Annotated in this window: 39 protein-coding genes (1 of these 39 only partly in view); 10 read left to right on the plus strand and 29 right to left on the minus strand. The window is 62.3% G+C overall.

Going from position 1 to position 57,671, the window contains the following annotated elements; all coding sequences use genetic code 11:
- Window positions 1-239: 239 nt before the first annotated feature.
- The 3 genes from B3605_RS05790 to B3605_RS05800 form a co-directional block, all read right to left on the minus strand.
- Entirely contained in the window at window positions 240-809 is a 570-nt protein-coding gene (locus B3605_RS05790; RefSeq protein WP_112818886.1) for a hypothetical protein, read from the minus strand.
- A 151-nt stretch (window positions 810-960) separates the two neighbouring features.
- Window positions 961-2,208 (minus strand): flavin monoamine oxidase family protein, encoded by a 1,248-nt coding sequence (locus B3605_RS05795; RefSeq protein ID WP_113168276.1) that lies wholly within the window; start codon window positions 2,206-2,208, stop codon window positions 961-963.
- Window positions 2,209-2,365: 157 nt separating this feature from the next.
- Window positions 2,366-9,373, minus strand: a complete 7,008-nt coding sequence (locus B3605_RS05800) for a beta strand repeat-containing protein (protein WP_296433249.1) — start codon at window positions 9,371-9,373, stop codon at window positions 2,366-2,368.
- 848 nt (window positions 9,374-10,221) lie between these two features.
- Between B3605_RS05800 and B3605_RS05805 the strand changes: the two genes are divergently transcribed.
- Window positions 10,222-11,244 (plus strand): mechanosensitive ion channel family protein, encoded by a 1,023-nt coding sequence (locus B3605_RS05805; RefSeq protein WP_409457172.1) that lies wholly within the window; start codon window positions 10,222-10,224, stop codon window positions 11,242-11,244.
- A gap of 23 nt (window positions 11,245-11,267) precedes the next feature.
- Here the strand turns inward: B3605_RS05805 and B3605_RS05810 are convergent, their stop codons facing one another.
- The 6 genes from B3605_RS05810 to B3605_RS05835 are packed head-to-tail and all read right to left on the minus strand — an operon-like array spanning window position 11,268 to window position 16,966.
- Complete coding sequence (locus B3605_RS05810; RefSeq protein WP_296433252.1) at window positions 11,268-11,945, minus strand: polysaccharide deacetylase family protein; 678 nt, start codon at window positions 11,943-11,945, stop codon at window positions 11,268-11,270.
- A 2-nt stretch (window positions 11,946-11,947) separates the two neighbouring features.
- Window positions 11,948-12,898 carry a glycosyltransferase family 2 protein gene (locus B3605_RS05815; RefSeq protein ID WP_113168273.1) on the minus strand — a complete coding sequence of 317 codons (951 nt, stop codon included), beginning with the start codon at window positions 12,896-12,898 and terminating at the stop codon, window positions 11,948-11,950.
- Window positions 12,899-12,946: 48 nt separating this feature from the next.
- Window positions 12,947-13,219, minus strand: coding sequence for an acyl carrier protein (locus B3605_RS05820; protein ID WP_112818893.1), 273 nt, complete (start codon window positions 13,217-13,219; stop codon window positions 12,947-12,949).
- A gap of 44 nt (window positions 13,220-13,263) precedes the next feature.
- A complete protein-coding gene (locus tag B3605_RS05825; protein WP_296433390.1) occupies window positions 13,264-14,466 on the minus strand; it encodes a pyridoxal-dependent decarboxylase, exosortase A system-associated in 1,203 nt (400 codons plus the stop codon).
- Between the two features lie 20 nt (window positions 14,467-14,486).
- Window positions 14,487-16,076: an acyl-CoA ligase (AMP-forming), exosortase A system-associated gene (locus B3605_RS05830; protein ID WP_113168272.1), complete on the minus strand. Its 1,590-nt coding sequence runs from the start codon at window positions 16,074-16,076 to the stop codon at window positions 14,487-14,489.
- Window positions 16,077-16,093: 17 nt separating this feature from the next.
- Window positions 16,094-16,966, minus strand: a complete 873-nt coding sequence (locus B3605_RS05835; RefSeq protein ID WP_112818896.1) for a hypothetical protein — start codon at window positions 16,964-16,966, stop codon at window positions 16,094-16,096.
- A 231-nt stretch (window positions 16,967-17,197) separates the two neighbouring features.
- On the opposite strand from B3605_RS05835, the gene B3605_RS05840 reads away from it, so the two are divergent.
- The 4 genes from B3605_RS05840 to yghU all read left to right on the plus strand — a co-directional run bounded on the left by B3605_RS05840 (window position 17,198) and on the right by yghU (window position 21,388).
- A complete protein-coding gene (locus B3605_RS05840; protein WP_210297118.1) occupies window positions 17,198-18,421 on the plus strand; it encodes a glycosyltransferase family 4 protein in 1,224 nt (407 codons plus the stop codon).
- Complete coding sequence (locus tag B3605_RS05845; protein ID WP_112818897.1) at window positions 18,393-19,304, plus strand: glycosyltransferase family 2 protein; 912 nt, start codon at window positions 18,393-18,395, stop codon at window positions 19,302-19,304. The genes B3605_RS05840 and B3605_RS05845 overlap by 29 nt, the downstream gene beginning before the upstream one ends.
- Before the next feature lie 146 nt (window positions 19,305-19,450).
- Window positions 19,451-20,437 carry an LLM class flavin-dependent oxidoreductase gene (locus tag B3605_RS05850; protein WP_112818898.1) on the plus strand — a complete coding sequence of 329 codons (987 nt, stop codon included), beginning with the start codon at window positions 19,451-19,453 and terminating at the stop codon, window positions 20,435-20,437.
- A gap of 75 nt (window positions 20,438-20,512) precedes the next feature.
- Window positions 20,513-21,388 carry a glutathione-dependent disulfide-bond oxidoreductase gene (gene yghU / locus B3605_RS05855; RefSeq protein WP_113168270.1) on the plus strand — a complete coding sequence of 292 codons (876 nt, stop codon included), beginning with the start codon at window positions 20,513-20,515 and terminating at the stop codon, window positions 21,386-21,388.
- 86 nt (window positions 21,389-21,474) lie between these two features.
- Here yghU and B3605_RS05860 read toward each other — a convergent pair whose 3' ends face one another.
- Entirely contained in the window at window positions 21,475-22,638 is a 1,164-nt protein-coding gene (locus B3605_RS05860; protein ID WP_113008992.1) for a low temperature requirement protein A, read from the minus strand.
- A 30-nt stretch (window positions 22,639-22,668) separates the two neighbouring features.
- Window positions 22,669-22,836, minus strand: a complete 168-nt coding sequence (locus B3605_RS05865; RefSeq protein ID WP_018896674.1) for a Thivi_2564 family membrane protein — start codon at window positions 22,834-22,836, stop codon at window positions 22,669-22,671.
- A gap of 176 nt (window positions 22,837-23,012) precedes the next feature.
- On the opposite strand from B3605_RS05865, the gene B3605_RS05870 reads away from it, so the two are divergent.
- A complete protein-coding gene (locus B3605_RS05870; protein ID WP_112818901.1) occupies window positions 23,013-23,198 on the plus strand; it encodes a DUF3008 family protein in 186 nt (61 codons plus the stop codon).
- 46 nt (window positions 23,199-23,244) lie between these two features.
- Here B3605_RS05870 and B3605_RS05875 read toward each other — a convergent pair whose 3' ends face one another.
- From B3605_RS05875 to B3605_RS05925, 11 genes are all read right to left on the minus strand, one after another.
- Entirely contained in the window at window positions 23,245-24,282 is a 1,038-nt protein-coding gene (locus B3605_RS05875) for a dipeptidase (protein WP_289727811.1), read from the minus strand.
- Between the two features lie 123 nt (window positions 24,283-24,405).
- Window positions 24,406-24,750 carry a DUF7674 family protein gene (locus B3605_RS05880; RefSeq protein ID WP_296433269.1) on the minus strand — a complete coding sequence of 115 codons (345 nt, stop codon included), beginning with the start codon at window positions 24,748-24,750 and terminating at the stop codon, window positions 24,406-24,408.
- Window positions 24,751-24,806: 56 nt separating this feature from the next.
- Complete coding sequence (locus B3605_RS05885; protein ID WP_113008994.1) at window positions 24,807-25,094, minus strand: helix-turn-helix domain-containing protein; 288 nt, start codon at window positions 25,092-25,094, stop codon at window positions 24,807-24,809.
- Window positions 25,095-25,159: 65 nt separating this feature from the next.
- A complete protein-coding gene (locus B3605_RS05890; RefSeq protein WP_296433271.1) occupies window positions 25,160-26,032 on the minus strand; it encodes a glycine betaine ABC transporter substrate-binding protein in 873 nt (290 codons plus the stop codon).
- A gap of 63 nt (window positions 26,033-26,095) precedes the next feature.
- Window positions 26,096-26,977 carry an ABC transporter permease gene (locus tag B3605_RS05895; RefSeq protein ID WP_113168266.1) on the minus strand — a complete coding sequence of 294 codons (882 nt, stop codon included), beginning with the start codon at window positions 26,975-26,977 and terminating at the stop codon, window positions 26,096-26,098.
- A gap of 22 nt (window positions 26,978-26,999) precedes the next feature.
- On the minus strand, window positions 27,000-28,232 hold the full coding sequence (gene proV / locus B3605_RS05900) for a glycine betaine/L-proline ABC transporter ATP-binding protein ProV (protein WP_018896681.1): 1,233 nt from the start codon (window positions 28,230-28,232) through the stop codon (window positions 27,000-27,002).
- A 437-nt stretch (window positions 28,233-28,669) separates the two neighbouring features.
- Window positions 28,670-29,164 carry a GNAT family N-acetyltransferase gene (locus B3605_RS05905; RefSeq protein WP_113168265.1) on the minus strand — a complete coding sequence of 165 codons (495 nt, stop codon included), beginning with the start codon at window positions 29,162-29,164 and terminating at the stop codon, window positions 28,670-28,672.
- A gap of 20 nt (window positions 29,165-29,184) precedes the next feature.
- On the minus strand, window positions 29,185-30,063 hold the full coding sequence (locus B3605_RS05910; protein ID WP_018896683.1) for a carbohydrate ABC transporter permease: 879 nt from the start codon (window positions 30,061-30,063) through the stop codon (window positions 29,185-29,187).
- Window positions 30,064-30,066: 3 nt separating this feature from the next.
- Window positions 30,067-30,957 carry a carbohydrate ABC transporter permease gene (locus B3605_RS05915; protein ID WP_112425135.1) on the minus strand — a complete coding sequence of 297 codons (891 nt, stop codon included), beginning with the start codon at window positions 30,955-30,957 and terminating at the stop codon, window positions 30,067-30,069.
- The gene (locus B3605_RS05920) at window positions 30,954-32,069 is read right to left on the minus strand and encodes an ABC transporter ATP-binding protein (RefSeq protein ID WP_113008998.1); all 1,116 of its coding nucleotides are present in this window, start codon (window positions 32,067-32,069) and stop codon (window positions 30,954-30,956) included. The genes B3605_RS05915 and B3605_RS05920 overlap by 4 nt, the downstream gene beginning before the upstream one ends.
- Before the next feature lie 115 nt (window positions 32,070-32,184).
- Entirely contained in the window at window positions 32,185-33,441 is a 1,257-nt protein-coding gene (locus tag B3605_RS05925; RefSeq protein ID WP_112943408.1) for an ABC transporter substrate-binding protein, read from the minus strand.
- A 164-nt stretch (window positions 33,442-33,605) separates the two neighbouring features.
- Between B3605_RS05925 and B3605_RS05930 the strand changes: the two genes are divergently transcribed.
- Window positions 33,606-34,403, plus strand: a complete 798-nt coding sequence (locus B3605_RS05930; protein ID WP_112435335.1) for a GntR family transcriptional regulator — start codon at window positions 33,606-33,608, stop codon at window positions 34,401-34,403.
- A 30-nt stretch (window positions 34,404-34,433) separates the two neighbouring features.
- On the opposite strand, the gene B3605_RS05935 is transcribed toward B3605_RS05930, so the two are convergent.
- A complete protein-coding gene (locus B3605_RS05935) occupies window positions 34,434-35,762 on the minus strand; it encodes a DUF882 domain-containing protein (protein WP_289727895.1) in 1,329 nt (442 codons plus the stop codon).
- 325 nt (window positions 35,763-36,087) lie between these two features.
- Between B3605_RS05935 and B3605_RS05940 the strand changes: the two genes are divergently transcribed.
- Window positions 36,088-36,486: a hypothetical protein gene (locus tag B3605_RS05940; RefSeq protein ID WP_296433285.1), complete on the plus strand. Its 399-nt coding sequence runs from the start codon at window positions 36,088-36,090 to the stop codon at window positions 36,484-36,486.
- A 64-nt stretch (window positions 36,487-36,550) separates the two neighbouring features.
- Here B3605_RS05940 and B3605_RS05945 read toward each other — a convergent pair whose 3' ends face one another.
- Entirely contained in the window at window positions 36,551-37,852 is a 1,302-nt protein-coding gene (locus B3605_RS05945) for a hemolysin family protein (RefSeq protein ID WP_047504742.1), read from the minus strand.
- A 250-nt stretch (window positions 37,853-38,102) separates the two neighbouring features.
- Between B3605_RS05945 and B3605_RS05950 the strand changes: the two genes are divergently transcribed.
- Window positions 38,103-39,023 carry a GGDEF domain-containing protein gene (locus B3605_RS05950; RefSeq protein WP_296433286.1) on the plus strand — a complete coding sequence of 307 codons (921 nt, stop codon included), beginning with the start codon at window positions 38,103-38,105 and terminating at the stop codon, window positions 39,021-39,023.
- 33 nt (window positions 39,024-39,056) lie between these two features.
- Here B3605_RS05950 and B3605_RS05955 read toward each other — a convergent pair whose 3' ends face one another.
- From B3605_RS05955 to B3605_RS05975, 5 genes are all read right to left on the minus strand, one after another.
- Complete coding sequence (locus B3605_RS05955) at window positions 39,057-39,317, minus strand: hypothetical protein (protein ID WP_047504739.1); 261 nt, start codon at window positions 39,315-39,317, stop codon at window positions 39,057-39,059.
- A 103-nt stretch (window positions 39,318-39,420) separates the two neighbouring features.
- Complete coding sequence (locus B3605_RS05960; protein ID WP_296433287.1) at window positions 39,421-41,550, minus strand: HlyD family efflux transporter periplasmic adaptor subunit; 2,130 nt, start codon at window positions 41,548-41,550, stop codon at window positions 39,421-39,423.
- The gene (locus B3605_RS05965) at window positions 41,547-42,929 is read right to left on the minus strand and encodes an efflux RND transporter periplasmic adaptor subunit (RefSeq protein WP_296433288.1); all 1,383 of its coding nucleotides are present in this window, start codon (window positions 42,927-42,929) and stop codon (window positions 41,547-41,549) included. Before B3605_RS05965 ends, B3605_RS05960 begins: the two co-directional genes overlap by 4 nt.
- A gap of 10 nt (window positions 42,930-42,939) precedes the next feature.
- Window positions 42,940-43,701: an efflux RND transporter periplasmic adaptor subunit gene (locus tag B3605_RS05970; RefSeq protein ID WP_112943405.1), complete on the minus strand. Its 762-nt coding sequence runs from the start codon at window positions 43,699-43,701 to the stop codon at window positions 42,940-42,942.
- A gap of 21 nt (window positions 43,702-43,722) precedes the next feature.
- Complete coding sequence (locus B3605_RS05975) at window positions 43,723-45,195, minus strand: TolC family protein (RefSeq protein WP_296433289.1); 1,473 nt, start codon at window positions 45,193-45,195, stop codon at window positions 43,723-43,725.
- A gap of 421 nt (window positions 45,196-45,616) precedes the next feature.
- On the opposite strand from B3605_RS05975, the gene B3605_RS05980 reads away from it, so the two are divergent.
- Window positions 45,617-57,671, plus strand: the beginning of a protein-coding gene (locus B3605_RS05980) for an Ig-like domain-containing protein (RefSeq protein WP_296433290.1). Its footprint extends 13,139 nt past the window's final position; 12,055 of the gene's 25,194 nt are visible here — the first part of the coding sequence; the start codon lies at window positions 45,617-45,619; its stop codon lies off the right edge, out of view.

The raw sequence follows: 57,671 nt of genomic DNA on the forward strand, positions 1-57,671 counted from the left end.
CTGCAAAACTCCATCAGGCTCGTCCTACGTGGTTCGAAATGCACGCGTCAGGCACCGACGGAGGGAGACAGCACCTTAACGTCTCCAACCCTGGGCTGGGATATATCGCCAGCGGCAGCATTGTGGCAAGTGCTATTTTAGACAGATGAATAGCAGGCAAGGAGCGCGTCGCAGGCGCGACTTTGCGTCCGGAACCGAAGCGGAATTCCGTCCGTTGGCAGCTCTCAGCAACAACGAATTTAGAACGGGTTCGTCGTGGCGCTTTCGATCTTCACCGGCTTCTTGTTCGAGAGCCGCTCGATGCAGGACGCGTAGGTCGCATGCATAGGATAGATGCGCGAGGTCGGGATGACCCAGTCGGGTTCATTGCCCTGGAACGAGACGTTGATGTCGGCCATTCCGCTGAGTGCGGCGCGAATAATGCCCTGAACGCCGCCGGCATTGGAATTTCCGGGCAGGCTCCAGACGCGCAGGCTCTTGCCGTCGGCGCCGATGGCAGGCACTTCCATGCTGTTGCTTTTGCCGGTCACCGAAACCTTGGTGGCGAGATGATCAGGAAGCGACCACGCGTCGTTCTTGATCAGCCAGGACGCATCCTTCAGGCTTTCGCGGAACTCGACGGTCTTCCCGGTCATGCTGTCCCAAACCAGCGCGCAATAGGGCTCGCCGCCATTGTGGACATAGCCGATCGACCATTGGCGGGACGATCCGATCCAATCCTCGGTGGCGTTTGCAATCAGCGGCGTGCCCGCGCTGAAGAGAGCGGCAGCAAGAGAAACTCTCGCAGAAAGAACGGCGAACGGTCTCATTTTTCCGTACCTTTGTGCAACACGGCTTGGTCTTCAGGGGGGTATCCCTTGAACCGACTTTGTCGCACGAACAGGTTTCAAACCGATGAATCGCCACACTTGCCGCGGGTTCTGCGATTGCACGCCCGTGTGTCACCCAAGGACACATCTATCACGGTTTTAGCTGAAGCGCGGCGATGACTTCGTGTGCTGCGCGCTCGCCGCTTTGCAGCGCCCCATGGGCGGTCGAAAAGTCCGTGCTGTGCGTTGCTTCCCCGGCGAAGAACACGCGCTTGTCGTATGATCTCGCGAGCGTAAGGCGGGCGTCGGAGTGGCCGGGTAGAGCGTGGCTGTAGGCGCCGCCGATCGATGCCGTCCTGGTCCAGTCCGATGCGATGAGCGGGCGGAGATTGCGCCGGATATTGCTGCCGAACAGATGGGCGAGCTGATCCGTGGCGCGCGCGAATGCAGCTTCATGGCCGCGCTCCGCCACGCCGCGCGCGCCGGCACCGCCGAGAAAGCATTCGATCACGGGCTGGCCAAAGGGGCGGATATAGTAGCTGCCGGTCGATGCGTCGCGGGGATCGCCGATAAGATGCGTCTCGTCCTCGAAGGGAGCGGAGCCGATGATTTCAAGGAAGAGCTTCTCGTTGGCGCCAAGCGGCAAGCGGGCTGCCGCCTCTCGCCATGCATCCAAAACCGACGGCCAGCGGATCGTGTCGCCTGCCAGAATATTGGTGGAGATGGTGACGATGACCGCGTCAGCGCGCACGATGCCGACCGATGTCTTGATCTCGACGCGACCCCCATCGAGCCCAATCGCTTCAACGGGCGTCGAAAGCCTCACCGTTGCTTCGGCCGGTATGGCGGCGCTGACGAGTGCGCCGTAGCCTGTTGCGACGCGCCAGTTGAAGTCCGTCGAGGCTTCGTTGTAAGCCGCGTAGTCCTTGCAGGAAATGTGTTCGAGTTCGTCGCCGCTGATGTAGCCGCTGAGCGCTTGCAAGTAACTCGTCCAGCCGTCCGCCGGGTCGAGCGCATCGGCGGCGATGTCGGAAAGGGGCGGGGTGGCGGAGACGCGATCCGTCCACCGTTCGAAGGCGATATGGGCCCCATCGCGCTCGGATGGAGTGAAGCCGAGATCACGAAATTGCCCGCCCCAGGCGGACGGGCGGCGATCGACCGCGATGGCGATCTCGCCGGCGATGCGGGTCCAGGGATTTCGATCGCCGGAGTGAAGCCAGCCGCAGCCGAGATCGACGACGCTGCCCGCTGCCGTTTTCGTCCAAGCACGGCCGCCCTTGCGATCGAGAGCCTCGAGCACCAGTGTTTTCAGACCGGCCTTGGCGAGCGTTCGGGCCGCACCCGTGCCGGCCGCGCCGGCGCCAATGATCACAACATCGGGCTCTTCCATCATCGACATGGCCTAGGCGACTTTCCTTGCGGTCAACTGAATACGAACGTCTCCGCCACATGCTCCATAAATGGCTTGTCGATCAATGCCGTTTTCAGGCTCTTCTCTGAAACTACGAACCATTGCGGGCGCGGCATCGAATTCCGCCGCGCCCACAATCAGCTGCTTATCCCAGATAGGACATGATCACCGAGGCAACCTGAGACGATTCACTCGTGTCCGGCGATGCTGCGGCCGAGGTCGTTGTCTCCGACGGCGTGGTGGCCGTCGTCGTGGTCGTTGTCGCGGCGGCGGCGCTTGCGCCAGAGAGCGGGCCGTTGGTCAGCGCCTGCACCTGGGCAGAGGTCATCGCGTTGATCTGAGCCGGCGTGAAGGCTTCGGCCTGGCTCACTGTCAGCGCGCCGAGCGCTCTCGTGCTCAAGCCCGAAACCGCGCTGGAGCTGAGCGCGATGATGCTCTCGGGCGAGAAGCCTGCCAAGTCATCCGGACCAAGGGCTGCGGCCTGAACCACATTGAGCGCGCCGATCTGGGTGGTCGACAGCATCCCGATCTGCGCCGTGCTCATGGCCGCGACCTGGCTATAGCTGAGCGCCGCCACCTGGCCCGTGGTCAGTGCCGCGATGTCGCTCGACGGCAGGGTCGAAAACAGCGCCGTCGTCAGCCCCTTGATCGAACCTGGCGTGATGGCCGCGAACTCCTCGGTCGATAGCGTCTGCAGCTGGCCACTCGTCAATCCTGCAAGCCCGGTCGAGCTCAGGGCCGCGATCTGGTCAGTGGAGAAGGTGCTGAACTGATCTGTGCTCAGCGCGTGAATCTGATCGCTGGTCAGGCCTGAAACCCCAGAACTTCCCAGAGCCGCGATCTCCTCGGTGGAGAGTGATGCGATGAAGTCCGTCGACAGTCCCTTCATGGCGCCAGAGCTGATCGCCGCCAACTTGGCGGGTGTCAGTGCGTCCAGGCTGGACGAAGTCAGACCCTTCAGCGCATCCGAACTGAGTGCCGCGATCTGGCTTGTGGACAGCCTTTCCATCTGGTCGACGTTGAGCGCGCCGGCCTGGGTGCTGCTCAAGCCGGCAATCCCCTTCGCGCTCAGCGCCGCCACCTGCTCGACCGAGAGCACGGCGATATCGCCGGTGCTGAGCGCTGCGATTTGGGCCGAGCCCAGCGCTCCGATCTGGCTTGTCGACAGCATCTCGACCTGGCTTGTGCCTAAGGCAGCGATCTGGGCGGTGGAAAGACCGGCAATGCCGGCTGTGCTCAGCGCGCCGATCTGCTCGGCCGAAAGCGAGGCGATCGTCGCCGGTGACAGCCCGGAGATCGCAGCAGAGCTGATCGCGGCGATATCGGCCGTCGAGAAGCTGTCGAGATCATCCGTTCCGAGTGCCGCGATCTGCTTGGAGCTCAGCGCGCCCACCTGCAGGCTGGTCAGCGCTTCTGCCTGATCGACGCTGAGTGCGGCGATCTGGTCGGTGCTGAGGCCGGCGATGCCTGCGGTGCTCAGCGCCGCGATCTGGCTTGGCGAGAGCGAGGCAAGGGCTGCTGTCGAAAGGCCGGAGATGGCCGACGAGCTGATCGCGGCGATTTCGGCCGTGGTGAAACTGTCGAGATTGTCTGAGGTCAGAACCGCGACCTGCCGCGAGGAGAGGGCACCGATCTGGATGCTGGTCAGCGCTTCCATCTGGTCGCTATGCAGTGCGACGAGCTGGCCGGTCGAGAGCCCCGCTATGCCTGCCGTGCTCAACGCCGCGATCTGTTCCGGCGAAAACGCGCTGATGTCGGCTGTGTTCAGCGCCGCGATCTGCTTGGAGGTCAGCGCGCCAACCTGGGAGGTCGTCAGTGCTTCCACCTGGTTGGTGCGCAGCGCGCCGATCTGGTCGCTGGTGAGGCCTGCAATGCCGGTGGGGCTAAGGGCCGAGATCTGGTCGCCCGAAAGCGAGGCCAGCGCTGATGTCGAAATGCCTGTTATTGCGCTGGAGGTGATCGCGGCCATGTCGGCGGTGCTGAAACTGTCGAGATCATCGGTTCCGAGTGCAGCGATCTGCTTCGAGTTCAGCGCGCCTACTTGAACGCTGGTGAACGCCTCGACCTGGCGCACGCTGAGCGCACTGATCTGATCGCTGGTCAGGCCCGCGATCCCCGCCGTGCCGAAGGCGGCGATCTGGTCGATCGAAAGCGCCGCGATACGGTCGGTGGCAAGGGCGGCGACCTGTTTGGAGCTCAATGCGCCGATCTGCGCTGTTGTCAGCACCTCCACCTGGTTGGATCCGAGCGCGGCCATCTGGCCGCTGGAGAGACCGGATATCCCAGCCGAGCTCATGGCGACTATCTGTGCGGTCGACAGCGCGCTGATCGCGGCGGTCGAAAGGCCAAGGATCGCGCCCGAGCCGATGGCGGCGATGTCCGCGGTGGAGAAGTGCGAGAGGTCGTCCGTGCCCAGGGCGGCAATCTGCCTCGAGTTCAGGGCGCCGACCTGCAGGCTGGTCAGGGCCTCGGTCTGATCGGTGCTCAATGCCGCAATCTGGTCGCTGCTGAGGCCCGGTATGCCCGCCGTGCTCAATGCCGCGACCTGGGCGGTCGTCAGTGATGCGAGGTCGTCGGTGCCAAGCGCTCCGATTTGCCGCGAGCTCAAGGCTGCGATCTGGCTCGTCGTCAGCGCGCCGATCTGGTCGCTGCTGAGCGCGCTGATGAGATCGACAGTCAGGCCGGCGATGCCAGCAGTGCTGAGCGCCGCGATCTGGCTCGTCGTCAGCGTCGCGAGTGCGGCTGCCGACAGGCCGGCGATGGCGCCGGAGTTGATCGCGGCAATGTTCTTCGCCGACAGGATGGCGATATCGTCGGTGCTGAGAGCCGCCGTCTGCTTCGAGCTCAGGGCTCCGATCTGCGCTGACGTCAACGCTTCCACCTGATCGGTCCGCAGCGCCGAGATCTGCCCGGTCGTCATCCCCGTGATCGCTGCCGTGTTCAGCGCCGCGATCTGGCTCGCAGAGAGCGCCGCGATCGTGCCGGTCGAAAGGCCGGCGATGGCGCCGGAGCCGATGGCCGCCATATCCTTGGTCGAGAAGGTTGCAATGTCATCGGCGGTGAGGGCGGCAAGCTGCGAGGAGCTCAGGCCGCTGATCTGGCTGCTGGTCAGCGCTTCCGCCTGGGCGGTACTGAGTGCCGCAAGCTGCTGGGTGGTCAGACCTGCAATCGCATTCTTGCTCAGCGCGGCGATCTGCGCTGTGGTCAGGGCCCGGATCGTATCCGTCGACATTCCCCCCAGCGCGCTTGACGTGATCCCGGCTATATCCTTGGTGGAGAAGGTCACGACATCCTCAGGTCCGAGGACCGAGAGCTGGCTGGAATTCAGCGTTCCGACCTGGTTGCTGGTGAGCGCCTCCGCCTGTGCGGTCGAAAGCGCCGCCAGCTGCTGCGAGTTCAATCCCGCGATCCCGCCAACCGAGAGAGCGGCGATCTGTGCTGTGGAGAGTGCCGCTATGTCGTCCGTGCGCAGCGCGCCGACCTGAGAGGAGCTGAGGGCTGCCATCTGCTTGGTCGAAAGCGCCAGGATTTGTGTGTTGCTGAGGGCCGCGACCTGGCTGGTCGACAGGCCGGAAACGCCGGACGAGCTCATGGCCGCCAGCTGCTGGGTGGTCAGTCCGGCCATGTCGCCGGTGCTAAGCCCCGCGACCTGCTTGGTAGTCATCGCGGCGATCTGACTGGTGCTGAGCGTGTGCAGCTGCGCGCTGTTCAGCGCGTCGACCTGATCGGATGTCAGACCCGTGATGCCCGCTGGCGTCAGGAAGGCGATCTGGTCGGTGGAGAGAACGCTGACATGGTCGCCGAGTGCTGCGACCTGCGCCGATGTCAGCGCCTTCACCTGTGCGGTCGAAAGCTTGGCGATCTGGTCTGTGCCGAGTGCTGCGACCTGGGTGCTCGTGAGGCTCGCAAGAGCGCTGGTGCTCAGCAACGCGATCTGAGCGGTGGTTAGGCCTGCAACCGCATCAGTGCCGAGGCCGGGCAAGCCTTTGTTGGTGATTGCCGCGATATCGGCGGTCGAGAAGGTCGCGATGTCCTCAGCAGAAAGCGCTGAGAACTGCAGCGATGTCAGAGCCGCCACCTGCACGGGCGACAGCGTCTCGATCTGCGACGTGCTCATCGCGCCGATCTGCAGGCTGGTGAGGCTCGCGATCGCGCTGGTGTTGAGCGCTGCGATCTGCTCGTTCGTCAGGCCTTCGATAGCGTCGCCGCTGAGGCCCGAGATGGCCTTGTTGGTGATCGCGGCGATATCGGCGGTGGAGAAGGTGGCGATATCATCGGCGCCGAGTGCGGCCATCTGCGCGGAGCTCAAAACCTTCACCTGCGCCGGCGACAAGGCTTCGACCTGTGCTGTGCTGAGAGCGCCGATCTGGTCGCTCGTCAGGCTCACGACCGCATTCGTGCTCATGGCCGCGATCTGGGCGGTTGAGAGCGTTGCAAGCACGTCCGTACTCAGGCCCGGCAGCGCCTTGTTGGTGATCGCGGCGATATCGGCGGTCGAGAAAGTCGCGATATCGCCGGCGTCGAGCACGCCAAGCTGCAACGAGGTCAGCGACATCACCTGCAGCGGAGACAGAGCTTCTACCTGCGCCGAGCCGAGGGCGTCGAGCTGATCGGTCGTCAGGCTGGCGATCGAGGTCGTGCTCAAGGCCGCGATCTGGGCGGTGGTGAGCGCCGCGACCTGGTTGGTGCCCAAGGTGGAGATCTGCAGGGTCTTCAGCGCGTTGACCTGGGCGGTCGTGAGTGCGCCGATCTGCCCCGAGGTCAGGCTGGACATGTTGAGGCCGGGGATCGCCTTGCTCGAGAGCGCGGCGATATCGGCCGTCGAGAAGGTTGCGATGCCGTCTTCGCCAAGCGCCGAGAGCTGCAGCGAGCTCAGCCATGCCACCTGCGCCGGGGTGAGCGCCTCGACCTGGCTGGTGTTCAAAACCGCAAGCTGTGTCGTCTTCAGCGCGCTGACTTGCGCGGTCGTCAGCGAAGCAATCTGGCCGGTAGAGAAAGTGGCGATGATGTCTGTGCTGAGACCCGGTATGGCCTTGCTGGTGATCGCCGCGATATCGGCGGTCGAGAAGGTCGCCATGTGATCGGCATCGATCGCTGCGAGCTGTACGGAGGTCAGCGATGCGACCTGTGCCGGTGTCAGCGCCTCGACCTGATCGGTGCTGAGTGCCGCGATCTGGCCGCTCGTCAGGCGTGGGATCGCCGTCGAGTTCAACGCCGCGATCTGGGCGGTGGACAAGGTCGGGATGATATCGGTGGTCAGGCCGTTTATGGCCCTACTGGTGATGGCGGCGATATCGTCGGTGGAGAAGGTTGCGATGTGCTCGGCGTCGAACACAGCTAGCTGAACCGAACTCAGCGCCTTTACCTGCGTCGGCGACAACGCTTCCGTCTGGTCGGTGGTCAGCGCGGCCAGCTGGTCTGTTCCGAGGTTCGCGATCTGCGCGGTGGACAGCGCCGCGATCTGCGCGGTCGAGAGCGAATCCATGTTGAGGCCGGTGAAGCCCTTGCTGGTTATCGCGGCGATATCGGCTGTCGAGAAGGCTGCGATATCGTCGGCACCGAAGGCCGCGATCTGCGCCGCGCTCAACGCCTTGACTTGCGCGGGCGTCAAGGCCTCGACCTGCTCCACGCTCAGCGCGTCGATCTGTTCGGTCGTCAGGCTGGCGATTGCGGCCGTGCTCAGCGCCGCGATCTTTGAGGTCGAAAGCCCTTCCAGCTGCCCTGTGCTGAAGCCAGCGATCTGTGCGCCGAGCGAGGTGATCTGGCTGGTCGAGAACGACGCGATCTGGTCTGCACTCAAGGCTTCGAGCTGGCTGCCGGTGAGGTTGGCGATCAGGCTCGTGGACATGGCGGCGATCTGAGCCGATGAAAGCGCGCCGAGCGCATCCGTGCTCAGTCCCGACATGGCGCGGCTGGAAATCGCGGCGATCGCGGCGGTCGAGAAGGCTTCGATATCGGCGGCGTCGAGTGCGGCGAGCTGCCCGGAACTCAGCGCCTTCACCTGTACCGACGATAGCGCCTTGAATTGTTCGTCGTTCAAGGCCCCGAGCTGCTCGGTCGTCAGGCTCGCGATCGAACCAGTGCCGAGGGCGGCGATCTGCACGGTTGACAGCGCCGCGATGGAGCCCGGGCTGAGGCCCGCGATGGCCTTGCTGCTGATGGCTGCGATATCGGCGGTCGAAAACCCAGCGATGCCGTCCTGGTTGAGAACGGCAAGCTGGTCGGAGGTAAGTGCCTTGACCTGCTGCGGCGTGAAGGCTTCTACCTGTTCGGGGCTGAGAGCTCCGATCTGTTCGGTTGTGAGGCTCGCCAGCGCGCTGGAGCTGAGCGAGGCGATATGGGCTGGCGAGAACGCTTCGATCTGGCCGATATCGAGCGAGGCGAGCTGCGCCGTCGTCAGCGTGTTCGCCTGGGCCGTCGTCAGCGCCGCGATCTGTTCGGGCGACAAGGCCGACAGGTTCAAGCCCTTCATGGCCTTGGTGTTGATCGCGGCAATATCCTCGAGCGACAGCATGGCTATGTCATCGGGTCCGAGTGCTGCCAGTTGCGCAGACGTCATTGCCGCCATCTGCGCCGGTGAAAACGCTTCGACCTGGTCGGCGCTCAATGCGCCGATCTGGCTGCTCGTCATCGACGCGACAGCGCTCGTGTTCAAGGCTGCGATCTGATCGGGAGAAAGAGCCGCGAGTGCCGCCGTCCCGAGACCCTGGATGGCCTTGGTGATGGCGGCGATATCGGCGGTCGAAAAGGTCGCGATATCCTCGGGGCTGAGTGCCGCGAGCTGCGCGGTGGACAGCGCCTTGATCTGGTTCGGGGTCAGGGCTTCCGACTGCTCGGTCGTCAAGGCGCTCAGCTGCGACGTGGTCAGGGCGGAGACCTGGACGGATGTCAGGCTCTCGATGGCATATTTGTTGAGCGCGTGCAGCTGATCGAAGGTGAAGCCGACGATGGAAGTCTTAGCGATTGCGCTGAGCTGCTGCGAGTTCATCGCCTCGACGTCCTCGACGTCGAGCGCCGCGATCTGAGAGGACGATAGGGCCTTGACCTGGGCCGTGGATAGCGACGCGATGTCGTCGGTTGTCCATGCTGCGACCGCCGCGGACGAGAGGGATCTGATCTGCGTTATCGTCAGCGTGGATGCAACCGTCGTCATGCTCATCAATCCCAAGTGTTCAAATGGCGTCAATAAAAAGCCGGGTCGAAATTCCGATAGCGGCCGGCAGGCGGCTTCCGGCCCCAAGGTCTGAATGAAGAATCGGTCACCCAAGCCCGCGCAGCTATGAGCCGCAGAGTAGGTTGTGTGGCTTGTCCGAACCTGAAATTGTAGGTGGTCTCCCCCCAACGGGGGGTGCCCGCTGTCGACAAGAAGGCTAGGTCGCCGGCCTTGCCCGCAGCTGGTGTCGTGCTGCGTCTTAGCGCGGGCACTATCAGCGACTGCGAAAATGCAAGAGGCCGGTGATTTCACACATGTCCAAAATTATCACGAGATTGTCACATGCCGGAATCACGGCTCTACTACACGGCGACGCAAAGCGAATAGGATTTGCGCATGCCAAAAAGTGGACGAATGAACGTGTATGGGACGGTTCTCTCCGTACCCTGCATCTTTACCGAGAACGATAACGGCAGAACGATCCGCGGATGTCCGCGATTCCTCGCGCTCGTGGCCGGAAAACAGAGTATCCGACTGCTCGATACGATTAGCGGCAGATCCACGCCGATCGCACTTCACCGCATCGATCGACGCGGCAGAGCCCGGTTTCGCTGGCTCTGACGTCACGTTGAGACCGGGGCTTTTCTGTCTAAAGCGCGGTGCCTCCCGCAAGCGCGACCGGTCACGACAAGGATGATTTTCACCGCCTCGACCTTTCCTATGCTGCATTGCACTCTAGCTGATGTCGTATGGAACGTTTCATTCTCCACTTTCAGGAGGCAACAGCGTGGCTGCCCGCTTGGCTTGTAAGCATCGGTGTCCTTGCCGCTGCACTGGCCATGGGTTTGATGATCCATCGTCTCGCTTTTCGCTTTCTGAGCGGCGTGGTCGAAACGCGGGATTTGTTCTGGCGATCGCTGGTCTCGCGCGGCCGCCGGCCGCTTAGGCTCAGCATTCTGACCCTCACGCTGTCGCTCGGCGCCACGATCGCGCCGCTAACGACGCCGCAGGCGGAGTTCATCCGCCACATCCTGCTCTTGGGTTTCATCGCCGTCGTCGGCTGGATCACCAAGACCACACTGCACATCTGGATGACGGTCTATCTGCGTCGCTTCAAGCTCGACGCCGAAGACAATCTGCTGGCTCGTACCCACGTCACCCAATCGCGCATCGGCGAGCGTATCGCCGCCTTCATGATCGTCGCGATCACCATCGCGGCAGGGTTGATGACCTTTCCGGCCGTGCAGCAATATGGCGTCAGCCTGCTCGCCTCGGCGGGCGTTGCCGGCATCGTGCTCGGCCTCGCCTTGCAGCCGGTATTAAAGAATGTCTTTGCCGGCATCCAGCTTGCGATCACGCAGCCTATCCGCATAGACGACGCGTTGATCGTTGAAGGCGAGTGGGGCAATGTGGAGGAGATCACGTCTACTTATGTCGTGGTCAAGCTCTGGGATTGGCGAAGGCTGATCCTGCCGCTCAGCTATTTCATCGAGAACCCTTTCCAGAACTGGACACGAGAGAGCTCCTCGCTGATCGGTACCGTCATGATCTATCTCGATTATTCGGTGCCGGTTTCCGTTATCCGCACGAAGGTCGAGGAAATAGCCGCCGCCTCCAAGCTGTGGGACAAGCGGGTGGTCGCCGTGCAGGTCACCGATTTCCGCGAAAACGTCATGGAAATCCGCATCCTCATCTCGGCCTCCAATGCGCCGAAGACCTTCGACCTGCGCTGCGAGATGCGCGAGAAGATCATCGACTTCGTGCAGCGGGAATATCCGGCAAGCTTGCCGCGCGTGAGGGCCGAGGGGGCGGCCAACCTCAATGGCGTGATGGGAGCCGAAGCGGCGGTTCGGGCCTCGGCGCAATCCTGACTGCTGGGGGCCGCGCTAGGGGGTCAGACCCATTGCTTCAGCTGCATGCGGGCCGCTCTCCGCAGTCGGCTCATGGCGGGCATGTCTCCCGACAGCACGTCGCTCAGCGCTTCATCCGTCGTGTCGGATCGAACCGAGGTTCGGGCCTGAAGGAACGCAGCGGAATCGGCGCTCCCCTTGTCGCTGGAATAGGCGCATCTGTATCCCGCACGCCGCAGCCGCGACAAAACGGCGGCGTTGTATCGGCCGAAGGGGATGGACGCGTCCGTGATCTCGAAACCGCACACCTCTTCCAGCACGCTCTTCGACGTCTTCAATTCCTCGTCGAGTTCGGCCGGGGCAAGGCTCGACCAGTCGCGGTGGGCGATGCCGTGGCTGCCGATGGGCATGCCCATGTCAACAAGCGCGCTGATATCGGCCTTGTCCAGCGATCCCGGCTCGCCGATCCGGCCGGTCAGCACAAAGAACCGCGCCGTCAGGCCACGCTTGGCGAGCGCAGGTGCTGCGATCGTGAGGTCGGAGGTGTTGCTGTCGTCGAAGGTGATCGCCAAGGCGTCGCGGTCGGGGTGATCGGCGATACGGTCGAGCATGTCGTTGAACCGCGCGACACTCAGCCAATAGGGGGCCTCGCCCGGTTCCAGCGGCCGTTCAGGCTCGCCGATGCCGTGAAAGTTGATGATCCGGAGCGCCGTCCTTGCCATTCTCAGCTCCGGCGGATCGCCATGAATTCGGTCGGCGATTTCAGCGGCATCAGTGCGCTCGATAGCGCCGCCCGGTGCGCCGCTCCCCGCCAGCAGCGGATCGCCTGCCCGAGTGCAATGCCCAGCCTGAAGAGCGATGTCTGCAGTGCATTGTGGTGGCGGCCGTAGTAGCGGATGCGATTGGCGGTCATCAGTGCGAAGAGACGCGCATTTCGGCCGCTGCCGCCGCTTTCATGCATGACCTGCGAGCGCGGTTCGAACACCACCTCGAAGCCGGCCTCGCGAACGCGCCGGAGATAATCGACCTCCTCGCTGTAGAGAAAGAAGGATTCGTCCCAAGCACCGATCAAGTCCCGCACCCGCGCGGATACCAGCAGCGCTGATCCCGTCGCCCATTCCACGGTGCCGCTGCGGCCGTAGCGCGCCTCGCCGCCGATGACTTCTCCGAGACCAACGCGCATCGCAAGCGTACCTCCGAGCAGAGCATCGGCCCAGGCCGTCATAATCGACGGCTCGCGCCGGAGCGTTGGATCGACCCGACCTTCTTCGGTGTAGTTGAGCGGAACAACAACGCCGGTTGAAGTCTTTTCAGCCCGCTCAATAAGCGGTCGCGCCGCGTCGGGGTAGAGCCTGAGATCGGGATTAAGGATGAGCAGATGCGATCCCGGATGCGCCCGCGCCGCCGCCGCATTGATTGCAGCCGCATAGCCGGCATTGTAGCCCATGCGGATCACGGTCGGCGAAACCGGATGCGCTTCGGCCAGCTCCGCCGATCCGTCCTTGGATTCGTTGTCGGCGATCAGGACCTCGAAGCGGTCGATGCCGGCAAGACCCGCCGGGATCGAATCGAGCAGCGGCGGCAGCGCTCCCGCGCTGTTATAGGTGACGATAATGACGGAGAGCGCCGGCGAAGCCCCTTCCGTATCGCGCGTGATCGGACGATCTCGTTCCATGACTGCCAATTTATCCCCCACCGTTGATTGGCCGCGAAGCCACGGTTGCTAGTGAAGCTGCTTGCGATCAATGAGGCTGCGGTCAACGAACTGCGCCAGCGATCCGACGGTTTCGAACACCTCGCCGGTGAAATCGCTATCGTCGATCTGGAAGCCGAAACGCTCTTCGAGCGCGGCCGCAAGGCTCAGCACAGCGAAGGAATCGAGCTCCGGAATGTTGCCGAGTAGCGGCGTTGCGGCGGTCTCGATCCGATCCCGGTCTTCGATGCCGAGCGTTTCGATGATGACGTCCTTGACGGCCTCGAAGGTAGACGAATTCATGATAGCCCTCTTAATGTTGCCGGCTACCCGCCGGTGAAATCAAATCAGACAAGAACTTCCACCGGCATCGGATGCCCGAGGAACGCCGTCGGACTGGCGGTCAGGCCATAGGCCCCGGCCTGGAAGATGACGACGAGGTCGCCGATCTCGGCCGGCGGCAGCATCACGTTGTCGGCAAGCAGATCGAGCGGCGTGCACAGACAGCCGACGACGGAGACTGCCTCGCGCTCGCTTTCCTGCACCCGGTTGCCGATCACGACAGGATAGTTGCGGCGGATGACTTGGCCGAGATTGCCCGATGCCGCCAGCTGATGATGCATGCCGCCGTCGACCACCAGATAGGTGCGCCCGCGCGACACCTTTCGGTCGACCACGCGCGTGACGTAGACGCCGGCTTCGCCGACGATGTATCGGCCGAGCTCGATCGTTACGCGCGCATCGGGCAGCTGCGGCCGGATTTCGCCTTCGATCAGCTCCTTTAGCTTGGCGCCGACGGGCACCAGATCGAGCGGCTGATCCTTCTCGGAATAGGGAATACCGAAGCCCCCGCCGAGGTTCAGATAGCGAACGGGCCACGGCGATTGATCCGCAAGCCCCATTAGCAGCGCGACGTTGCGCGTCAGTGCTTCGCACAGGATATCGGCGTGCAGGTTCTGCGAGCCGGCGAAGACGTGAAAACCGAGGAGATCGAGATCGGTGACACGGAGCGTTTGAAGGAGATCCGGAACCTGCTCGACATCGATGCCGAACTGCTGCGGGCCGCCGCCCATGCGCATGCCGGAGCCCTTGACCTGGAAATCCGGATTGACGCGCAAGGCCACGCGCGGCCGGATGCCGAGCTTGTGGCCGATATCGGTGACGCGGGCTGCCTCGTTGGTCGATTCCATCTCGATTGTCACGCCCGCCGCAACGGCCTGCGTCAGCTCCGCCGTCGTCTTCCCGGGACCGGCGAAGCTGATGTTGTTTGCCGGTACCGGCGTGTCCAGTGCCGCCTTCATCTCGTATGCCGAGGCGACGTCGAATGCGTCGACGAGGCCGGCGAGATGCTGGACGACGGCCGCCATCGGGTTGGCCTTCACCGCGTAGCTGAGCTTGACGTCGGCGGGCAAAATCGAGCGGAGATAGCCGATGCGCGAGGTGATCAGGCCCCGGTCATAGGCGAAGAACGGCGTCGATCCGACACGCTCGGCCAAGCGATCCAGTGGTATGCCGCCCACGGCCATACAGCTTCCGACCGGCTCGAACATGGAAATGGAAGGGTGCGAACTCACGAACCTAATTGCTCCCTCAATAGAACCCGATCGAACTTTCCGTTCGGATTGGTTGGAATGGCACTCATTTCAACAACCTGCGACGGAACCATGTACTGCGGCAGGGTCCGGCGGAATGCGGTCAAAAGGGCGCTGACATCGAGCGAGCTGGCGATCGGGCTCGCGACCAGCACGATCCGCTGGCCGAGCGCGCCGTCTTCGACGCCGAGCGCGACCGCGTCCTTGGTAAGGCCGGTGGCGTAGGCCACTTCCTCGATTTCGGTGGGGCTGACGCGGTAGCCCGATGTCTTGATCATCTCGTCGCGCCGACCGACGAAGAACAGGAAGCCCTCCTCGTCGGCAACGACGGTGTCGCCCGAGAAGACGGCGAGCTCAGGCGCACGCCAGCTCGCCTCGCTCCCCGGCACCGGGCGGAAACGCTCGGCGGTGCGGGCGGGGTCGTTCCAATAGCCCATCGAGACGAGCGGGCCGCGATGGACAAGCTCGCCATGCTCGCCCGGATCGCAGCGCGAACCATCGGGCCGGACCACGAGAATCTCCGCGTTGGGGATCGCCTTGCCGATCGAATCCGGCCGGCGGTCGATCTCGGACGGGTCGAGGTAGGTTGAACGGAACGCTTCGGTGAGGCCATACATCAGATAGGGAAGGGCTTGGGGAAACAGGCTGCGCAACCGATCAAGCGTCGCCTTTGGCATGCGGCCGCCAGTGTTGGCGAAGTAGCGCAGTCGCGCAGCCGTTTCGGCAGGCCAGTCGAGTGCTGCCACCTGGATCCAGAACGGCGGTACGCCGGTGATACCAGTCACCTTGTGTTTCTCGCAGAGGCGTATGACATCGCCGGGCAGCAAATAGTTCATCAAGACGACATGCGCGCCGGAATTAAACGCGGTCGTCAGCTGGCTGAGGCCAGCGTCGAAGCTCAGCGGCAGAACCGAGAGAATGGTGTCTTCAGGACCGTTCTTCAAATAATGGCTGACGCTTTCCGCGCCGACAATCATGTTGCGATGGCTGAGAACGACGCCCTTCGGCTTTCCGGTGCTTCCCGATGTATACAGAATGGCCGCCATATCGTAATCGACGGCGACGATGGATGACGCGGTTTCCTGCTCCTGCGAAAACGACGGCGCCCAGCCATGCAGGCGGACCTTACTGATGTCGAGCCCCCGTATATCGCCCGAGGCCTGATCGACGAGCACGATATGCTCGAGGGCCGGGTGATCGGCGATGTGTTCCTGCAGCTGCAGCAGCCGATCGTGCGATGTCACTAGGACGCGGACATTGCAGTCTGCGAGGATATAGGCGACCTGCTGCGGCCGCAGCAGCGGATTGACCGGAACGGTAACGCCGCCTGCCGCCGTCGTGCCGAAGATCGAGACCACCGTCTCCGTCCGCTTTTCGAGCAACACGGCCACGCGGTCGCTTCGCTGCAGGCCGAGGTCGCGAAGGGCGTAGGCAAAGCCGCAGACCCGTCTCCACAGCTCGCCGTAGCTTACGGTTTCACTCTTGTATGTGAGCGCGGGTAGGTCTGCGTATTTCTGCGCGGCCTGGAGAACGAGGTGGGACAGGTTGATCTTGATTGCTGATTGCATGTGTACCTACTCCCCTACTACCAAGGCACGCACGTGAGTTCGCTGTAGAGATAGTCAACCTGGTCGGCCCCCAGTCTGCTGCTTCGAAACATCTTAGGTCGTGGCGAGCGAAGCGCGATCGACAAGCGTGGACGGGCAACGCCGAGCCTGTTTTCCAACAGAGTCATCGGGATGCCGAAGTGGGTCAGCAGGTAGCCGTAAACTTGCTGCGCGGCGTCCTGGAAAAGCTTGGGATCGCCGACGTAGAGGATCGAGGCGAACAGCGGCAGGCGCTTGCGCCGGTCTCTCCGAAATATCACATAGCAGCGCTGCTGGCCGCGCGTGACGACAATGTGGTGTGCGGCAGGCGCATTGGCGTGGTCGCGATAGATCTCAAGATCGCGTCCGTCGAGGCTGGTCTCGATTGCCTTTCGGTCGGAGATGATGCGGATGCCGGTCCCGATACGTGGCACCGGTAAGTTGACGATCAGTGCGGCGGCGGTATCCAGGTCGCTGAAGTTCAGGCGCCGGTTTAGGGGAACGACGTTGCCGCTCGGCGATAGGTCGGTGAAAGTATAACCCTGCTGGCCAAGTATAGCCCGGATCAATCTCAGGCCGTGCGAGCGGTAATTTTCGTCAACGCACCAGGCGGATAGATTGCAGACATTTTCCGTGAGATCGCTGACGTGGCGCTCCGAATAGAAGGCGACCTGCGCGCCAACAACGTGCCCGTCACACATAAGCATGAAGCCGTGGTTCGGTGCCGTGGTTTGCCATGAGGGACGGATCGCGGAGGCCCATAGGGCGGGCGAGAGCCGGCTGTTCAGTTCCGCATGCAGGAAGTCCGCGACCGAGGCGATGTCGCCTGCGGTTATCGGGCATATCACGACGTTCCGTCCCGTCGCTTTCAAAACAGTGTTTGACACAGCCCGCCACTTCCTTTGCAACCACTCGAGACACTATGCTTGAAAGCATTGATGCAAGTATTACCTGTAGTGTTCATAGCCGCTCTTAAGATTGAGCGGTAGTTACACAAAAGGTCTATCGCTTATCCTGTTAGCTAACTAGAGAGTTAACGTGGCGAGATCGTATGGTCGTGGCTCAGCGTGTTCACCAGACGCGTATGGGAGGCCACCATTTCTATGACACAACACGTTCTAATCTTGGTCGAGAACCTTCCGGTTCCGTTCGATCGTCGCGTCTGGCAGGAAGCGCAGGCGCTCAACGACGCGGGTTATGAAGTCTCCGTGATCTGCCCGATGGGCAAAGGCCACAACGAGGCCTATGAGGTGATCAACGACATTCATATCTATCGTCATCCGCTGCGCGAGGCCGACACGGCCGCCGGCTATTTCAGAGAGTACGCGACGGCGCTGATAAACCAGCTCTATTTGTCGTTCCGCGTTCGCCGCCGGCAGCGCATCGATGCCATCCAGGCCTGTAATCCGCCGGACCTGATGTTTCTCGTGGCTCTGGTACACAAGATCCTGTTTGGCACCTACTTCGTGTTCGATCATCATGACCTGAGCCCCGAGCTCTATGTCAGCAAATTCGGCCGTAAGGATTTCTTCTATCGGCTGGTGCAGTTCTTCGAACGCCAGACATTCCGCGTCGCCGATGTCAGCATCGCCACCAACGAGACGTTCCGCGATATTGCAGTGGCCCGCGGCGGAATGTCTCCCGATAAGGTGGTTGTGGTCAAAAGCTATCCCGAGGCCTCGCGCTTCAGGCTGACGGAGGCGGAGCAATCGCTCGTCGTTCCCGGCAAGCACCTGATAGGCTATATCGGCATCATGGGCGCGCAGGATGGCGTGGATACGCTGGTCGAGGCCATGCACGACATTGTTCACGTGCAGAAGCGCGACGACATCAATTGCCTGATTATCGGTGACGGGCCGGAATTCGGCCGCTTGAAGGCGCTCGCCGCCGAAAGACAGCTGGGCGACCGGCTGCGCTTCACCGGCTATCTCAGCGGACCGTCGCTGCTCGCGCATCTTTCGGCGCTCAATGTCGGGATCATTCCCGATCCACCAAACGATTTCAACGACAAGCTGTCGATGAACAAGGTGTTCGAATATATGATGCTCGGCCTACCGATCGTGCAATTCAATCTGCGTCAGGCGACGAACGACGCGGGCGATGCGGCGATGGTCGTGGCGGAACATTCGCCGCGGGCGCTCGCCGAAGGCATCGTCTCGCTCGTGGACGATCGCGAGCGGCGCGAGGAAATGGGTGTGCTCGGCCGCGCCGTTGCCGAGCGCAGCTTCCGCTGGACGGCCGAGGCGCACCGCTATCTCGACGCTTACCGAACCCTGTTCGACCGCAGATTGGACGTCAATGATCAGCGTCATTATCCCGCATCTTGACCAGCCTCAGGCGCTTCGCGCCTGCCTTGTGTCACTGGCCGAGCAGGCAGGTGTGAAGCAAGCGGTCGAGATCATCGTGGTCGACAACGGGTCGCAGGTGCTGCCGGTCGAGACCTGCGCCGCCTTTGCATCCGTCACGCTGCTCTCGGAATCTATTCCGGGGCCGGGGCCGGCGCGCAACCGTGGTGTATCGCGTGCCAGCGGCGAGATACTGGCCTTCATCGATGCCGATTGCCTTGCGGGCAATGGCTGGCTTGCCGAAATCGAGCGGCAATTCTCGAGCGATCCCGAGCGCTCGATCCTGGGCGGCGATGTGCGCATCGCCTATGAAGACACCAATCATCTGACGATGCTCGAAGCCTACGAGAGCGTGTTCGCCTATCGAATGAAGGAATACATCGCCAAACAGGGCTTTACCGGAACCGGCAATCTGGCCATCCGCGCCGAGGTTTTCTCGGCGGTCGGCCGCTTCGGGGGCATCGAGGTCGCCGAGGACCGCGACTGGGGGCAGCGCGCGCTCCGTCAGGGCTATCGCACGCATTATTGCCCGGGCATGGTCGTTTATCATCCCGCGCGCAAGACCTTCGCTGAGCTCGCGCAGAAATGGGACCGGCACACCGCGCATGATTTCGTGCGCATCCAGGCCAAGTCCGCCTGGCGGCTGCGCTGGGTCGCGCGCACGCTCGCCGTGGCGCTGTCGCCGGCCGCGGGCCTGGTCTCCATTATCCGCTCGGATCGCATCAAGGGTCTGCGGTCCAGAGCGCTCGCCTTCGTCGTGGTCGTCCTCATCCGTCTTTATAGGGCGGCGATCATGCTTGGCCTGACATTCGGCGGCAGTGCCGCGAAGATGAGCGGGCGCTGGAACCGCAAGACGGTGGCCTAGGCCGGGATCATTGGCCGGGCAACCCGATCTCAAAAAAAGCAGACGTCCCAACCATTGTTCGGGCGCGTCGCGGACTCCATATACCTTTTGATTAGGGCAGCCGTCTTCAGCGGCTGCCTCCACTTGTTGATTACAAAGGTATTGCCATGGCCGCTCTTTCCATCCTCGAACTTGTTCGCGTGACGGAGGAGACGGACGCCCGTGGCGCACTCGACAACGCACGCGATTTAGCCGCGCATGCGGAAGAGTGGGGCTACCGGCGCATCTGGGTTGCCGAACACCACAACATGATAGGTATCGCGAGTGCCGCGACATCGGTTGTCCTCGCCCACCTCGCTGCCGGCACGAAGACGATCCGCGTCGGGGCCGGTGGCATCATGCTGCCCAACCACCCTCCTTATGTCATCGCCGAACAGTTCGGCACTTTGGCGCGCCTGTTTCCCGATCGCATCGATCTCGGACTCGGCCGTGCGCCGGGAACCGACCAGATGACACTTCGCGCCTTACGCCGGTCGCCGGAGTCAGCCGATCAGTTCCCGCAGGATGTGCTTGAGCTGCAGGCATTTCTCGCGCCGGCCGGCCCGAACCAGCGGATACAGGCGGTTCCGGCTGCCGGCACCGACGTGCCGCTCTGGATTCTCGGCTCCAGCAATTTTGGCGCCATGCTCGCGGGCGAACTCGGCTTGCCCTATGCGTTCGCCTCCCATTTCGCGCCCGAACTTCTTCTCCAGGCGCTGCAGATCTATCGCACGCGTTTCAAGCCATCGGAGCAGCAGTCGCAGCCCTACGCCATGGTCGGCGTCAACGTGATCGCCGCCGAAACCGATGCCGTGGCACGCCGACTTGCGACGACACAGCAGATGTCCTTCACCAACATGTTTCGCGGCACGCGCGGACTGAGCCAGCCGCCAATCGACGACATCGAGACCTATTGGTCGCCGATGGAAAAGGTGCAGGCGCAGCAGATGCTCGCCCGCTCGATCATCGGCTCGCCCGAGACGGTTCGCGTCGGCTTGGAGAAGCTGATCGACGAAACCGGCACCGACGAACTGATGATCGTGTCCGACGTTTATGATCACCACGCGCGCCTGCAATCCTTCGAAATGATCGCCGAGGTCGGGCGAAAGATCTGACACTAAGCCATCCCCATAAAACGCAATCGAGACAGGTTGCGTATCGCATGAAGACGCCACCACTGGAGACAAAGCATGGCCAATTCGACTGAGTATACGCCGCCAAAGATCTGGACCTGGAACAAGGACAGCGGCGGGCGTTTCGCCAACATCAATCGACCGATCGCAGGCGCGACGCATGAGAAGGAACTGCCGATCGGGCGCCATCCTTTGCAGCTCTATTCGCTCGGCACGCCGAATGGCGTCAAGGTGACGATCATGCTCGAGGAGCTTCTCGCCGCCGGTCACAGCGGCGCCGAGTATGATGCCTGGCTGATCAGGATCGGCGATGGCGACCAGTTCGGCAGCGGCTTCGTTCAGGCAAATCCGAACTCCAAGATCCCGGCTCTGGTTGATCGCAGCGGTGCCAAGCCGATCCGCGTTTTCGAATCCGGTTCAATCCTGACCTATCTTGCCGAAAAATTTCAGGCCTTCCTGCCGACGGAGCCGGCGGCGCGCGCCGAATGCTTCTCGTGGCTGTTCTGGCAGATGGGCAGCGCGCCCTATCTCGGCGGTGGCTTCGGCCACTTCTATGCCTACGCGCCGACCAAGATCGAATATGCGATTGATCGCTTCGCGATGGAAACCAAGCGCCAGCTCGACGTGCTCGATCGCCGTCTTGCCGAGAGTGAGTATCTCGGGGGTGCCGAATACACCATCGCCGACATAGCCGTGTGGCCCTGGTATGGCGGGCTGGTGAAGGGCTGGATCTACGAAGCGGCGGAGTTCCTGCAGGTTCAGGAATACAAGAATATCCAGCGCTGGGCCGATCTGATCGGCGAGCGCAAGCCTGTTCAGCGCGGGCGCATGGTCAACCGTCTCTCCGGCGAACCGTCGAGCCAGCTCTGGGAGCGTCACGACGCCAGCGACTTCGACACGAAGACGCAGGATAAGATCGGCTCTGCCGATTAAGTTTCGGATTTGTCGCACCCGGTCGCCATCTCGGCGATCCGGGGTGCGACGGTTCGCCGATGTGCGAATGAGTGAGCCACCGTGGCTCAGGCGGTGGTGGCTTTCGCCTTTCGCAACGCCACATACTCCCACAGAGCGACGAGCAAAAGCGTGACGGTGCTCACCATCTGGATCGTGAAATTCTGCTGCATCGGCAGCACAACGGGGGTCCCCAGCAGGATGGCAAGGCCGGCGATGTGAGAGAGCGGCGGCTTACGCGCGGCTGTCAATTTCAGCCAGATATTTCCGATCAAGAACAGCCCCGGCCCGCCGAGAATGGCGAGCGTGGTCTTCAGGCTGCTATGCTCTTCGGGATGCGACAGGCTGAAGTCCTCACCGACGGCGGTGAGGATGATGCCGGCGACGATCGGCAAGTGCCCGTAGGTGAAAAGACCATGGGCCACGGTTTCGGGCGCCGAGGTCGTCTCCGCCTTGTCGGCCGCCTTCTGCTGGCCGTGGTGGAAATAGATCCACCACATGAAGCCTGTCGTCAGAAACGCGCTGCAGAAAACCATGACCGACAGGTTCGACTGCATGTGTTCCGCGGCAGTCCTGCCCGTCGTCAGAATGGTTTCGCCTAGGCAGAGAATGACGAAGAGAGCACAGCGCTCGGCCATATGCTCGCCCGATATGTCGAGCGTTTCGCGCGGCGACGCTCCCAGTTCAGGCACCCAGTAGCGCGCCAAAGGCGAGACGTACTCGATCAATAGTGCGACGCCCCAAAAGGCGACGCGAGCCTCAAAGCTGGCGAAACCGCCAATTATCCAGAAGACGCTGGAAGCGATCACCCAGACAGTGATGCGCACAAAGGTGAGGTAAGAGGGCCGGTCGACGCCCTTGTAGGCGTAGAGCATGAAGACCGAGCGCACGAGCTGCATGGCGCAATAGAGCGCCGCGAATGCCGTGCCCTGATGCTTGAATGCCTCGGGCAGGGCGATCGCGAGTAGGATGCCGCCGAACATAAGGGCGAAGAGTAGCAGGCGCACCGCTTCCTTGTCGGTGTCGAGCAGGTTGGTGATCCAGGTCGTGTAGACCCACAGCCACCAGATCGCTAGGATCAACAAGATCGATTCCGCGAGCGTCGTCGAACTGAAGTCCTCGACCAGCGTGTGCGACAGCTGGATCAGCGCGAATACGAAGACGAGATCGAAAAACAGCTCCGGAAAGCTGGCCTTCGTCTTCTCGGTGCTTTTACCGCGGATCAGGCTCAATGCGATCCCTCCATCGATCGAGCCCTGGCCTTAGAAAACCGCTAGATATTTCAAAAGCGAAATGATGCCGATGATGATGACGATGATCTGCACGATCTGCTTAGCTCTGGCATCGATCGGCAGGCGGGCAACAAGGTACAAGACAAGGATGATGACCAGGAAGGTTATCAGTATTCCAATCAGTATAGATGCTGCCATTTGGATCCCACTCCGTTGAAAAATCTTTTAGTCACAGAGCGTTAGATAAATCGCTCTTTCGAAAAGGAAAGGATCGGGGGCCAGAAAGTCTATCGCGGCGGTTGAAATGACTGAGCGCTCTGTCGCAGGAACCTTCAGTGTCGCCGTGAGTTCAAGGTGAAAGGGAGAAGACGATCATGCCCGCAAAATCGAAAGCGCAACAAAAGGCAGCCGGCGCAGCTTTGTCTGCCAAGCGCGGTGAAACGCCGAAGAGCAAGCTCAAGGGCGCATCCCGCGAGATGGTGGATTCCATGACGGAAAAGCAGCTTGAGGAATTCGCATCCACGAAGACCAAGGGTAAGCCGGAGCACGTGTCCAAGTAGCCCATGGTTCTCGGCGTTTTATGCCGCGATTACCACCGCTGGTAACTTAGCCGCCCCAAGTGCGCTCGAGCACATCGATCCAGTTCGCGTGGGTGATCTTGACCAGGGCCTTCTCATCGAAGCCGCCGGCGCGGAACGCGTCGATCAACTGAGGTAGACCGGTCGCGTCCTTGATCGTCGCCGGGATCGTCGTTCCATCGAAATCCGAGCCCAGGGCGACGTGGTCGATGCCGATGCGATCGGCGATGTACGCGGCGTGGCGGACCAGGAGGTCGAGGCTGGTGTCGGCGTTGCGGGTGCCGTCGTCGCGCAGGAAGAGCACGCCGAAATTGATGCCCACAAGCCCGCCCGTATCGCGGATGGCGTCAAGCTGCCGATCGGTCAGGTTGCGGCTGTGCGGGCTGATGTGGTGAACGTTGGAATGCGAGGCGACCAGAGGGGCGCTTGAGAGCTTGGCGATGTCCCAGAAGCCTTGCTCATTCATATGCGAGAGATCGACCATGATCTTCAACTCGTTGCAAGCGCGGATCAAATCCTTGCCAGCGTCGGTCAAGCCGGGGCCGATGTCGGGCGATGACGGGAAGCGGAACGGCACCCCGTAAGCAAAAATGTTCGGCCGGCTCCAGACTGGTCCGAGCGTGCGAAGCCCGCTCTGGTGAAGCACATAGAGCGCATCGAGATCGGCGGCGATCGCTTCGGCACCCTCAATATGCATCACGGCCGCGAAGGCGCCGGTTTCGATCGACTGGCGGATATCGGCTGCCGTGCGGCAGACTTTCAGCCCGCCGGCGCTTTGAGCCTCGATGTCGAAGAGAATGCGGGCCATCGCGAGGGTGCGGTTCAGCGATTCCGGCTGTGCCGGCGTCAGGAAATCGCCATTGGCGTCCTTCCCCATGCTGGGCGAGGGGATGTAGATCGCGCAAAGCCCTCCGGCCAGGCCGCCGGCGCGCGCCTTGGGAAGATCGATATGCCCAGTCGCCTCTCCCTCGATAAACGCCTTGGCCGGTTGCGCGATGCCCGAATGCTGCAGCCGGAGCAACACGTCGTTGTGGCCGTCAAAAACGGGCATGAGGGAGTTTGGCATGATGGGGAGGGTCCTGTGTCTCTTTGCTTGCGGGTCTTCGTATGACAGGTCGGCGCCCCCACGCAAACCCAAACCGCGAGCCGTGCGTTGAAAATCGCGCGGCCAGCCGGCTTGTCTGTCTGATTACTGCCTAACGTAGGCGGACGAGAGCGGGCCGAGCTCGGCCAATATCTGGCGCCATCGCGCCGGCTGGGCGCCCGTGCGTGAAATCATCGCCTCGATAAGTCCGGTGGAGACGGCATCCTTCAGTCTTCCATCGCCATTGCGCATGCCGAGCTCAATCAGCTCGAACACCCGCTGCTTGTCCTCAAGCGTCGAAAAACGCTCGGCAATCAGCCAGCCCATGTCGGAGTATAGCGTATGTATATCCCCGAGATCGGTTGGGGCGACATCCTCAATGACGTTCTCCAGCGTGGAGGTAACAGGGACATGCTGTGCCAGTTCAGCGGTGATCGCTTTCGTATCCATTGTCATTTCCTTGTCTTTGTGTGCAGTGATCGGTCGGCCGCACAGCGGCTTTCCGTTCAGCTCGGCCGTTGAGCGTTGTCGTTCGCAACCGGCCATGTCGGTCCCGCCCCATGGCCGCGCAGCAGCCATGCGAGGCTGACCTCAAGCGTATCGGCGATCGTTTCCAGATTGCCGGCAGCGGGCGCCGCGCGGTCGTTTTCCCACGATGCCCAGATGTCGGGCGTGATGCCGAGGCTTCGCGCGGCGGCTTCGATGGAGAGTTTCACCGCGTCGCGGGCGAGCGACATGCGCCCACCCATCGTGTCGTCTTCGGCGTCGGTCGGTTGCAGGCGGTCGATATACATTCATCGCTCCTGTTCGGTCGAAGGGTCGCGCCCCGCCGAAAATCGGGCCGGGCGCGATAATCCGGTCAGCCTTCGTCGCCGATCCAGCTCTTCACCTGGTCGGGATGGTCCTGGATATATTTATCCACGGCTTTGTCGTAGGACGTTTCCTGCGCGGCAAACATCGCCGCTTCGAGATCGGGGATTGACAGATTCATGCGCGACAGGAAGGCAGCAACCTTGGGGTTGTCGGACTTGAAGTCCTTGCGGGCGAGAATGTCGACATGTTCTGCTTCGCCAAGCGACTTCTTCGGGTCATCGAGATAGCGAAGCTTGTGCTTGCCGAACATCCAGTGCGGGCTCCAGGCGGTGGCTACGAACCATTTCTCGCCCCGCATCGCGCGGTCAACCGTAGTCAGCATGCCGGCCTCGCTGGAGATCTGCAGCTTGTAGCCGTCGAGCCCGTAATCCTTCACGGCCTTTTCCGAGAGACGCGTGAGGCCGGCGCCCGGATCGATGCCCTGGATGGTGCCAGAGAGCTTCTTCTGCACGTCTTCCTTCTTCAGGTCCTCGATCGAGCCGATCTGGTCGGCTGGAATGTAATCGGGAACCACCCAGCCGAGCTTGGCGCCGTCATAGACCGTGCCGAGCGTCTCGACCTTGTCCTTGACCTTGGCGTAGTAGTCGGCATGCGTCTGCGGCAGCCAGGCCATCATCATCGTGTCGAGGTCGCCGCGCGCGACACCCTGGTAGAGCGGCGCGACATCAGCCTGTACGAGCTCCACCTTCTGGTTCAGCTTCGTCTCGATCAGCTTAGCGGCAAGCTTGGTGACGAATTCGGCGTCGGACCAGGCGGCCCAACCTATCTTCACCGGCTTGGCATCTTGCGCCATGGTCGAGCTGACCGCGCCGCTGACGAGAGCGGCGGCAAGGCCGAGGGTTGCGAGTGTTTTGAACATGAGTGCTCCTTTGTGAAGGTTCGCATTTGGCAGGCGCTGCCCACCATGATGAGTTGCTAGAGATCAGGCCGTCGCCGGCTTCAGCTTTTCGCCTTCGCTCTTGCTGAACAGGCCCTGCCAGAATGCGGCGCGCGGCTTGCCAAGGCTCTGGGTGATGCGGTCGAGGATGACCGCTAGAATGACGACGGCGATGCCGCCCTCGAAACCGGTGCCGACGTCGAGGCGCTGGATGCCGGTCAGAACCGTGTTGCCGATGCCGCCTGCGCCGATCATCGAGGCGATCACGACCATCGACAGCGACAGCATGATCGTCTGGTTGATGCCCGCCATGATCGAGGGCAGGGCGTTCGGAAGCTGCACCTTGAACAGAAGCTGGGTCGCCGTGCAGCCGAAGGCATTGCCCGCCTCGATGAACTCGCCATCCACCTGGCGAATGCCGAGATTGGTCAGGCGAACTACCGGCGGCATCGAGAAGATGACCGTCGCGATCGCACCGGGGACGGCGCCGAGGCCGAAGAACATGGCGGCCGGGATCAGGTAGACGAAGGCAGGCATGGTCTGCATCAGATCGAGGACCGGACGCACGAAGGCTGCGACGGAATCCTTGCGGGCCATAGCGATGCCGAGCGGCAGGCCAATGAGCATGGCGATCAGCGTCGCGGCGATGACCAGCGACAAGGTCTCCATCATCGGACCCCAGAGCTCGATGTGGTTGACGAGCAGCAGGCCGAGCGCGGTGAACACCGCAAAGCCGATGCCGACGCGCCAGAGCGAGAGGATCACGAAGATCGCGATGCCAACCGGCATGGGGATCGCGAGCAGGGCGTTCTGGATGCCTGACGTCACGAAGCCGATCGTGGCCGCGATGAAATCAAGCACGGGTGAAAAGTTGTCGAGCACATAATTGACGGCAGCGTCGATGCCGTTTCCGATATCGAAGTTCATGATTTATCCGATGTGTTTGTGATCAGCCGGCGCGGTCGAGCGTTTCGAGCAGCGCGGATTTGCTGATGGAGCCGAGATAGCGCTTGCCGCCGTCGATGACGGGAACCGGCCAGGGGCTGGCTGCCACCTTGCCAAGAACGTTCGACAGCGGTTCGTCGGCCGGAATGGCCTCGATCTCGGGCAGGAAGGCGCCGCGATAGGGATCGGCCGTCTTCGCCCTGATCTTCTCGATCAGCGAGGTCTGGCTGATCATGCCGTGATAGGTCTTGTCGCGACCGAGGATGATTGCGTACTCGCGATCGTAGTTCTTCATCCGCTCAAGTGCTGCCGCAGCCGAAACCCCTTCGCGCTCGATGATAGTGACCTGCGACTTGCGGGCGACATCGCCTGCCTTGAAGACATGCGCGACATCGACGTTGCGGAAGAAAGAGCGGACGTAGTCGTTGGCCGGCTTGGTGACGATCTCGTCCGGCGTGCCGATCTGCACGACATTGCCGTTCTGCATGATGCAGATGCGATCGCCGATCCGCATCGCCTCGTCGAGATCGTGGCTGACGAAGACGATGGTGCGGCTGTGCTCGGACTGCAGGCGAACGAGTTCGTCCTGCATTTCGGTGCGGATCAGCGGGTCGAGCGCAGAGAATGCCTCGTCCATCAGGAGAATGGTGGGTTCGCTGGCAAGTGCGCGGGCAAGACCGACGCGCTGTTTCATGCCACCGGAAAGCTGATCCGGGCGACTGTCCGCATAGCCTTCGAGGCCAACGGCCTTCAGCGCGGCCAATGCCTTCTCGCGACGCTCGGCCTCGCCGACGCCGGCAACCTCGAGGCCGAAGGCGGCGTTGCTGAGAACGGTGCGGTTGGGAAGCAGCGCGAAGGACTGGAAGACCATGCTGATATCGCGGCGGCGAAGCGCGATCAGCTCGCTGCGCGACATGTCGGTGATATCGCGGCCATCGATCTTGATTGAGCCGGATGTGGGTTCGATCAGCCGGTTGAGGAGGCGCAGTAGTGTTGATTTGCCGGAGCCCGACAGGCCCATGATGACGAAGATCTCGCCGGCGCGAATATCGAAACTGGCGTCGTTGACGCCGATCGAGCAGCCAGTTGCTGCATGGATCTCGGATTTTGACTTGCCGGCGCGCAGTAGCGCGAGGGCTTTCTTCGGGTGTTCGCCGAAAACTTTGTAGATGTTGTTGAGACTGATCTTGGTCGAAGCCGATGATGTCGGCGCGTCTGTTTCAGTTGCAGCATTCATATAATCTTGGCGCCGAGCTCGAGAGGCCAGGCATTCTCCTTTATTCGCATACGTCCACGATCTGCAGAATATCGTCTGGATCAGGATGTATTATCCGTTGTGTTGCTGAGACAAATAGACATTTTATAAGTCAAATTCGTCCGAGGAAAAATATATTATATCGAAAATATCTATCCGATATGACAAAAGGTCACGTATTCGAACTTTGATACTGTCATTTTCGATAGAGCATTGTGCTCCTTAGCTGCGTATATAGGGCGATATACAAAAATTGTCCATCTTAAAATCAATTTTTGTGACAGACACACCGGTCGCCGGCCCTGTCGAAACAGGCCACAACGCCTGCTGTACCGGCGAAGCAGCGCCACGCCGGCATGACAGGTATTTTTGAAATCAAAGGCTGAATTACGGCGGTGATGCGTCCGAAATCGTGTCCTTTATGAGGAGATTTCGCTCGGGTGGGCTAGCGACAGCATGCCCCGATAAATACCCGGATCGGAGCCCTCGATCGGGATCGCGCCGACGCTCTTGCTGTAGAAATCCATGGGCCCGGCGCCGCCGATCACGCCATAGGGATAGCCCTGCGCATGCATGTCGAGCAGCGTTTCCAGAAGCAGGGCGTGGCCGACACCCTTGCCTCGGGCCGCCTGATCGACGCCGGTGGGGCCGAAGAACCCCTTGGCTGTCGCCTCGTGGCAGGCAAACCCGATCAGTTCTCCCGCCTGAATGGCGATGAAGCAGGTGGTCGGCTGGCGCATGGCAGCGGCGGTCGCCTCGGCCGCCCAACCGGCGCCGAAGCGCGGTTCGATCCACGATGTCAGCGCCGGCAGTTCCGGCACCAGCACGCGGCGGATGGTGACCCCTTGCGACGTCATGCGGCTGTCGAGTGCTGGGTCGCGCTTCAGCTCGTAGAGCTTCACAAGCATGTCCATGGTCTTGATCCTTGTATCTGTCAGCCTTTGACGGCGCCGGCGGTCAGGCCCGCCACGATCCGCCGCTGGAAGATAAGCACGACGGCGATGAGGGGGAGGGTGACGGTGATCGAGGCTGCCATGATCTGCCCGAACGGGTACTCGTAGCGGCTTGTGCCCGCGATCAGGCCGATCGCCACCGGCACGGTGCGGTTCTCGTCGGTCAGCGTGAATGTCAGCGCGAACAGGAACTCGTTCCAGGCGAGGATAAAGGCGAGAATGCCGGTGCTGGCCAGCGACGGCCCCATCAGCGGCAGCAGCACCTTCATCAGGATGCGGAAGTGCGAGCAGCCGTCGATGATGGCAGCCTCTTCCAGTTCTCGTGGGAACTCGCGGATGAAGGTGGTGAGAATCCATGTCGTGAAGGGCACCGTCGACAGGAGATAAGTGAGGATCAGCGCGCTCGGGCGATTGAAGAGCCCGAGCCAGTTGATCAGCTCGAACATGCCCGAGAGCACGACCACCTGCGGGAAGATCGAGATCATCAGGACGATCATCAGGATCGCGCGTCGCTGCGGAAACTCGATGCGGCCGAGCGCGTAGGCGGCCGACAGCCCAATGATCAGCGACAGGAAGGTCGTCGATATCGCGACATAGGCCGAGTTGAGCAGCGACCCCATGAAGACCGGGTTGTCGATCAGTTGCCGGTAGTAGGTGAAATCCAGCGCCGGCATCAGGGCCGAGCGATAGAGTGCCGCACCCTGCTTCGTCGAGGAGACGAAGGCCCAATAATATGGGAACAGCGTATAGACGAGCACGAGCAGCAGGGCGAAAATCTGCAGGCCGCGCACGACGCGCCGTCTCATTCGATAGTAGCCGGCGGGCTTGCGCAGTGCCTTTTGTGCGATTGCATTGGCCATCGATCAGGTCCCCGCCGCTTTGTCGAGGCGAAGAACCCCGATGATGATGATTGCGACAAGCGCGACGAGCAGGAAGACCCAGGTCGACGCTGCCGAGCCGACGCCGAGTTCTTGGAAGCTGATCAGCCGGTCGCGGGCATAGATCGATACGGTCATCACGTTCTCGTTGCTGGCCGCGAGGACATAGGCAAGGTCGAACATTCTGAGCGCGTCGAGAACACGGAAGAGGACGGCGACGCCGATCGCCGGGCGCAGCATCGGAAGGGTGATCGACCAGAAGCGCTTCCAGGCAGGGATGCCGTCTACTTCGGCGGCCTCGAAGATCTCCGGCGATATTAGCTGAAGACCGGCGAGGATGAGCAGCACCATGAAAGGCGTGGTCATCCACACGTCGATGAAAATGACGACGCCCATGATCAGCGAGCTGCTGGCCGTCCAGGCAATACCGTGATCGACCACGCCGAGCCCCGTAAGGATCTTGTTTATGACGCCGAACTGGTCGTTGAGCATCCATTCCCAGATCTTGGTGGCGACGACGACAGGAATGGCCCATGGCACCAGAATGGCGGCGCGCGCCAGGCCGCGGCCCGGGATCATCTCGTTGAGCAGCAAGGCGATCGCAAGCCCGAGGGCGGTCTCGATCGCGACCGAGATGACGGTGAACACGAGCGTGTTCTTCACCGCAACCCACCAGCTGTGGTCGTTGATGACCTCCATGAAGTTATCGAGACCGACCATGGAGTAGACGGAGGGGTCGTCAAGATAGGCGTCGGTGAAGGAGAAGAAGAAGGTCCGGCTCAGCGGCCAGACGGCGACCAAGAGGATGACGGCGATGACGGGAACCAGAAACAGCCATGCGGCCCGGTAATCGCGGCGGGCGAGTTTGGCGCTCATGGTTGGCTCACCTGTGCCTGTCCGCCGGCTGGATGGCTGAGCAGAACGCGCTTGCCGTCGGCCGTAAAGGCGAAGACGGCGGCGTCAGCGAAATCCAGGCCGACAGGCTGACCGATGAGATCATGCGCAGGCGCCTTCGCTACGCGGATGACCCAGACGGTGTCGTCGGTGATCCGGCAATAGGCGAAATGCTCGTGGCCTAGGTCTTCGACGCGTTCCAGCGTGCAGGTGATTCGGCCTTCATTCGCGCCAACAAGCCGCAGTCCCTCAGGCCGGATGCCGATCTCGGCGATTGGGCCTGAGGGATTGTTGGCGACCATGGCGATCGAGAGATTGCCGGGGCCGACGATCGTGCCCGCATCCGCGCCTGTCTTCGGCGAGACGGCCAGGAAGTTCATCCGGGGGCTGCCGATGAAGCTTGCAACGAAGCGATTGTCAGGGGCGTGGTAGAGTTCCTGCGGCGTTCCCACCTGCTCAATGCGGCCGTGGTTCAGGACGACGATCCGGTCGGCGAGCGTCATCGCTTCCGATTGATCGTGGGTGACGTAGATCATCGTCGTCTTCAGGTCGTCATGGAGCTTGGCGATCTCCATGCGCATTTCCATTCGAAGATCGGAATCGAGGTTGGACAGCGGCTCGTCGAACAGGAAGATCTCGGGCTGGCGCACCAGCGCCCGGCCGATCGCCACGCGCTGGCGCTGGCCGCCGGAGAGTTCGCGCGGCCGGCGATCCATCAGGTGGTCGACCTTGAGCATGCGCGCAACCGATGAGACCTTCTGGCTGATGGCGTCCTTGGCCATGCCCAGCGTTTCCAGCGCGAAGCCGATGTTGCGGGCGACGCTCATATGCGGATAGAGCGCATAGGACTGGAAGACGAAGGCGACGCCGCGTCTCGAGGCCGGAACATCGGTCACGTCCTCGCCGCCGATCGTCACGACACCCTTGGATGCGGCGACAAGGCCCGCGACGATGCGCAGAAGCGTTGACTTGCCGCAGCCGGAAGGGCCGACGAAGACGACGAACTCGCCGTCGTTGATCCTGAGGTCGACGCCTTGAATGACGGTGTGCGTCCCAAAATTCTTCGAAACGGATTCAAGCGAAACCGATGCCATTTTTCACCCGGACTTGATCACGATAAAGGGCTCGCCCCCTTGCTGGTGGCGGTGTGCGATGCGCGAGACCAGGGCAGACCGATCGCCGGCCTGCCCCTGTACGTTCAGTCGAGGCTCAACGGCTTTCTTTGAGCTTTTCCAGTCGCCCGGCGAGCGAGGTCAGGCCGGACTTGATATCGCCACCACCAGACAGCATGTCGTGGACGGAGCGATAAAAGGCCTGCGACACGCGGTTGTAGCTGGTGCCGGTATAGCCCGAGGGCCGCACCGCGCTATCGGCGAAGGCTTGCTGGTTGTCCTTGAGGAAGGGGATCTTCGCCAGAACGTCGGGGTCGGTGTAGAGCGCCGGGATGGAGGGATTGACCGCATCCTGCAGCGCGCGCTTCTTCTGCATGTCGGGGCCGGTGATGAAGTTCACGAAATCTGCCGCAACGTCAGGCTTGGAGCTGTACTTGGAGACGCCATAATACATCGGGCCGAGGCATCCGCTCGACTTCTGGCCTTCCGTGCCGACGGGCAGCGGCATGACGCCGACCTTGTCGACAACGGCGCTGCCTTCCTTGTGCGACGTGCCCCAGACATAGGGCCAGTTGCGGTGGAACACAGCGTTGCCGGATTCGAAGACGGCGCGCGAAGCTTCCTCGTCGTAGTTCAGCGTACCCTCGGGGCTGATCGAGCCGATCCAGCCCTTTGCTTTTTCGATCGCTTCTGCAGCCTTCGGGTTGTCGATCGTCACCTTGCCGTCGTCGGAGATGATCGTGCCGCCGCCGTTCGATGCAACGAGCTCGATCGCGTCGCAGGTCAGGCCTTCATAGCTCTTGGCCTGCCAGGCGTAACCCCACATGTCGCCCTTGCCGTCGGCGCGCTCCTTGTCCTGGATTTCCTTGGCCGTGGCGGCCAGCTCATCCCAAGTCTTCGGCGGCTGCTTGCCGTATTTTTCGAGCAGATCCTTGCGGTAGAACATCAGCCCGACGTCCATGTAGGCAGGCATGGCGACCAGATTGCCGTCCAGCTTGGCGGCGTTAAGCGTAGAGGCGAAGTGCTTGTCCTGATCGGCCTGGGGGATGACGGTCTTCAGGTCGAGAAGGCCGTTCTTGAACATGCCAAGCCAGATGACGTCGAGGAACAGCACGTCGATATCGGTCGACTTCGCCGCGATCAGCTGCTGATAGATCGGAATGGCGTCATCGAGCAGCGCAGGCATCTTGTTGATCTTCGCTTCATTGCCCGTCTTCTCCTTCCAGGCATTGGCGACATTGGTGCACAGCTCGAATTCCGTCGGCGCGCAAAATACGGAAATCGTCTCAGCGTGGGCCGTTCCGCTCCAGAGGGCGGCGGAGAACGCGAGGGCGGCAAGGCTCTTCTTAAGCATGGTGGGTTCCCTTGATTGTGATAGTGCACGGCATCGTCGGGGCTCTTCTGGCTCCTTGCAATCAATAGGACTGGTTATGACCAGTTATGTCAATATGGACTTTCGAGAGAATTGCGTTGAAGATGACATTGGAAGAGGCGGCCAAAGCCCAGGGAAAATCGAATTTGAAGACGCTCGAAACCGAGGACACATTGATCGCAACACGCGGCGTCATCGATCGCGACGACCCGCGGCCGCTGCACAAGCAGGTGTACGAGGCACTGCTGGCGGCAATCAGCGACGGGCGTCTGCCGCTGCGCGGCAAGCTGCCCTCCGAGCGCGAACTCGTCGATCTCTATGATGTGAGCCGGATCACCATTCGCCACGCGGTGCGTGAACTCATCCAGCAGGGCGTGGTGCATAGCCAGCCCGGCAAAGGGCTCTATGTCACGGAACGCGGCGGCGGCTTCGAGCTGCAGGTGCTGAAGAGCTTCACCAGCATCGCGCTGGCCAATGGCCGTGCGCCGGGTCACCAGCTGATCGAGGCAAGCCTCGTGCGGGCCCCGCTCGAAGTCAGCAGACCACTCTTCCTCGCCCCCGGCGCCGAGGTCGTGGTGCTATCGCGCCTGCGCCTGCTCGACAATATTCCGGCGGTGATACAGACTGACTGGATTCCGGCCGGGCGCGTGCCGGGGCTGCTCGACCTCGATTGGGGTATCGCCAACCGCTCGCTATATGAAGAGCTGCGCCAGCGCTACGGCATATTTCCGAAACGTGGCCAAACGACACTGAGTGCCCGTCTGGCGGGCGAGGACGAGGCGCGCCTGCTGCAGCTGGCGCCGCCGGCGGCAGTGCTGACGGTCGACCAGATCGCCTTCGACGACCGCAACCGCCCGGTCAACATGACGGCGCTTGTGCACCATCCGGCCCGCTATCCGCTGACGCTGCTGCAATCGGAAACCGGCGATTTCACGCAATACTGAGTGGTGGTGGGAACCGCTGAAGGCTCGCCCCTAGCCGTCCAGGGCGAAGCGGTCCTCATCGAATTCCTCTTCGGCAAATTCGTCGGTGTCGCTGTCGATCGCAGGACCGACATCTTCGAGCGTCGTCAGGCGCATGCCTGATGGCCGCGGTGCGGTCATCTCGATCTTCATACCCGGTGGCTGCAAGGCCCAAGCGACCAGCGCCTTGCCGGACATGGCGCCGACGCCCGCCGATACGACCTGCGGTTCCCGAGGAGCGACCGCGGTCATATCAGAACGCTTTGCCGCCCCGCCGGCAAGCGAGCCGCCTGCGTGGAGGGCGAAGAGCAGCTGGCCAGCCGATCCCTTGCCGGTGACGGCGGTAGCGAGCAGGACGGGAGCGGCGGGCGTGGGAACGCTTGCCGTGGTGGTTTCATCCAGCGTCGGCCTGAAGGTCGGCAGTGGCACGGTGAGGGAGGCGAGGTCGGGAACCTTGCTATCTGTGTTGTCGGCGCGCGGCGTCGGCCGGGCAAGCTGAAGCTCGAGGCCGCGTTCGGCGCGTGTCTGCGGCACCGGCAGCATCGCGGTTACGAGAGCGCGGGAGGGTGCCGGAGCGCCTTCGTCGTCATCGCTTTCCGGCGTACGGATGGTCTCGATTGCCACAGGGCGGTTGCGCTTCTTCTGGTCGGCGAGCGCCAGCTCATAGCCGGGCAAGGCTCGGCCATCGGCCGGCAGATGTAGCGTGCGGCCGCTTGGGAAGAGCCGTGCCAATTCCAGCCGCGACATGCGCGGCCAGGCGCGAACATTGCCGACATCGAGATGCACGAAAGGCGAGCCGGAGGTTGGATAATAGCCGACGCCGCCCACCTGCATCTGCATGGCAAGGCCGCGCAAGGTGGCGAGCTTCACGCCGGGAATATAGAAGTCCATCGCCTTGCCAAGCATGTGCTGACTCTTCTTGGCGACACCTGTCACCCGCGAGCGGGTGCGCAGCATGTTGTTCGTGGCCGGAGAGCGGTAGGCGGATACGACGTGAATGGGTTCCTTGGCGCCGCTGCGCTGGTACACTTCCCAAACCAGATCGAGCAGGCGTGGATCCATCTTGGTCGGCTCGTTGCGGCGCCAGTCGCGCAGGAAGCGGTTGATCTGCGCCAGGCCCTTCGGATCGAACTTGCCGTTGCGCTTGAAGACGATGGTCGCCCGCTCTCCCGTGTGGGTGAAATAGAGTTTTAGCGCGCGGTCGTCGGCGGCCGCCTGCGTTGCGCCGGCCATGGCCGCGAATATGACCAGGGCGATCATCACCATTCGGTGCGCGGCAAGCGACACAGCCAGGGCCAGCATGGTCACGGGAACGGAAAAGACTGCATGGTACACGAACACGACTTCCGTCATTGTTGATGGGGTGCGAGAGCCGGATTCTTGTGATCGGCGAGGTCGCTTTGCAGTCGATTATGGTCAACAGATCCCTAACGTATCGTTTATGAGGAATGGATTATCGGGAGAGTTGGGCCGTGCGCGGCCTCGCTGCTTCGGCCTTCAGGGACCGGGCGCGGCGCGGAAGTTGGGGAAGGCGCGCGCAGCCGGGTGGCCGTTTGTCGAGCGTCCCGCAAAGCGACATTGCCGCAAGAAAAGCGCGCGGCGGTCACAATCCTGTCGCTTCGATCCTTATCTCTTGGGACATGATTCCAGAATGGAGGAGTGAGAATTGAATAATCTATACAAGATCTTGGCAATTTCTGCGGGAACGATGGCAACGATGGTGGCGCCGATTGCGGCGGCTCAGACGCCGGCCGCTGACCCGCTTGTCGGCCGGGCGTGGATCGAGACCAAATCGCAATCCGGTCTTCCCGGCGTGATGATGGTGTTCATGGCCGATGGCAGCCTGCTGATGGATTCCTGCTGGGAAACATATGCGCTACGCAAATGGAGCCGCAGCTCTCACGATACCGTTACCTGGGATGAGGATGGCGCCAAAATCACCGCGAAGGTGAAATCAGTGTCGCCGAGCCAGCTGACGCTCAGCGTGAAGGCCGGGAAAGATACAGTCGAGCACCGCTACAGCGTCGCCAAGGTGCCCTATGTCTGCCCTGACATGAAGCGCTGATAGCTATTGCGCCGCGAGCGGATATCCTGTCCGGGTACCGCTCGCGACATGTCTTCCGAAGTGATTACTCGACGTCGGCCGTTTGGCGCGTGTCCAGCGAACTGACCAGGATCTTGTCGATCCGTCGCCCGTCGAGGTCGATGACCTCGAAACGCCAGCCATCCTTGGTGAAGCTTTCGCCCAGCACCGGAAGGTGCTTCAGCTCTTCGAGAACGAGACCCGCGACGGTCTGGTATTCGAGATCGTCGCCAAGCTTCAGGCTCATGAATTCCGCGAACTCGTCGATCGGCGTCCAGCCGGAGACGAGATAGGAGCCGTCGTCGCGGCGCGCGATCGCCTGTTCGTCGATCGGGCCATCCTGCAGCGCGCCCATGATCGCTTCCATGATGTCGCCGGAAGAAATGACGCCTTCGAAGTGTCCGTACTCGTCGAAGACAAGCACCATGTGCACGGGCGACGTCCGGATCGCCTGGATGACGCTGATGGCGTTGGAGAGATCGGAGACGATCGGCACGTCCTGCGTGATCGCCTTCAGGTCGGCGGTGCCCTGAACGGACATGGCGTCGTAGAAATCCTTGACGGCCAGCACGCCCAACACTTCGTCCGAGCTGCCCTTTCTGACCGGCAGGCGCGAACGCTTGGTGTTGTGCAGCTGGGCGCGGATCTCCTCCAGGCTGTCGTCCACGTCGATGATCTCGACGTCGCGTCGCGGCGTCATCAGCGCGCGCGCCGTGCGGTCGGCAAGCCGCATCACGCCGGAAATCATGGCGGATTCTTCGCTCTCGATCACGCCTGCCGATTGCGCTTCTGCGAGAACCGTCTTGATCTCTTCGTCGGAGACATTGTCGCCGCCCTTGCCCGATTGACCGAGCAGCTTCAGCACGAGTTTGCCGGAAGCATCGAGCAGCCAGACGAGCGGCAGCGCCATCTTCGACAGGACAGCCATGGCGGGCGCAACCTTTGCGGCCACTGCTTCCGGTTCGCGCAACGCAATCTGCTTCGGCACCAATTCGCCGACAATCAACGACAGGTAGGTGATGGCGATGACCACGGTGCCGACGCCGACGGCATCGGCGACAGTCGGCGACATGCCCTGAAGCTGCAGCCAGGCTGTCAGGCGGCTACCGAGCGTGGCGCCCGAGAAGGCGCCGGAGAGAACGCCGACGAGCGTGATGCCGATCTGCACGGTCGACAGGAACCTGCCAGGGTTCTCGGCAAGTTTTATGGCTTGTGCGGCTCCTCTGCTTCCGTGATCGGCGAGAACTTTGAGGCGGGCGGGCCTGGAAGACACGACAGCCAATTCCGACATGGCGAGCACACCATTCAGGATGGTGAGCAAGACCACAATTCCAATTTCGAGAAACACAGGAGCCCTTGTTCGTTGACGATGATGACGCAAGATAGGTGTAATCACACCGGTTGCAAAGCGGCGGCTCCGATTTTATCGCGCGCGGAACCTGAGAATTCGCTGTCGTCATGTGTTTGGTAAATTAGCGTTTTAAGTCAGAAGAGCTTAACTTTCGTCTGTTACACAACCAGCCATACTTGTTGCGATCACGTGTATGGCCGACGAAGAGATACTTCCACCAGAGATCCTGACTTCGATATTGATGCGAATGTTCGAGTTCGCACCGATTGCCATGGCCGTGTCGACCAGCGACACCGAGACATCCAGCTATCTGAAGGTAAACGACGCCTATCTCAGGCTTACGGGCCTGAAATGGGAGGACATCAGCGGCAGAACGCTGATTTCGGAAGGGGCCGCGATCAGCAGCCCGGCGCGCGATCGGCGCCATCGCATGCTCGCCGAAGACGGCGGTTATGTGCTGGAGGAAGTCGATATCCGTCATGCCGACGGAACGATCCTGCCGACGCTGATCTCCGCGCAGCGCACCGTCATCGATGGCGTGTCCTTCGATGTCGAAGTCATCCTCGACGTCTCCGCGCGTGTTCGCCATCAGCACGAAATCGAGCTTGCGCTCCGCGCTTCGGCGCGCACCGATGCGCTGTCGGGCCTGCCCAATCGCGCCTGTTTCGACGAAGTTCTGGCCGAGCATCTCGACCGGCGCGACGAAACCGACAAGCTCCTGGCGTTGGCCTTCATCGATTTCAACGGCTTCAAGGCTGTGAACGACACGATGGGACACGCCGCCGGCGACGAGGTGCTGAGGATCATCGCCAGCCGCTTCCGCGACAGCTTCCGCGCCAACGATTTCATCGCGCGCATCGGCGGCGACGAGTTCGTCGTTCTTCTCGAGGTCGATTCCTCGCATCTGAACGACGTGGAACTCACGCTCAGGGATGCGGTCGATCGCATCTTCAAGCCGATTGCCGTCGAAGGTGTGGTTGTCGAACTGGGGGCCGCTATGGGCGTCACGCTCCTGCAGCCAGAGGATGACGCGGCTTCCTTCGTGAAGCGTGCGGATAATTACATGTATCTGGCAAAGCAGACAGGTGACCGGCTGGCCATGATCTGGCTGGGTAAGACAGACAGCCATCTGGTGAAGGCAAAAACCGCCACCGGTGCTACCGGCTGACAACCAACATCGTCGTGGCGTCTATTGGAAGCATCAGTATTCCGCCGGTGCCGGTAGCTGGTCGGCGTTTTCCTCAAGTTCGGCCTGCGCGGCCCTCAGCGTTTCTTGCTCGCTCGGAAATGGGCTGCTGTCGACGGCGGGCAGTTCACCGCGCATATCCGTAACGCGGTAGAACCAGCGTTCGTCCGCACCATTGATCGTCAGCCGAAAGCGTCCGTGGCTCGCAAAGGCGCGACCCGCGTTGTCGCGTTGCCACAGACCATGATGACTTGTTCTTCTCTTGAACAGGCGCATTTTCGCATCCTTTCAGTCGATTCCTCATCATCCAAAATACTATCCTTAGTAAGCTATTCAAGGGTGGTGTGCCGCCTATGGTTTCATAGTTGTTACGAAAACGTCAGGCGCCGGCCTCGCGGACCAGAACTTTTACAACCTGACGCCAGACACGGCCGGCAATACTTTCGCCTTTGCCGTTCAATACAACCACGCCTCTGACGGTCTCCGACAAAGCCTTGCCGGATACCTCGGCGGTGATCGCATACTGTGCCGAAACAGGGCTGAGGCGCAGCCGTTCATGGGCGTTCTGCGGGTGGACTGCGATCTCGCCATGATATTCGGATGTCAGCTGCGGAATGTCGATCTCGGAGGCGCCCGCCGAGGCGATTGAGGTGAGCTGCACGGGCAGTGACGACTGCGTGAGATCGTCAGGGATGAAGTGGCCGGTGGCGCCGACGTCGAGGCGGCCACGGTCGCCGCCGGACAAAAAGCCGCGCGCCGCCATGCCGGATGCGCCGGCGATGGTCGCGAGCTGGTCCTTCCGGCTGATCCAACGGCCGAGATGGACCTGCGGATCGATGTCGATCACGGTGCCATCGAACGGTGCGCGAACGATGAGCGATGCCTGCCGGCGCGCCAGGCCATCACGCTTGGCCTCGAGCGCGGCCAGTTGCGATTGGAGGATGCCGCGATCGACGAGGTTTTGCGGATCGGCCAGCACGCGCGCCAGGCGGTAGCGTGTCAGTTCGGCTTCGATCTCGGTGGTGCGAAGCTCCTGCTGAAGCTCGGGGCGGACGATTGAAAACAGCACGTCGTTCTTCTTCACGACATCGCCTCGCTTGATCCCGATCGCCTCGATCTTTCCGGGCTCCATCGGGAAAAGCCGCGTGAACTCGTTGGGATAAAGCGCCGCCGGGGCCGACACGCTCTTGAAGATCGGCAGCGAGAGCAATGCGATAATCGCAAGAAGGATCGCCAGCGAAAGATAGCTGCGTCTGCTCGTGACAATGTCATGGCGCATGGTCCACCACTCCCGGAGTTCGGACAGGATCGGCCGAAGGATGAAAAAGCCGATCTCGACGGCAAACAGCATCACGCCCACGATCTTGATTGTGAAGTGATAGACGAGGAGCGCGATGCCGAAATAGAGAAACAGCCGGTAGATCGTCGTGGCGATCGCATAGAGCGTCACGATCACGTCGAGCTTCGGACCGAAGCGATCGGGCCGTTCCTCGCCGGTGTTGAACAAGAGATGGCGGATCCGCCAACGTAGATGCCGAAAGGCGCGGGGCTGCAGGTTTTCGACACCGAGGAGATCGGCGAAGATGTAATAGCCGTCGAAGCGCATGAACGGATTGAGGTTGACGATCAGGCTGAGTACCCAGCCGGTCGCCGCAAGAACGAAGGCCGCGGATCGAAATGGGCCGTCGGGGAGAAACACCCATAGAAGCAGCGCGAAGACGGCGATATGCATCTCGGTCAGCACGCCGGCCGTATCGATCTTCAGCCGATCGAAGCGCGACTTCAGCCGCCACGCATCACTGACGTCGGTGTAGAGCAGCGGCACCAGCACCATGAAGGCGATACCCATGGTGGGAACGCGGCAGCCATGGCGATGCGCGACATAGGCGTGGCCCAATTCGTGCATCGATTTGATGAAGCCAACCGAGATCACAGAGACCACGATGCCCTCAAGCGTGAAAATATAGGGAAACGTCCCGGTGAACGCATCCCATTGGCGGGACACCAGATAGAGCCCGAGAATGGCTGCGCATATGGTGAAAGCATGGAAGGTCGGGCTGAAGAGCCCCGCAATGAAAGGCGCGGTCTTTCGGATGAAGCGGTCCGGCCTGACCAGCGGAATGCGGAAGAAGAGGTAATTGTGGATCAGCCGCATGAAGAGCGAATGGCGGCGTGTCGCGCTGGCATGAAGCGCGCGCCAGGTCGCGGAGGCTGGTTCGGTCACGAAGAAGCTCGCCTCCAGCATCCGCATCGCGGCATAGATCTCTTCCTGCTCGGGAAGCCGCCCGAACTGTGCTTGCACCGCCTGGATGAGACCGCGCAGCGAGCGGGCGAAATTCCAGAGCGTCAGCAGCTGGAACATCTCGAATGTGATGCGGAAGAAGCGATTGCGGACCGGATCGAGCACAATCCAGACCGGCTCGCCGGATAGGCTGGTACCGCCGCGCACGATCTGCAGATCCTCGCGCAAGGGCGGCAGCCGGAGATCGGGCGACGGTGATACGCTCATAGACCCAGCCGCTGCCTGATCGCGGCAATCGGCCGCCGGAACAGATAATAGGCCAGCGGCACCTTCTCGCCGAAGATCTGCGATGTTCCGCGAATGCCGAGACGCAGGCCGCGCTCCGGCACGGCGTCAAATCCGGCATAGATGCGATAGGCCAGAATGTTGCCTTCAATCATCTGCGGATCGAAGGATGAGGACAGCGTTTTCGCCGCGACCGGATGCAGCGGATCGGCATCCAGAAAGGCGCTGACGGCAGCGCCGTTCTCGACCGCGATGGCATCAGCCACCGGCACGTCGATGCGCAGTTGGACGCGCTTGGGGTCGGCAACTTCCATCACGCGCTCGCCGATCGATACCGGCCGACCGATCCAGTCGCGCTTGTCGGTGAAGATGACCACGCCGTCGGTCTCAGCCTTGACGTTGGTTCGCGCCAGCATGTCGGACGCGTAATCGCGCTTGGCCGAGGCGACACTCAACTCGCTTCGAGTGACCGCTAGATCGCGCCGCGCTTCCGGGTCGGCGATCGCGCGCTGGCTGATCTGCATCAGCTTCGCCTGCGCCACCTTCACGTCCTGTTCAGCGACGCGCAGCTCGTTTCGAAGGGCTGTGTCGGCAAGCCTGAAGAGAGGCTGTCCCTTGACGACGGTCGCGTTCGGATTGACGAGGATCTCCTCGATCGCACCATCGAGCGGTGCCGCGACGATCTCCGGCGCCACGGGAACCACCTCGCTCGGCGCCAGCACCGTCATGTGCACCGGGATGAACATCGCGGCGATGGCCAGCACAGCGGCGGTTCCGATCAGCGGCTTGATCGGCAGACTGTGCTTCAAGCGTCTTGGTCCGCTCAGCGCCCGCCACGCGTGGGAATAGGTCTCGGCCAGTCTTTCGGCCAGCAGTAGATCCGCCTCCGGCCATGGCGTCTCTCGCGCCAGCAGCATACCCGCGAAAATATGGCCGTCGCGCAGTTGAAACGGCACCCAGGCCATAAAGGGGAAGGGATAGCTATCCTGCTCGATCTCGCCGGGTGGGCAATAGGCGGGGAGGGTGAAGGCCTTGATCTTCGCCAGCCCTGCCTCGCGCGACAGCTGCCTGATCACGCCCTCCACGAAGCGGATGCGCGGCGCGTTTCGATCCACCGCGCCGATCGAGGACACCGTCTCGACCTTGAAGACGCCCTTGCATACCGACAGCACGAAGATCTGCCTGGCCTTGGTGAGCTTCATCGTCTCGTTGGCGATGAGGAAGCGCAGTTCGCCGACGCTGTCTGCACGGCGTGCGTCAGCTTCAATCCTGAGCAACAGTTCGTAGGCGTGCTGGGCGGCGGCCGCTGCCGGTGGCTGAAGCTTGATGGGATCGCTGGCTGGCTTTTCGACACCTTGCATCTGCGTATGCCTACTCACTCGGGATTTTGAACACTGTGGGGCCGCTCATCCCCGGCAGGACGCCGGTGGCCTGGCCGGAAAAACGCCCGGTCACCTTCACCGTCTGGCTGACCGGATCGACGGTCGCGCCGATGCGGATAATATCGACCGGCAGGGTCTTGGCCGTCTCGTCGACGCTTAACGAAAATTCTTCGCCTTCCCGCAGCCAGCGCAGCCAGAGCGAAGGCACCAGCACGTCGACCAGCAGGTCGTTGCTGGCGACGATATGCATGATCGGACGGCTCGGTTCCGGCGTTTCATGCGCGTGGGAGGGCATGGCGCCGATCCGGCCGTCAAAGGGTGCCCTTATCGTGCAGCGCCCAAGCTTGCTGCGATAAGCATCGGCCTCGCCTGCGGCTTGGTTGGCCTTGGCGCGCGATATGTCGACCTCGAATTTGCCGGCCGCATTCGAGCGCGCCAGCCGTTCGTCGTTGGCAACGGCGATCTGCGCGGCCGCCAGCGCCGCTTCGGCGGATTTGAGCTGGGCCTGGATATCTCCGCATTCGAAAGTGGCGAGGATGTCGCCCTTGTTGAAGCTTTCGCCTTCCTTGAAGGGCAGTGTGGCGATGGCAAAGCCGAGGTCGCTCGATATCGAGGCTTCATCGGCGGCGCGGACGATGCCGCGCAGCCCTTCCAGCGATGCCGTGGCATCCGCCGCATCATTGCCGGCGGCGTAAGTTGCGCCACCTGCCAAGAGCTGTATCATCAGAACGGATGCCGCTATGCGCTTCATCACGGTCTCCCATGCCGGCGGTTATTTGGCCGCAACGAGGTCTGTCTTCAATTCACCGCGCTCCAGCCACATATCACGCAACTCGCCAGCCATTTCCTTCACGGGTTGGGTGGTGCGCAGCGTCTGCGGGAACGGATCTATGCCCAGGGAAGCGTAGATGTTCGCATAGGCGTTCTGCAGGTCGGCATAGGCCATATCGAGCTTCGCATCGGCCAGCAGCGCGTTCATCTCCTCACGGATCAGCATCTGTTCGCTGGTCTTCTGCGCGTCCGTCTCGGTGCGCACCTGTGTGAGGATCCGGTGTGAGACATTCGAGAGAGCGGCTGCCGTCGAATAGGAGTGCTTCAGGTGGGCGTAACGGGCGCGGCTGATATGGACCTGCGTCATCACTGCCATCGCGACCGAAAGCGACCGCGTATCCAGCATCTGTTTTTCGGCCTCGATCTTCTTGTTGACCGCCGGCAGTGTCGCGAGCTTCATCAGATTGAAGCTGACCTTGGCGCCCCACGACACCCAGTCGTTGGTGGCGATATAGTCGTTGGAATCGTAGTTCGGACCGGCGTAGAGATTGATGCCGGGCAGCAGGTCGAGCAGCGCCGCATCCACTTCGCGCTCGTTGATCCGCAGCCGGTAGGAAATCTCGCGCATCTCCGGGCGGTTGGTCGCGGCGATATCGAACATTTCCTGCGAGGTGTAGCTGATCTTCAGCTGCGTATCGCGGCGCTTGGGAACCTCGAGCGTGAATTCGGTGCCGGGCTTCACGTTCATCAGCGCGGAAAGCTGCGTCTTGGCGACCAGCAGCTCGCCTTCCAGCAGCTCCACCTCTCGCTTGACCTCGATCAGTTCGCGCTCGTAAGTCAGTGCCACCAGCGGCGACGTTTCGCCGTTGGACGAAAGATTGCGGGTGTCCTTGAGCGCGCGGGCGACGCGGCCTTCCAGCGCGCGCATGCGGCCAACGAGACGCTGGTAGCTCACCGCGCGCCAATAGGCCGTGCGGACATCCTCGATCACCTTGTTGACCATCCGCCGCTTCATTTCGTCCTGAACCAGCACTTCGTCGGTCGCCTGCTTGGCGCGCACATAGGAGAGGCCGAAATCCAGGATGTTCCAGGAGGATGTTAGGTCGGCTGTAACAATACTATCATCGCGGGTAGAGGCCTCGGTCGGGTCAGCTTCGCTGCGGCCGGCATACCCTGCGCCGGCTACAATCTTAGGCAGTGCGGAATAGCTCACCAGATCCGCCTCCCGCAATTTTAGCGCTGCCTGCATAACCTCAACCTTCGTGTCAAGATTGTATTTGAGGGCTCTTGCCATGGCTTCGTACAAGTCCACCCTGTCGGAAATGGGCTCCTGATTGGCGGTGGCAAGGGCAAGTCTCTCCTTCCCGAAGCTGGCATGCGCTTCTGGGGGCAGTGGTTTCGGGGTAACAGTGCATCCTGTCGCAATCAGACTGACGGAAACCATTAGAAAGACTGGGAGTTTCATTCCATTCATTCCTCGAACCTGTTCCGTATACGACTAAGCCGCAGGTAGCTCGTGTCTACGGATATGCAATTGCGGGGCGTAAATTCGGCAATCAGAACGCGCTTTAGCAATACGAGACTGTCGTCTGAGTACGTTCAGTCTTTGCTAACATGGTTAATCAACTCTTAACAAAACACAATTTTTCAGAGCATTAATTATTGTCGTGTGCTAAATGATGTGTCGAACGGATACGGTAGTGAGCGCCTGTCATGGTTGATTTAGTGTTGACTAATTCCTGTTGGTCAAAATTAGGAAATTGTTAATTCTCTGCTCACTACGGTTGCGGAAGCCGACATTGGGAGTCGGTTCTGAGGGATGACTAACATCGCTGACATGCCGGGCGAATAGGGCACCCGGCCAAACGAAAACGATCTGTCGTGGAGGAAACCCCATGAACGAACGCTACGTTCGCCCCGCCCCTGACCGCATCGAAAAGGTGCGGGGTAGGAATGCCAAGCCGAAATACGGCTCGATGTTGATGGAGTTGGAACAACGCATCGCATTCGACGCTGCCGGCGCGGCGACCGTGGAAAAATCCCAGGAAAAAACCCATCAGGATCAAGGGGATCACGGCTCCGCCGAGACGGCCCAGCACGATGGCGCCAGCGATGGCCATGACGCGTTGGTCGCCGCACTCGCCGAACACCAAGCCGCTTCGGCAGCACCCGAGACGTCAGCCGTTGCACAGCCGCGCCAGGTGGTGGTGATCGATTCCTCCGTGCCCGACTATCAGGCGCTGGTCAAAGACCTAGGGGACAATTTCAAGATCATCGTGGTAGACCCGAACGAGAATGGCGTTCACGAACTCGCAGAAACGCTATCGTCTATGCACGATGTCGAAGCGATCCACATCATATCGCACGGCAAGGAAGGCTTCCTGCAGCTCGGTTCCGCGTCGCTGACGGCAACCACGATGGCGACCGATTACGCCGCCGATCTGACGTCGATACGCGGCTCCTTGACCGACAATGCCGATATTCTTGTCTACGGCTGTAATTTTGCCGAGGGCGAAACGGGCACGAACGCTGTCAAAATGCTCGGCTATCTCACCGGCGCAGACGTCGCCGCCTCGACCGATCCGACGGGAAGTGCTGCCCTCGGCGGCAACTGGGATCTCGAATATCACGATGGCGATATCGCCTCCGACCTGATCGGCACGGACAAGAGCCATGCGGACTACGCCGATACGCTGAACATCGCCTCGTCGAACGGCAATGGCGCACTACTGGTCTCGGCCGGGCGGTCGATCTACAGCGTCGACGTGTTGACCGGCAAGGCGACGATGATCACGACGGTGCCGGGGAGCGTCGGCGGGATCACCATGTCAGACACGATCAACTCGCTGGCAGCCGATCAGTCAAATGGCCTGATCTACTACACCGACAGTAACGCGGTTGCAGGCAACAAGGCTCTGTTCGCCTACGATTACATCAACAACACCCATATCCTGGTCGATTCCGATCTGACCACGGGCGCTGCGACCAACATTGTCACAGGCACGACTGGCGTCGGCGGCGGCGCCGCGACATTCTTTAACGGCGGCCTCTATCTCGGTGTCGAAAACGTTTCGGGCAGCAACGACCAGATCTACCGCATCACCTTCAGCAACAACGGCCGCACCATGGCCGGCGCGACGGCATTCGGCGCGCAGATTACGGCAGCGAACGACTGGGGTGATTTCGCGATCGATGCGACCAACAACACGCTGCTTAGCATCACCACGCTTGGCATTACCCGCTACAATCTGACGAGCGGCGCGATCATCGACAGTATCGCCAATGCCACAGGCGGCACCGGTGCGCAGGGCGGCGGTGATATCAACGGCAACACTTATCTCGTCGGCACCGATATCCGCCAGATCAATCCGATAACGGGCGTCGCCATCGGATCGGCCGTGACGATCACGACCAATGGCACGACCGCGCTCACCAACATCTCCGACGCCGCGCGCTGGACGCCGCCGACGGGTACGATCGGCGATAAGATCTTCGCCGACAACGACAAGAGCGGCACCTTCAACACGGGCGATGGCGGCATCGGCGGCGTCACCGTGCAGCTTATCGACGACGTCAACGGCGATGGCTTGGTCAGCACCGGCGAACGTATCTTGGCGACGGATACGACCGACGCCAATGGCAACTATCTCTTCACCGGCGTTCTGCCCGGCCAGTACATCGTGCGCGTCACCGACGCGAACGGCGTGCTGGGTACGGCCACACTTACGACGGGAAGCACCACCCAATCGCTTGCGCTCGCCACGATCGGCGCCGCAAACCTCGCGGCCGATTTCGGCTATTATGCCCAAGCGCCAATCGTCGACCTCAATTCCGGCACGACGCCAACGCAGATCATCACCAATGGCGGCACGCCGGGCACGACAGGCTGGACGGTCGGCGGCACCGCGGGCGCACAGGCCAACGGCGGCTTTGCCTGGACGCTCAACGGCGGAACCGGCACGCTGACACAAGCGAACGTGTCAGGTTGGACTGACGGTCTTGCGCCGTCTGGTGCAGCGCAGCTGACCTTCGATGTGGGTTGGAGCAACGATCTGTTGCTCGGCATCTCCAACGATAACAACACGCCGGCAACCGTGGATGTTACCATCGGCGGCGTGCTCTATGCACGCATCACCACGGGTACGCTCAACGGCACGCCGAATACCGCGACCATCACCTATTTCAACGGCGCGTCCGGCTCACCCTCCACCGTTGCCGCATCCGCTGCCGGTACCACCGCCTGGGGCCGCACCGCCGTCACCATCAACCTGCCCTCGACGGTTGTCGCCACCGGCGACCTCGTCTTCAGCTATTCCGCGGCCGGCGGGCTTCTGACACCGAGTACGGATGACATCTTCATCGACAACGTCAGCGCCTTCCGCAATGTCGATACGGTTGCCGGCGTCAATTACACGACGACCTACACCGAAAACGGCGCCGGTGTGTCGATCGGCAGCACCGCAACGGATGTGCGCGATCTCGACAGCACCAACATGCGCTCGGCGACCATCGTTCTCACCAACGCGCAGGCCGGCGACGTACTGACCGTCGGCACCTTGCCGAGCGGCATCACCGGATCGGTCGACACGTCCGTTGCCGGGCAGGTCACCGTGACGCTGACGGGCTCGGCCACCAAGGCGAGCTATGCCACGGCGATCAAGGCCATCACCTTCTCCAACACCGGCGATAATCCGAGCACGACGCCGCGTGTCATCAACGTCACCGTCAATGACGGCGGCCTGTCGTCGGCCGTCGCCACCTCCACCATCGCGGTCGTCGCCGTCAACGATGCGCCCGTCAACAACCTGCCGGCCAGTTGGACGACGAACGAAGATACCAGCCTGGCGCTGTCGGGTCTCTCGGTCACAGATCTTGACGCCGGCACCGGCTCGATGACGGTCACGCTGAGCGTCGCCTCCGGCACGATCACGGCAACGGCGGGAGGCGGCGTCGGCGTGTCGGGGTCCGGAACCGGCACTGTGGTGCTGACCGGCACGCTCGCCAATATCAACGCCTACCTCGCCTCGGCGTCCGCGCCCGTTTACGTTCCTGTCGCCGATGCCAACGGCACCGTCGTCCTGACCATGACGACCAACGACAACGGCAACACCGGCACGGGCGGCGCGCTTACCGATGTCGATACGCGCAATATCATCATCAACCCGGTCAACGACGCGCCCGTGCTCGATCTCGATGGGTCGACGACTGGAACCGGCTATTCGGTCGGTTACACGGAAAACGCCGCCGGCGTTGCGATCTCGAACACCAACAGCAGTGTCGTCGACGTCGACAATACCAACATGGCCTCGGCCTCGATCGTGATCACCAACGGCCAGGCCGGCGACCTGCTTACGGTCACCGGCAACCTTCCAGCGGGGATCACTGCCAGCTATAACGCCACCACCTTCACCCTGACGCTGTCAGGCTCGGCGACCAAGGCGAATTACGAGGCCGCGCTTCGCCAGGTGCTCTACACCTCAAGCTCCGACAACCCGACGCTCAATGGCGCAGCCGCATCGCGCAATATCAGCGTCACTGTCAATGACGGCGCGGCGAATTCTAACACCGCCGTTACCGCCGTCGCGATCACCGCCGTAAACGACGCGCCGGTCAACACGCTGCCCGTGAGCTGGACGACCAACGAAGACACCAGCGTCGCGCTGACTGGCTTGTCGATCACGGACCCGGATGCCGGGACCGGTTCGATGACCGTCCGCCTGCAGGTGCCGACAGGCGTCTTGACGGCCACGGCCGGCGGCTCCGTCACCGTCTCAGGTTCTGGCACCGGCACGCTGGTGCTGACAGGCACGCTCGCCAATCTCAACGCTTTCCTGGCATCGAGTGCGGCTCCCGTCTACGTGCCGGTGGCCGATGCCAATGGCAGCGTCACGGTGACGATGACGACCAACGACCTCGGCAATTTCGGCACCGGAGGCCCGCTCACCGATACCGATACCGCCGTTATCAACATCACGCCCGTCAACGATGCGCCGATCCTCGATCTCGATGCATCGGGCGCCGGCACCGGCTTCACAACGACCTACACCGAAAACGACCCCGGCGTTGCGATTGCCGATACGGATGGCGTGATCACCGATATCGACAGCGCCAACATGGCCTCGCTGTCTGCGGTCATCACCAACGGCCAGGCGGGCGACCTTCTGGCCGTCGCCGGCACGCTGCCTGCAGGCATCACCGCGAGCTACAATTCCACGACCTTCACCCTGACGCTCACGGGTTCGGCCCCGCGCGCAAGCTACGAGACGGCGCTGCAGCAGATCCGCTTCCTGTCGAGTTCAGAAAACCCATCCACCACCCCGCGCAGCATTAACGTCACTGTCAACGACGGCGCCGCCAATTCCAACGTCGCGGTCGCCACAGTCAACGTCATCGCCGTCAACGACGCGCCGGTAAATACGGTGCCGACGTCGGTGACGCTGAGCGAGGACGTGCAGACGGCGATCTCGGGCATTTCGGTGAGCGACGTCGACAGCGGCTCGGTCACCGTCACCCTGTCGGTCGCGAACGGCACGCTGTCGCCTTCCATCATCGCGGGAACCGTCACCGGCAACGGTACGACCTCGGTCACCGTCTCTGGCACGCTTGCGCAGGTCAACAGCGTGCTCGCCTCGCTGCGCTACACCGGTCGCGCGGATTATAATGGCTCGGACACTCTTGTCGTCTCCACTTCCGACGGTTCGCTAACGGACACGGACAATGTCGCGATCACGGTCACGCCTGTGGCTGATATCACGCCGGATACGGTGGCGACGGCCGAAGACACGGCAATCACCTTCAACGTCATCACCGGGACTAACGGCGCCACCGCCGATACCTTCAAGGATCCCGGCCGCGCCGTCACGTCGGTCACGCAGCCACCGGCCGGGCAGGGCAGCGTCACCTTCGCCGCCGACGGGACGCTGGTCTATACACCATCCGCGAACTTCAACGGACAGACGACCTTCACCTATACGGTGACCGCGGGTGGCGTCACCGAGACGGCCACCGTCACGGTCAATGTCAGCGCTGTCAACGATGCGCCGGTCAACAGCCTGCCGGCATCCGGCTGGAGCACCAGCGAGGACACGTCCATCGCGCTATCCGGCCTGTCGATCTCCGACGTCGATGCCGGCACCGGCACGATGACGGTCACACTCGCTGTCTCCGGCGGCTCGGTTTCCGCGATCTCGGGCGCCGGTGTCACCATCTCCGGATCGGGATCGGCGTCGCTGACCTTGTCGGGCACGCTCTCGGCGATCAACGCCTATCTGGCGTCGGCCGCCGCCCCGCAGTTCAACCCGGCCGCCAATGCCAGCGGCTCGGTGACGCTGACAATGACGACCAACGATGGTGGCAATACCGGCTCCGGCGGCGCGCTTACCGATATCGACACGCGCACCATCACCATCGATCCCGTCAACGACGCACCGGTCAACACGCTGCCGGCGGGCGGCTGGTCGGTCAATGAGGATACGGCCCTTGCGCTGACCGGCCTTGCGATCTCGGATGTCGATGCCGGCAGCGGCACGATGACCGTCGTGCTCGGCGTCAATTCCGGGCAGCTGACCGCCGCATCCGGTGCGGGTGTCACGATCAGCGGCTCCGGCACCTCGTCGCTCACGCTGTCGGGCACGCTTGCCAGCATCAACGCCTATCTCGCCAGCACCGCGCGACCGGTCTACACGCCGGTGGCCGATTTCAACGGTGCGGTCACGCTGACGATGACGACCAACGACGGCGGCAACACCGGTTCGGGCGGCGCGCTGACCGACGTGGACACGGCAACGATCACCGTCATCGCCGTCAACGACGCGCCGACGCTCGACCTCGACACATCCGCAGCCGGCACCGGCTACGCCACCAGCTACACGGAAAACGCCGCTGGCGTCGCCATCGTCAACACCGGTGTTCTCGTCGCCGACGTCGACAATACCAACATGGCATCGGCGACAATCATCATTTCCAATGGACAGGCCGGCGACGTGCTGGCGGTCACCGGCACGCTGCCATCTGGCATCACCGCCAGCTACAATGCCTCGACCTACACGCTCACCTTGACCGGCTCGGCGACAAAGGCCGCCTACCAAACGGCGCTTGGCCAGATCCGCTATGCCTCGACCTCCGATGATCCGGGTGCGCTCACCCGCTCGATCAACGTCACCGTATCCGACGGCGCGGCGTCGTCGAACACGGCGGTGGCGACGGTCGCGGTCACGCCTGTCAACGACGCGCCGGTCAACACGCTGCCATCAGGCGGCTGGACAATGAACGAGGACGGTACGCTGTCGCTGACCGGCCTCTCGGTGGCCGATCCCGATATCGGCTCGGGGACTGCGACGGTGACGCTGTCGGTCGGCTCCGGCGTGCTGACGGCCGCAAGCGGCTCGGGCGTGACGGTCACCGGTTCGGGCACCGCCACGATCACGCTGTCGGGCACGCTCACGAGCATCAACGCCTATCTGGCCAGCACCGCGCGACCGAGCTACGCCCCGGTCGCCGATTTCAACGGTAGCGTGACGCTGACGATGACGAGCAGCGACGGCCAGCTGACTGACACCGATACGCAGACAATCGCAATAACCGCCGTCGCTGATATCGCCAACGATACGGCCACGACCAACGAGGACACGGCGGTGGTGATCGCCGTCGATGCCAATGACAGCTTCGAAAACGCTGGCCACACGATCACCGCGATCAATGGCTCGGCCATCGTTGCGAACGGCGTCGTCAACGTCACCAGCGGCACGGTTCGCCTCAACGGTGATGGCACGCTGACCTTCACGCCATCCGCCAACGTCAACGGCAGCACCAGCTTCACCTATACGGTCACCTCCGGCGGCGTGACCGAGACCGCGACCGTCAACGTGATCATCGTTCCGGTCAACGACGCGCCGGTGAATACCGTTCTGGGCGCCCAAACGGTCGCCGAGGATACGCCGCTGGTCGTATCGGGCGTATCGGTCGCCGATGTCGATGGCGACGTGCTGACCACGACGGTGACAGTCACCAACGGTATCGCCAACGTGACGACGGGGACCGGCGCGACGATTGCCAACAACGGCACGTCTTCGGTTCGCTTGTCCGGCACCGCCGCGCAGATCAACGCGGCTCTTGCGGGCCTCACCTACACCGCCACCGCCGACTACAACGGCGCGGCGCAGCTGACCGTCCAGACGACGGATGGCTCTTTGACCGACACCGATACGGTGGCGATAACAATCACGCCGGTCGCCGATATCGTCGCCGACAACCTGACGACCAACGAAGACACGGCCATCACCTTCAACGCCATCACCGGCACGAACGGCGCGTCGGCCGACAATTTCGAAAATGCGGGCAGGGCGATCACATCGGTCACGCAGCCCCCGGCCGGCCAAGGCACCGTCACTTTCGCCGCCGATGGCACGATCACCTACACGCCGGCAGCCAATTTCAACGGCACGACGAGCTTCACCTATACGGTCACTTCCGGCGGCGTGACGGAAACCGCGACGGTGACGATCGTGGTCAACCCGGTCAACGATGCGCCCGTCAATACCGTGCCGACGGCACAGACGACTGCGGAAGACACCTCGATCGTCTTCTCGTCCTCCGCCGGCAATGCGATCGTCGTCTCCGATGTCGATAATGGAACGCTGACGGTGACGGTCACCGTCACCAATGGCTCCTTCTCGCTGGCTGGCACATCCGGCCTGTCCTTCAGCGCCGGCGACGGCACCGCCGATCAGACGATGACCTTCACCGGCACCACGGGAGCGATCAATACGGCGCTCTCGGGCGCAAGCTATGCGCCGGTTGCCGATTACAATGGCTCGGCGCAGATCTCGGTGCAGACCTCCGACGGTTCGCTCAGCGCCACCAACACCATACCGGTGACCATCACCCCTGTCGCCGACATCGCCAATGATTCCGTGTCGACGGATGAGGACGTCCCAGCCGTCATCTCGGTCCTCGCAAACGATAGCTTCGAGAACCCGGGCCGCGCGATCACCGCCGTCAACGGCACCGCGATCACGGCAGGCGGGGCGGCGGTCACCGTTGCCAACGGTACGGTGCGGCTGAATGCCTCCAGCCAGCTGATCTTCACGCCGACGCTCGACTACAACGGCGTGACGACCTTCACCTACACCGTCACGTCGGGCGGGGCGACTGAGACTGCGCAGGTCACCGTCGCCGTCGCTTCGGTCAATACGCCACCCGTCAACACGCTGCCGCCCTCTTTCACCGCGATCGAGGATACGTCTCTCGGGCTCGCCGGCCTGCAGATCAGCGATCAGGATGCAGGCTCCGGCACGATGACTGTGACACTGTCGGTCAATTCCGGAGTGCTTTCGGCACTTGGCGCCGGCGGCGTGACGGTAAGCGGCTCCGGATCGCAGGCACTAACGCTGTCCGGCACCTTAACCGACATCAACGCCTATCTTGCCGGCGCGACGCGCCCGAGCTTTACGCCATCAGCCAATTCCACCGCCAGCGTCACGCTGACGATGACCACAAACGACAATGGCAATACCGGCGGCCCGTCGCTCGTCGATATCGATACGGCAACGATCGCGGTTACATCAGTTAACGACGCGCCCGCCGGCACCGACAATACCGTTACCATCAATGAGGACAGCGTCTACACCTTCTCGGCCGCAAGCTTCGGCTTCACCGATCCGAACGACAGCCCGGCGAACAGCCTTGCCGCCGTCGTCATCACCACCTTGCCGACCAATGGCGTTCTCTCGCTCGGCGGCACCGCCGTCACCGCCGGCCAGGTGATCTCCGCCGCCAATCTCGGCAACCTCACCTTCACACCGGCAGCCAATGCCAATGGCACGGCGCTCGCCTCCTTCACCTTCCAGGTCCGCGACAATGGCGGCACCGCGAATGGCGGCCAGGATACCGACCAGAGCCCGAACAGCTTCACCTTCAACGTCACGGCCGTCAATGATGCGCCGGTCAACACGCTGCCCGCGAGCTTCGGCACCAATGAGGATACGGCGCTGCAGCTGGCCGGCCTGCAGGTCGCTGATGTCGATGCCGGCTCCGGCTCGATCACCGTGACGCTCCGCGTCAATTCCGGCACGCTCGCCGCCACCGGCGGCTCCGGCGTCACGGTCAGCGGCTCCGGATCGGGCACGCTGGTGCTGACCGGCACACTTTCCAACATCAACGGCTTCCTTGCCGCAGCCGGCACCCGGCCGGTGTTCAACCCCGCCGCCAACGCCAATGGCGCGGTGACGCTGACGATGGTGACCAACGACAATGGCAACACCGGCAGCGGTGGCGCCTTGTCCGATACCGATACGGCGACGATATCAGTGGCCCCGGTCAATGACGCGCCTGTCGGTTCCGATACGGCGATCACCACCAACGAGGATACTGCCTTCTCCGGCACGCTGCCCGTCGCCACCGATGTCGATGGTGACAGCCTGACCTATGGCGCCGGATCGATCGCGCCGTCGCACGGCACCGTCGTGGTCAATCCCAACGGCACCTATATCTATACCCCATCCGCCAACTTCAACGGCACCGACAGCTTCACCTACAGCGTCAGCGACGGCACCGTCACGGTGCAATATCTGGTCAGCGTGACGGTCAATTCGGTCAACGACGCGCCCGTCGGCGTCAACGATACCGCCCAGACCAATGCCGGCGTCAGCACGAGCCTGAATGTGCTCGCCAACGACACCGATGTCGATGGCGACGTGCTGCAGGTCTCGGCCATCAACGGCGTCGCCGGCAATGTCGGTCTTGCAGTCACAGGTTCGAACGGCGGCACGTTCACGATCGGCGCCAACGGCGCGGCGGTGTTCAACCCGGGCACGGCCTTTACCGACCTTCCGGCCGGCCAGAGCCGCACCTCCAGCGTCACCTACCAGCTGTCCGACGGCCATGGCGGCTTCTCGACGGCGACCGTCACGGTGACAGTCACGGGTGTCAACGATGCGCCGATCTCGACGCCGATCGCCAACCAGACCGGCAACGACGCGCAGACGGTGACGCTCAATGTCGGCGGCAACTTCAGCGATCCCGATACCGGCGACACGCTGACCTTCACCGCGACCGGTCTTCCTCCGGGCCTGACGATCAACGCCACGACCGGTGTCATCTCCGGTACCATCAACCGCAGCGCCAGCGTCAACGGTCCCTATGCCGTCACGGTGACGGCAACCGACAGCAGCGGGGCGACAGCGAACCGCAGCTTCACCTGGGCCGTCCTCAACCCGCCGCCGGTGGCCGCCGCCGACAATCTGGCGACGACCGAGAACTCTCCGCTCACGGGCTCCGTCTTCGACAACAATGGCAACGGCGTCGATTCCGATCCCGATGGCGACCCGATTTCGGTCTCGGCGGTCGGTGGCACCGGTGCTGGTGTCGGCCAGGCCGTGGCCGGCTCGAACGGTGGTACCTTCACGATCAACGCCGACGGCACCTACGCCTTCAATCCCGGCACCGCCTTCGACGATCTCGCCGCCGGCGCGACGCGGGTCACGACCGTGATCTACACGATCACCGATGGCCAGGGCGGCTTCTCGACGGCGACGGTGACCGTAACCGTCACCGGCCTGAACGATGCCCCGGTCGCGGTGGCCGACAGCTTCACCACCAACGAGGACACATCCGTCACCTTCGACGTGCGCGCCAATGACAGCGATGTCGATGGCGGCACGCTTGCTGTCACGGCGATCAATGGCACCGCCATAGTCACGGGCGGCTCGGTGGCCGTCACCGGCGGCGTGGTCACGCTCAATGCCGATGGCCGGCTGACCTTCACGCCGACGGCCGATTACAACGGCAGGCCGACCTTCACCTACACGGTCTCCGACGGCCAGGGCGGCACGGCGAGCGCGACGGTCACCGGCACCGTCAACCCGGTGCAGGATCCGCCGGTCGCCGCCAACGACAGCTTCACCACCAACGAGGATACGGCGGTCACCTTCGATGTGCGCGCCAACGACAGCGACGTCGATGGCGACGCGCTTGCCGTGGTCCAGATCAACGGCTCGAACATCGCGTCCGGCGGCTCGGTCGCCGTCACCGGCGGCAGTGTCCGGTTGAATGCCGATGGCACGCTGACCTTTACGCCATCGGCCAACTACAACGGCAATCCGAGCTTCAGCTACACCATCTCCGACGGCCACGGCGGCACGGCGACGGCAACGGTCAACGGTACGGTCAACCCGGTTCAGGATCCGCCGGTCGCGCAGAACGACAGCTTCACGACGCCGGAGGACCAAGCCGTTACCATCGCCGTTCTTACCAATGACAGCGATCCGGATGGCGACGCGCTGACGATCACGCAGATCAATGGCACCGGCATCACGGTCGGCAATTCCGTGGCGATCACCGGCGGCAGCGTCACGCTGAACGCGAACGGCACGCTGACCTTCGCGCCGACGGCGAATTTCAACGGCAGCCCGAGCTTCACCTACACCGTTTCCGACGGCAATGGCGGCACCGCGACCGCCACCGTCAGCGGCACGGTAACGCCGGTCAACGATATCCCCGTCGCTGTGGCCGATAGCTTCACGACGGCAGAGGATACAGCCGTCACCTTCGATGTGCTTGGCAATGACAGCGATATCGACGGCGACACGCTCACCGTGACCGCCATCAATGGCGCCAACATCGCGGCCGGCGGGGTGGTTACCGTCACCGGCGGCACGGTGCGGCTGAACGCCAACGGCACGCTGACCTTCACGCCGACGGCGAATTTCAACGGCAGCCCGAGCTTCACCTACACGGTCTCGGACGGCAATGGCGGCACCGCGACCGCCACCGTCAGCGGCAGCGTGACGCCGGTGAACGACGCGCCGGTTGCCGTCAACGACAGCTTCACCACGCTTGAAGATACGGCCGTGACCTTCGACGTCCGTAGCAACGACAGCGACGTGGATGGCGATGCGCTCAATGTGACCGCGATCAACGGCACCCCGATTGCCTCCGGCGGGTCCGTTGCGA

Origin of the sequence: Rhizobium sp. UBA1881 (assembly GCF_002338015.1) — a bacterium.
In the GTDB taxonomy this organism is placed as follows: Bacteria; Pseudomonadota; Alphaproteobacteria; order Rhizobiales; family Rhizobiaceae; genus Rhizobium.

What these genes read in the sequence shown, in the direction of transcription:
- B3605_RS05800 (WP_296433249.1), bottom strand. Translation starts at nt 9,373, where the DNA reads ATGACGACGGTTGCATCCACGCTGACGATAACGCAGATCAGATCCCTC.
- yghU (WP_113168270.1), top strand. Translation starts at nt 20,513, where the DNA reads ATGGCCAATTCGACTGAGTATACGCCGCCAAAGATCTGGACCTGGAAC.
- B3605_RS05815 (WP_113168273.1), bottom strand. Translation starts at nt 12,898, where the DNA reads ATGGAACGAGATCGTCCGATCACGCGCGATACGGAAGGGGCTTCGCCG.
- B3605_RS05850 (WP_112818898.1), top strand. Translation starts at nt 19,451, where the DNA reads ATGGCCGCTCTTTCCATCCTCGAACTTGTTCGCGTGACGGAGGAGACG.
- B3605_RS05885 (WP_113008994.1), bottom strand. Translation starts at nt 25,094, where the DNA reads ATGTATATCGACCGCCTGCAACCGACCGACGCCGAAGACGACACGATG.
- B3605_RS05970 (WP_112943405.1), bottom strand. Translation starts at nt 43,701, where the DNA reads ATGAAGCGCATAGCGGCATCCGTTCTGATGATACAGCTCTTGGCAGGT.
- B3605_RS05890 (WP_296433271.1), bottom strand. Translation starts at nt 26,032, where the DNA reads ATGTTCAAAACACTCGCAACCCTCGGCCTTGCCGCCGCTCTCGTCAGC.
- B3605_RS05865 (WP_018896674.1), bottom strand. Translation starts at nt 22,836, where the DNA reads ATGGCAGCATCTATACTGATTGGAATACTGATAACCTTCCTGGTCATC.
- B3605_RS05795 (WP_113168276.1), bottom strand. Translation starts at nt 2,208, where the DNA reads ATGTCGATGATGGAAGAGCCCGATGTTGTGATCATTGGCGCCGGCGCG.
- B3605_RS05840 (WP_210297118.1), top strand. Translation starts at nt 17,198, where the DNA reads ATGACACAACACGTTCTAATCTTGGTCGAGAACCTTCCGGTTCCGTTC.
- B3605_RS05960 (WP_296433287.1), bottom strand. Translation starts at nt 41,550, where the DNA reads ATGAGCGTATCACCGTCGCCCGATCTCCGGCTGCCGCCCTTGCGCGAG.
- B3605_RS05820 (WP_112818893.1), bottom strand. Translation starts at nt 13,219, where the DNA reads ATGAATTCGTCTACCTTCGAGGCCGTCAAGGACGTCATCATCGAAACG.
- B3605_RS05895 (WP_113168266.1), bottom strand. Translation starts at nt 26,977, where the DNA reads ATGAACTTCGATATCGGAAACGGCATCGACGCTGCCGTCAATTATGTG.
- B3605_RS05925 (WP_112943408.1), bottom strand. Translation starts at nt 33,441, where the DNA reads ATGCTTAAGAAGAGCCTTGCCGCCCTCGCGTTCTCCGCCGCCCTCTGG.
- B3605_RS05905 (WP_113168265.1), bottom strand. Translation starts at nt 29,164, where the DNA reads ATGGACATGCTTGTGAAGCTCTACGAGCTGAAGCGCGACCCAGCACTC.
- B3605_RS05830 (WP_113168272.1), bottom strand. Translation starts at nt 16,076, where the DNA reads ATGCAATCAGCAATCAAGATCAACCTGTCCCACCTCGTTCTCCAGGCC.
- B3605_RS05965 (WP_296433288.1), bottom strand. Translation starts at nt 42,929, where the DNA reads ATGCAAGGTGTCGAAAAGCCAGCCAGCGATCCCATCAAGCTTCAGCCA.
- B3605_RS05825 (WP_296433390.1), bottom strand. Translation starts at nt 14,466, where the DNA reads ATGTTCGAGCCGGTCGGAAGCTGTATGGCCGTGGGCGGCATACCACTG.
- proV (WP_018896681.1), bottom strand. Translation starts at nt 28,232, where the DNA reads ATGAATGCTGCAACTGAAACAGACGCGCCGACATCATCGGCTTCGACC.
- B3605_RS05915 (WP_112425135.1), bottom strand. Translation starts at nt 30,957, where the DNA reads ATGAGCGCCAAACTCGCCCGCCGCGATTACCGGGCCGCATGGCTGTTT.
- B3605_RS05955 (WP_047504739.1), bottom strand. Translation starts at nt 39,317, where the DNA reads ATGCGCCTGTTCAAGAGAAGAACAAGTCATCATGGTCTGTGGCAACGC.
- B3605_RS05875 (WP_289727811.1), bottom strand. Translation starts at nt 24,282, where the DNA reads ATGCCAAACTCCCTCATGCCCGTTTTTGACGGCCACAACGACGTGTTG.
- B3605_RS05950 (WP_296433286.1), top strand. Translation starts at nt 38,103, where the DNA reads ATGTTCGAGTTCGCACCGATTGCCATGGCCGTGTCGACCAGCGACACC.
- B3605_RS05805 (WP_409457172.1), top strand. Translation starts at nt 10,222, where the DNA reads ATGATCCATCGTCTCGCTTTTCGCTTTCTGAGCGGCGTGGTCGAAACG.
- B3605_RS05975 (WP_296433289.1), bottom strand. Translation starts at nt 45,195, where the DNA reads ATGAATGGAATGAAACTCCCAGTCTTTCTAATGGTTTCCGTCAGTCTG.
- B3605_RS05790 (WP_112818886.1), bottom strand. Translation starts at nt 809, where the DNA reads ATGAGACCGTTCGCCGTTCTTTCTGCGAGAGTTTCTCTTGCTGCCGCT.
- B3605_RS05910 (WP_018896683.1), bottom strand. Translation starts at nt 30,063, where the DNA reads ATGGCCAATGCAATCGCACAAAAGGCACTGCGCAAGCCCGCCGGCTAC.
- B3605_RS05870 (WP_112818901.1), top strand. Translation starts at nt 23,013, where the DNA reads ATGCCCGCAAAATCGAAAGCGCAACAAAAGGCAGCCGGCGCAGCTTTG.
- B3605_RS05920 (WP_113008998.1), bottom strand. Translation starts at nt 32,069, where the DNA reads ATGGCATCGGTTTCGCTTGAATCCGTTTCGAAGAATTTTGGGACGCAC.
- B3605_RS05845 (WP_112818897.1), top strand. Translation starts at nt 18,393, where the DNA reads ATGATCAGCGTCATTATCCCGCATCTTGACCAGCCTCAGGCGCTTCGC.
- B3605_RS05810 (WP_296433252.1), bottom strand. Translation starts at nt 11,945, where the DNA reads ATGGCAAGGACGGCGCTCCGGATCATCAACTTTCACGGCATCGGCGAG.
- B3605_RS05880 (WP_296433269.1), bottom strand. Translation starts at nt 24,750, where the DNA reads ATGGATACGAAAGCGATCACCGCTGAACTGGCACAGCATGTCCCTGTT.